The organism is Micrococcus sp. KRD077 (assembly GCF_017168505.1).
GTDB classification, from domain to species: domain Bacteria; phylum Actinomycetota; class Actinomycetes; order Actinomycetales; family Micrococcaceae; genus Micrococcus; species Micrococcus luteus.
Genome location: NZ_JABFAZ010000013.1, coordinates 1 through 42,353 on the forward strand (window position 1 = coordinate 1; position 42,353 = coordinate 42,353).

At 72.3% G+C, this 42,353-nt stretch carries 36 protein-coding genes and 2 tRNA genes; 18 read left to right on the forward strand and 20 right to left on the reverse strand.

Annotation, left to right across the window (positions count from 1 at the left end):
* From J1M39_RS04515 to pknB, 7 genes are all read left to right on the forward strand, one after another.
* The coding region (locus tag J1M39_RS04515) for an FHA domain-containing protein (protein WP_206482074.1) at positions 1-349 on the forward strand (349 nt) is incomplete at its 5' end.
* Positions 346-906, forward strand: coding sequence for an FHA domain-containing protein FhaB/FipA (locus J1M39_RS04520; RefSeq protein ID WP_010079714.1), 561 nt, complete (start codon positions 346-348; stop codon positions 904-906). The genes J1M39_RS04515 and J1M39_RS04520, both read left to right, overlap by 4 nt.
* Before the next feature lie 3 nt (positions 907-909).
* A complete protein-coding gene (locus J1M39_RS04525) occupies positions 910-2,625 on the forward strand; it encodes a PP2C family protein-serine/threonine phosphatase (RefSeq protein ID WP_078026172.1) in 1,716 nt (571 codons plus the stop codon).
* Positions 2,622-4,046, forward strand: coding sequence for an FtsW/RodA/SpoVE family cell cycle protein (locus J1M39_RS04530; RefSeq protein WP_060973821.1), 1,425 nt, complete (start codon positions 2,622-2,624; stop codon positions 4,044-4,046). The genes J1M39_RS04525 and J1M39_RS04530 overlap by 4 nt, the downstream gene beginning before the upstream one ends.
* On the forward strand, positions 4,043-5,488 hold the full coding sequence (locus J1M39_RS04535) for a peptidoglycan D,D-transpeptidase FtsI family protein (RefSeq protein WP_036384638.1): 1,446 nt from the start codon (positions 4,043-4,045) through the stop codon (positions 5,486-5,488). Before J1M39_RS04530 ends, J1M39_RS04535 begins: the two co-directional genes overlap by 4 nt.
* Entirely contained in the window at positions 5,485-7,539 is a 2,055-nt protein-coding gene (locus J1M39_RS04540; protein WP_179288598.1) for a protein kinase domain-containing protein, read from the forward strand. Before J1M39_RS04535 ends, J1M39_RS04540 begins: the two co-directional genes overlap by 4 nt.
* A 32-nt stretch (positions 7,540-7,571) precedes the next feature.
* Entirely contained in the window at positions 7,572-9,866 is a 2,295-nt protein-coding gene (gene pknB / locus J1M39_RS04545; RefSeq protein ID WP_206496497.1) for a Stk1 family PASTA domain-containing Ser/Thr kinase, read from the forward strand.
* A 45-nt stretch (positions 9,867-9,911) separates the two neighbouring features.
* On the opposite strand, the gene J1M39_RS04550 is transcribed toward pknB, so the two are convergent.
* Positions 9,912-10,565 (reverse strand): glutamine amidotransferase-related protein, encoded by a 654-nt coding sequence (locus tag J1M39_RS04550; protein ID WP_206496498.1) that lies wholly within the window; start codon positions 10,563-10,565, stop codon positions 9,912-9,914.
* Between the two features lie 157 nt (positions 10,566-10,722).
* Between J1M39_RS04550 and J1M39_RS04555 the strand changes: the two genes are divergently transcribed.
* Entirely contained in the window at positions 10,723-11,028 is a 306-nt protein-coding gene (locus J1M39_RS04555) for a cell division protein CrgA (protein WP_044659935.1), read from the forward strand.
* A gap of 167 nt (positions 11,029-11,195) precedes the next feature.
* Here the strand turns inward: J1M39_RS04555 and J1M39_RS04560 are convergent, their stop codons facing one another.
* The gene (locus J1M39_RS04560; RefSeq protein ID WP_342356363.1) at positions 11,196-11,930 is read right to left on the reverse strand and encodes a rhomboid family intramembrane serine protease; all 735 of its coding nucleotides are present in this window, start codon (positions 11,928-11,930) and stop codon (positions 11,196-11,198) included.
* 218 nt (positions 11,931-12,148) lie between these two features.
* Positions 12,149-12,679: a peptidylprolyl isomerase gene (locus J1M39_RS04565; RefSeq protein ID WP_206496499.1), complete on the reverse strand. Its 531-nt coding sequence runs from the start codon at positions 12,677-12,679 to the stop codon at positions 12,149-12,151.
* Positions 12,680-12,864: 185 nt separating this feature from the next.
* Here J1M39_RS04565 and J1M39_RS04570 point away from each other — a divergent pair, with 185 nt between their 5' ends.
* Positions 12,865-14,100: a hypothetical protein gene (locus J1M39_RS04570; protein ID WP_206496500.1), complete on the forward strand. Its 1,236-nt coding sequence runs from the start codon at positions 12,865-12,867 to the stop codon at positions 14,098-14,100.
* Between the two features lie 152 nt (positions 14,101-14,252).
* Entirely contained in the window at positions 14,253-14,900 is a 648-nt protein-coding gene (locus J1M39_RS04575) for an MBL fold metallo-hydrolase (protein ID WP_206496501.1), read from the forward strand.
* Between the two features lie 33 nt (positions 14,901-14,933).
* On the opposite strand, the gene J1M39_RS04580 is transcribed toward J1M39_RS04575, so the two are convergent.
* From J1M39_RS04580 to dnaA, 12 genes are all read right to left on the reverse strand, one after another.
* Positions 14,934-15,161 carry an amphi-Trp domain-containing protein gene (locus tag J1M39_RS04580; protein ID WP_049161426.1) on the reverse strand — a complete coding sequence of 76 codons (228 nt, stop codon included), beginning with the start codon at positions 15,159-15,161 and terminating at the stop codon, positions 14,934-14,936.
* A 77-nt stretch (positions 15,162-15,238) separates the two neighbouring features.
* Positions 15,239-16,027: a queuosine precursor transporter gene (locus tag J1M39_RS04585; RefSeq protein WP_206496502.1), complete on the reverse strand. Its 789-nt coding sequence runs from the start codon at positions 16,025-16,027 to the stop codon at positions 15,239-15,241.
* A 252-nt stretch (positions 16,028-16,279) separates the two neighbouring features.
* Positions 16,280-16,352: transfer RNA gene (locus J1M39_RS04590), tRNA-Ala, on the reverse strand.
* A gap of 11 nt (positions 16,353-16,363) precedes the next feature.
* Positions 16,364-16,525, reverse strand: a complete 162-nt coding sequence (locus J1M39_RS04595; RefSeq protein ID WP_010079767.1) for a hypothetical protein — start codon at positions 16,523-16,525, stop codon at positions 16,364-16,366.
* Between the two features lie 58 nt (positions 16,526-16,583).
* A tRNA-Ile gene (locus J1M39_RS04600) sits at positions 16,584-16,657 on the reverse strand.
* Between the two features lie 100 nt (positions 16,658-16,757).
* Positions 16,758-17,258 (reverse strand): DUF3566 domain-containing protein, encoded by a 501-nt coding sequence (locus tag J1M39_RS04605; RefSeq protein ID WP_095347371.1) that lies wholly within the window; start codon positions 17,256-17,258, stop codon positions 16,758-16,760.
* On the reverse strand, positions 17,255-19,942 hold the full coding sequence (gene gyrA, locus J1M39_RS04610; RefSeq protein WP_206496503.1) for a DNA gyrase subunit A: 2,688 nt from the start codon (positions 19,940-19,942) through the stop codon (positions 17,255-17,257). The genes J1M39_RS04605 and gyrA overlap by 4 nt, the downstream gene beginning before the upstream one ends.
* Positions 19,943-20,010: 68 nt before the next feature.
* On the reverse strand, positions 20,011-22,161 hold the full coding sequence (gyrB, locus tag J1M39_RS04615; RefSeq protein WP_176726068.1) for a DNA topoisomerase (ATP-hydrolyzing) subunit B: 2,151 nt from the start codon (positions 22,159-22,161) through the stop codon (positions 20,011-20,013).
* A 370-nt stretch (positions 22,162-22,531) separates the two neighbouring features.
* Entirely contained in the window at positions 22,532-23,095 is a 564-nt protein-coding gene (locus J1M39_RS04620; protein WP_010079771.1) for a DUF721 domain-containing protein, read from the reverse strand.
* On the reverse strand, positions 23,088-24,302 hold the full coding sequence (gene recF, locus J1M39_RS04625) for a DNA replication/repair protein RecF (protein ID WP_073117166.1): 1,215 nt from the start codon (positions 24,300-24,302) through the stop codon (positions 23,088-23,090). The genes J1M39_RS04620 and recF overlap by 8 nt, the downstream gene beginning before the upstream one ends.
* A 21-nt stretch (positions 24,303-24,323) precedes the next feature.
* Positions 24,324-25,439 carry a DNA polymerase III subunit beta gene (gene dnaN, locus J1M39_RS04630; RefSeq protein WP_002856446.1) on the reverse strand — a complete coding sequence of 372 codons (1,116 nt, stop codon included), beginning with the start codon at positions 25,437-25,439 and terminating at the stop codon, positions 24,324-24,326.
* 751 nt (positions 25,440-26,190) lie between these two features.
* Positions 26,191-27,738, reverse strand: coding sequence for a chromosomal replication initiator protein DnaA (gene dnaA, locus J1M39_RS04635; RefSeq protein WP_101965672.1), 1,548 nt, complete (start codon positions 27,736-27,738; stop codon positions 26,191-26,193).
* Positions 27,739-28,080: 342 nt separating this feature from the next.
* On the opposite strand from dnaA, the gene rpmH reads away from it, so the two are divergent.
* From rpmH to J1M39_RS04675, 8 genes are all read left to right on the forward strand, one after another.
* Positions 28,081-28,218: a 50S ribosomal protein L34 gene (rpmH, locus tag J1M39_RS04640; protein WP_002856443.1), complete on the forward strand. Its 138-nt coding sequence runs from the start codon at positions 28,081-28,083 to the stop codon at positions 28,216-28,218.
* 28 nt (positions 28,219-28,246) lie between these two features.
* Positions 28,247-28,645 (forward strand): ribonuclease P protein component, encoded by a 399-nt coding sequence (gene rnpA, locus J1M39_RS04645; RefSeq protein WP_002856442.1) that lies wholly within the window; start codon positions 28,247-28,249, stop codon positions 28,643-28,645.
* Complete coding sequence (gene yidD, locus J1M39_RS04650) at positions 28,646-29,014, forward strand: membrane protein insertion efficiency factor YidD (RefSeq protein ID WP_041102526.1); 369 nt, start codon at positions 28,646-28,648, stop codon at positions 29,012-29,014.
* A gap of 5 nt (positions 29,015-29,019) precedes the next feature.
* Positions 29,020-30,018, forward strand: a complete 999-nt coding sequence (yidC, locus tag J1M39_RS04655) for a membrane protein insertase YidC (protein WP_206496504.1) — start codon at positions 29,020-29,022, stop codon at positions 30,016-30,018.
* 2 nt (positions 30,019-30,020) lie between these two features.
* Positions 30,021-30,605, forward strand: coding sequence for a Jag family protein (locus J1M39_RS04660; RefSeq protein ID WP_158184110.1), 585 nt, complete (start codon positions 30,021-30,023; stop codon positions 30,603-30,605).
* Positions 30,598-31,323 (forward strand): 16S rRNA (guanine(527)-N(7))-methyltransferase RsmG, encoded by a 726-nt coding sequence (gene rsmG, locus J1M39_RS04665; RefSeq protein ID WP_095347378.1) that lies wholly within the window; start codon positions 30,598-30,600, stop codon positions 31,321-31,323. Before J1M39_RS04660 ends, rsmG begins: the two co-directional genes overlap by 8 nt.
* A gap of 74 nt (positions 31,324-31,397) precedes the next feature.
* Complete coding sequence (locus tag J1M39_RS04670; protein WP_241253851.1) at positions 31,398-32,345, forward strand: ParA family protein; 948 nt, start codon at positions 31,398-31,400, stop codon at positions 32,343-32,345.
* A gap of 2,380 nt (positions 32,346-34,725) precedes the next feature.
* The gene (locus tag J1M39_RS04675; RefSeq protein ID WP_080695858.1) at positions 34,726-36,102 is read left to right on the forward strand and encodes a ParB/RepB/Spo0J family partition protein; all 1,377 of its coding nucleotides are present in this window, start codon (positions 34,726-34,728) and stop codon (positions 36,100-36,102) included.
* A 117-nt stretch (positions 36,103-36,219) separates the two neighbouring features.
* Here the strand turns inward: J1M39_RS04675 and trxA are convergent, their stop codons facing one another.
* The 5 genes from trxA to J1M39_RS04700 all read right to left on the reverse strand — a co-directional run.
* Positions 36,220-36,609, reverse strand: coding sequence for a thioredoxin (gene trxA, locus J1M39_RS04680; protein WP_323662986.1), 390 nt, complete (start codon positions 36,607-36,609; stop codon positions 36,220-36,222).
* Positions 36,610-36,640: 31 nt separating this feature from the next.
* Positions 36,641-37,642 (reverse strand): thioredoxin-disulfide reductase, encoded by a 1,002-nt coding sequence (gene trxB / locus J1M39_RS04685; RefSeq protein ID WP_101967584.1) that lies wholly within the window; start codon positions 37,640-37,642, stop codon positions 36,641-36,643.
* Between the two features lie 148 nt (positions 37,643-37,790).
* A complete protein-coding gene (locus J1M39_RS04690) occupies positions 37,791-39,914 on the reverse strand; it encodes a hypothetical protein (RefSeq protein WP_206496505.1) in 2,124 nt (707 codons plus the stop codon).
* A gap of 65 nt (positions 39,915-39,979) precedes the next feature.
* Complete coding sequence (gene murJ, locus J1M39_RS04695) at positions 39,980-41,824, reverse strand: murein biosynthesis integral membrane protein MurJ (RefSeq protein WP_002857806.1); 1,845 nt, start codon at positions 41,822-41,824, stop codon at positions 39,980-39,982.
* 46 nt (positions 41,825-41,870) lie between these two features.
* A partial coding sequence (locus tag J1M39_RS04700) for an NUDIX hydrolase (RefSeq protein ID WP_241253852.1) occupies positions 41,871-42,353 on the reverse strand: 483 nt, incomplete at its 5' end.

Below are 42,353 nucleotides of genomic sequence, written 5' to 3' on the forward strand. Positions count from 1 at the left end.
CTCCCACGCCGACCAGCCGACCGTCGTGATGGGCCGCCCCGTGACCGAGCCCGCCGGCCCGGCACTCGAGCTGGACGGCCGCATGCTCCCCCTGGACGGGGACGACCTGATCCTCGGCCGCTCGGCCGAGCGTGCCGACCTCGTGATCCCGGACTCCTCGGTGTCCCGCGAGCACCTGCGCCTGCTCACCGTCGGCTCCACGGTCACGCTCCTGGACCTGGGCAGCCGCAACGGCGTGCTCGTCAACGGCCGCCGCGTGGACGGCTCCGTCACCCTGCGCGACGGGGACGTGGTGACCGTCGGCCAGACCGAGCTGCTGTTCTTCGGCGGGACGGGGGGCCGCGCATGAGCGAGCTCGCCGTCGCCGTGCTCCGCATGGGCCTGCTGCTGGCCCTGTGGGTGCTGATCATCTCCATCGTCATGGCGCAGGGCCGCGACCTCGTGGTCGGCCGGCGGAACAAGACGCGCCTCCAGCAGGCCCAGCGCGACGCCGGCCTGGTCACCGCGGTGCCCGCGGCCGGGGCCGCCGGGGCGGGCTCGTCCGCGGTCGACCGCCCCGCGCCCGCGTCGACGCCGTCCCCCGCCGCGTCCGCGCCGACGACGCCGGCCCCGCGGCTGTCCCGGACTCTGCGGGTGGTCGAGGGCCCGAAGGCCGGGCAGACCATCGCCCTGGAGGGCCGTCCCCTGCTGATGGGCCGCGCCCAGGACGCCGACCTGGTGCTCGTGGACGACTACGCCTCCGGCCGCCACGCCCGGCTGTTCCCCCAGGGCACCCGCTGGTTCCTCGAGGACCTCGGCTCCACGAACGGCACCTACGTCAACGGCGCCCCCGTCACCCGCGCGGTGCCCGTGGGCCCCGGCACGGCCATCCGCATCGGCAAGACCGTCATGGAGCTCGAGGCCTGACCCATGACCCTCGTCCTCCGCTACGCCGCCCGCTCCGACGTCGGCCGCGTCCGTGCCAAGAACGACGACTCCGCCTACGTGGGCCGTCATCTGGTCGTGCTCGCGGACGGCATGGGCGGGCACGTGGGCGGCGACGTGGCAAGCGCGTCCACGGTGCTGGACCTGGCCCCGCTGGATGCGGTGGGCTACGAGGACCCGGCCACGGTGCTGCCGGACGAGATCCAGAACGCCAACCTGATCCTCAACGAGCTGGTGCACGCCAACCCCAAGCTCGCCGGCATGGGCACCACGTGCACCGCCGCCCTGCTCGCGGGGACCACGCTGCACATCGCGCACATCGGCGACTCCCGTGCCTACCGGCTCGCGAACGGCGAGTTCTCCCAGGTCACCACGGACCACACGTTCGTGCAGAAGCTCGTGGACGAGGGGCGTCTCGAGGCCGGGGAGGCCCCGTTCCATCCGAACAAGAACGTGCTCATGCGCGTGCTCGGCGACGTGGACGCCTCCCCCGAGCTGGACGTGTTCGAGGTGCCCGTCGCCCCCGGAGAGCGCTGGCTGTTCTGCTCGGACGGCCTCACGGACGTGGTCTCCCCCGAGAAGATCCACGAGGTGCTGCGGGACTCGGAGGCTCTCAACCAGGCCGTCGACACCCTCGTGGACCTGACCCTCAAGGGCGGCGCCCCGGACAACGTCACCGTGGTGGCGTTCGAGATCGCGGAGGGCACGGCGGAGGAGCTGGCCCCCGTCCCGGACGTCCACCTGTCCGAGCAGGCCCTCGCCGCGGCCCACCCGCCCGAGGTCGGCCCGGTCTCCGGCCTGCTGCTGCGCGAGGACCTGGACGCACGACCCCACCTGCTCGTCGGCGCGGCCTCCAACGCTGTGAGGACCGATCGCATCCCCGTGGTCACCCGCAGCTCCACGCGCCGCCGCGCCGCTGCCCTGCTCGGCGAGACGCCCGTGCCGGAGAACCGTCCCCGGCGCACCGCGGCCGTCCTCACGGACGGGCCGGATCCCGACGTCGCCGCGCGCCCGGACCCGTCCGCCCCGCCCGCCGCGCCGCGCGGCACCGCGGCCGCCGTCGGCTCCTCCTCCGCCGCCACACCGGCCGCCACCGCTGCCGACCAGCCGTCCGACGAGGCCGCCGAGGCGTCGGCCACGGCCCCCACCCCGGCCCCGGCGACCTCCGGGCCCGCCGGCGGCCCCGAGGACGGGGCCGCGCGTCGGCGGCGTGGAAAGGACGACCGCCCGGTGCAGTACCGCCGCGGCTGGTTCATCCCCGTGTTCACCACGCTGCTCGCCCTCACCCTCGCGGCCGTGGCCGTGTGGGGCTACCTGTGGACCCAGACGCAGTACTACGTGGGGGCCAACGACGGCCGGATCGCCGTGTTCAAGGGCGTCTCCCAGCGGCTGGGCCCGCTCGAGCTGTCCCACGTGGACCGCCAGACCGACCTCCCGGTGGACGCGCTGCCCGCGTACGCACGCGACCGCGTGAACGCCGGCATGCCCGCCCGGGACGTGGACCACGCGGAGCAGATCGTCGCCGAGCTGCGCGACTCGCTGCACCCGAACGCCCCCGCCCCCGCCGGTGAGCCCTCCGAGCGGGCCCGGCCGAGCACGACGCCGTCGTCGTCCTCCGCCCGCCCCTCGGACGCGTCCGGCTCCACCGCGCCGACGAGCCCGGCGTCGTCCCCGAGCGCGACGGGAGGTGAGGCCCCGTGACCGAGGTGATCTCCCCCGCACGCCCGCGCCGGAACATCGAACTGGTCCTGCTGCTGGCCGCCCTGACCATCGCCCTGGGGGCGGACCTGCTGGGCATGATCGGCACGGATGCCCCGCTGGACTCCACCGCCTGGGTGCCGCTGGGCATCTTCGGCGCCGCCACCCTCGTGCTGCACGTGGTCCTGCGGCTGCGGGCCCCCTACGCGGACCCGTTCATGCTGCCGATCACCGCCCTGCTCAACGGGCTGGGCCTGGCCATGATCCACCGGCTGAGCCAGGACGCCGCGATGGCCAACCCCACCTCGCAGCTCGTGTGGTCCGTCCTGGCCGTCCTGGTGGCCTCCGCCCTGGTGTTCCTGGTGCGCGACCACCGGGTGCTGCGGCGCTGGCCCTACCTGTTCCTCGCCGCGTCCGGCGTGCTGCTGCTCCTGCCGCTCGTGCCCGGGCTGGGCCTGAGCATGTACGGGGCGCGGATCTGGATCGACGTCGGATTCGGCACCTTCCAGCCCGGCGAGATCGCCAAGATCACGCTGGCCATCTTCTTCGCCGGCTACCTCTCCGCGAACCGCGACCTGATCCTGCTGGCCGGCCGCCGTGTGGGCCCGGTGACCTTCCCCCGAGCCCGGGACCTCGGCCCGTTGCTGGCCGGCTGGCTCCTGGCGCTCGGCGTGCTCGTGTTCCAGCGCGACCTGGGCTCGGCCCTGCTGTTCTTCGGCATGTTCATGGCGATGCTCTACATCGCCACGTCCCGCGCCTCCTGGATCCTCCTCGGCCTGGGCCTGATCGCCTTCGGCGCGGCGCTGGCGTTCCTGTTCATGCCGCACGTGACCGCCAGGTTCGAGATCTGGCTGAGGGCCTTCGACCCCGAGATCTACCATCGCGACTTCGGCGGCTCCTACCAGGTGGTCCAGGGCCTGTTCGCGATGGCCTCAGGCGGGCTGATGGGCACCGGCCTGGGCGCGGGCAACCCCACCCAGGTGCCGCTGTCCTTCTCGGACATGATCCTCACGGCCATCGGCGAGGAGCTCGGCTTCGTGGGCCTGGCCGCCGTGCTCGTCCTGTACCTCCTGCTCGTCACCCGCATGATGCGCGCCGCCCTCGGCGTGCGCGACGCGTTCGGCAAGGTGCTCGCCTCCGGCCTGGCCTTCACCATGGCGTGGCAGGTGTTCGTGGTGATGGGCGGCGTGACCCTCGTGCTGCCGCTCACCGGCCTCACGACGCCGTTCCTCGCCGCCGGCGGCTCGTCGCTGCTGGCCAACTGGATCATCGTGGGGCTCGTGCTGCGCATCTCGAACGCCGCCCGCCGTCCCGTGGTCGTGGACGGGATGGTCAACGCGTCCGGGCCCGGCGCCGGCCACCTCGACCCCGGCACGGCGCTCCCGGCGGCGGCCGTGCCCCCGGGAGGAGGTGAGGAGCGGTGAACGAGGCGATCCGACGCACGTGGACCGTCATGGCGGCCATGATCCTGGTGCTCGCGCTGGCCGCGTCCGTCATCCAGGTGCTGGCCGCGGACCAGCTCAAGACGCACGCCCTGAACTCGCGGCAGATGTTCCTGGAGTTCGGCGCCCCGCGCGGGCCGATCCTCGTGGACGGCGAGCCGATCGCCGAGTCCGTCCCCTCCGACGACGCGTACCACTACCAGCGCGTCTACCACGAGCCCGAGCTGTACGCCCCGCTCACAGGCTTCTATTCGCTCACCTACGGCACCGACGGGCTGGAGGCGGCCATGAACGAGCAGCTCTCCGGCACCCCCACGTCCCAGTTCGTGGACCGCGCCATGGAGATCATCACGGGTGCCACGCCTGAGGGCGACCAGGTGGAGCTGACGATCGACCCCGAGCTGCAGCGCCTGGCGTACGACGCGCTCCCGGACGGCGTGCGCGCCTCCGCCGTGGTCACGGACCCGACGACAGGCGAGATCCTGGCCATGGTGTCGAAGCCGAGCTTCGACTCCAACGCGCTCTCCTCGCACAGCCCGGCCGAGGCGCAGGCGGCCATGGCCGCGATCGACCAGATCCCCGGTGCCAGCGCGTACCGCAACCGCGCCGCGGAGCAGCTCGTGTCCCCCGGCTCCACGTTCAAGCTGATCGACGCGGTGGCCATGCTCGAGTCCGGTGACTACACCCCGGACGGGACGGTGGACATCCCCGCCGCGTGGACGCTGCCCGGCACGACCACGGAGCTGCCCAATTACGACGGCTCACCGTGCAACACCGTGGGGCGTCAGACCCTCACGTGGGCGCTGGCGCAGTCCTGCAACACGCCGTTCGCCATGGCCGCCGTCGAGCTGGGCCAGGACCGGATCCGGGAGGTCGCCGAGCGGTTCGGCTTCAACGACTCCTTCGACTACCCGCTGCCCGTGACCGGCTCCGTGTTCCCCTCCGACCTGGACGACGCCGCGCTGGCGCAGTCCTCGATCGGCCAGCGGGACGTGCAGGCCACCGCGCTGCAGATGGCTATGGTGGCCGCCGGCATCGCGAACGACGGCGTGGTCATGGAGCCGCAGCTGATCAAGGCGGTCCGCCGTTCGGACCTCACCACGGTGCAGGAGTTCAGCCCCCGTGAGCGCGGCCGGGCCACGACCCCCGAGGTGGCCGGGCAGGTCTCGGACATGATGGTCTCGGCGGTGGAGGACGGCATCCTGGGATCCGTGCAGTCGGACACGGTGCGGATCGCGGCGAAGTCGGGCACGGCCGAGGTCGGGGACACGGGCAACGTGCACTCCTGGATCACCGGCTTCGACGCGAGCGAGAACCCCCGGGCGGCCGTGACGATCGTGGTGGAGGACGAGCCGCCGGGGGTTGGACATCAGACAGTCGTCAGTGGCATGAAGGCAATCATGGAAGCGGTGGTCACGGAATGAGGCCGACATCGGGCATCACCCTCGGCGGCAGGTACCAGTTGACCGATCGCATCGCGATCGGCGGCATGGGCGAGGTGTGGAAGGCGCGGGACAAGGTCCTGGGCCGGATCACCGCCGTGAAGATCCTCAAGGAGGAGTACACAGGTGACCCCAACTTCCTGCGCCGCTTCCGGGCGGAGGCCCAGCACACGGCGCTGCTGAACCACCCCGGCGTCGCCAACGTCTACGACTACGGCGAGGAGAAGGGCTCCGCCTACCTCGTCATGGAGCTCGTGCCGGGCCAGCCGCTGTCCTCCATCCTCGAGAAGGAGAAGGTGCTCTCCCCCGAGCGGACCCTGCGGATCATCGCGCAGACGGCGGCCGCGCTCTCGGCGGCCCACGCCCAGGGGCTCGTGCACCGCGACGTCAAGCCCGGCAACCTCATGATCACGCCCACCGGCCGGGTGAAGGTGACGGACTTCGGCATCGCGCGCCTGGCGGACCAGGTCCCGCTCACGGCCACCGGCCAGGTGATGGGCACCGCCCAGTACCTCGCGCCCGAGCAGGCCACGGGGCAGCAAGCCACCGGCTCCTCCGACCTCTACTCGCTGGGCATCATCGGCTACGAGGCCCTCGCCGGGCATCGCCCGTTCACGGGCGAGTCCCAGATCGCGATCGCCCTCGCCCAGGTCAACGACACCCCGCCGCCCCTGCCGGACACCGTCCCGGCCCCGGTGCGCGCCCTGATCATGTGCATGCTCTCGAAGGACCCCAAGGAGCGGCCCTCGGACGCGACCGCGCTCTCGGAGGCCGCCGACGCGCTGCGTCGCAAGGACACCCGCGGCGCGGTGGAGGCCGTGCCCGGCCTGGCCGCCTTCCTCGAGGAGCAGGGCGTGGCCGACCCCTCGGGCGCCGAGACCGCCCCCCTGGACTACGACGGCATGCGCACCACCCATCCCCGCGCCGAGGGCACCCGGACGGACGGCTTCCCCGCCACCGCGGCGCTGCCGGTGACCGCGGCCCAGCCCCGCACCGACGACGACGCCCGCGGCCCCGGCGCCGCCGGTGCGGCGGCCGTGGGCGCGGCCGGTGTGGCCGGCGCCGCCGCGAGCGCGAGCACGCGCGACCACGAGATCGCCGCCGTGCGTGATCAGCAGACCCGCCCGGGCGACGTCGTGGACCCGGGCCCGCCCGCCGGGGGCGGCTCCGCACCCGCCCGCCGGCGACGCGCCAACCGCTGGCCGCTGTGGGCGCTGCTCGGGCTCGTGGTGTTCGCCCTGCTGGGGGCCCTGCTGTGGCCGCTGCTCACGGGTGGCCGCGGCGTCGGCGGCTCGGCGCCGGCGACCTCGCAGGAGGAGTCGTCCGTGCACGTGGACCCGGAGGCGTACAAGGGTCGCCCCGTGAGCGAGGTGCGCACCGAGCTCGAGGGCCTCGGCCTGGCGGTGCGCGAGGAGGACCGCGACGCGCAGAGCCCGCAGGGCACCGTCGAGGAGATCAACCCCGTGGGGGCGCTGCGGCGCGGTGAGACCGTCACGCTGGCCGTCTCCACCGGGGAGGGCGTCATCCCGGAGGGCCTCGTGGGCCAGCCCGTGGAGAGCGCGATCCAGACGCTGCGCGACCGCGGCTTCACCGTGGACCGGGTGGACGACCCGTCCGCCGACGGCGCCGACGGCGAGGTGGTGCGCGTGGTGCCCGGCGAGGGCGAGCGACACCGCTATGACACGCACGTGCAGCTGATCGTGGCCACCGGCGGGTCCGACGCCGCGCCGACCCGCGAGGCGTCCCAGCCCGCCTCGGAGCCGGAGCCCAGCGCGTCGGAGGAGCCGAGCACCGGGCCGAGCCCGTCGGCCTCGGACGAGCCCAGCCCGTCCCCCACCGCCGAATCCCCGACAGCCACCGCCGACCCGGAGCCCACGCCGGAGCCGTCCGAGGAGCCGACGACGCCCACGGGGGATCCGACGACGGAGTCCTCCGGGGAGTCCACGGCACCGACGGGCGAGCCCACCACCGACCCGTCCGCTGACGCGCGTGGTGCGGAGGCCTCGTCCGCCGACGCCACGCCCTCCGCTTGAGCGGCGGGCGGGACGGGCACGCGGACGTGTCTGTGGATGAGCAGAGGATCCTGAACGGGCGGTACCGGATCGGTGAGCTGATCGGGCGCGGCGGCATGGCGGACGTCTTCCGCGGCGAGGACCTGCGGCTGCACCGCCCGGTGGCGGTCAAGCTGATGCGCCGGGACCTGGCGCGCGATCCGCACTTCCAGGCGCGCTTCCGCAAGGAGGCACGCTCGGCGGCCTCCCTGAACCACCCCTCGATCGTCTCCGTGTACGACACGGGCGAGGTCTCCCTCGAGGACGGCCTCCATCCGGTGGACTGCCCGTTCCTGGTGATGGAGCTCGTCTCCGGCCGGACGCTGCGGGAGATCCTGCACGCCGAGGGCGCCGTGGGCACGGACCGTGCCGTGGCCTGGACCCGGGGCGTGCTGGAAGCGCTCGAGCACGCGCACGAGGAGGGCATCGTCCACCGCGATGTGAAGCCCGCGAACGTCATGGTCACGGAGACGGGCGCCGTGAAGGTGATGGACTTCGGGATCGCCCATGCGCTGGCCGACACCTCCGCCACCACGTCGCAGACCCAGGCCGTGGTGGGTACGGCCCTCTACCTGGCTCCGGAGCAGGCGACGGGCCGCACCGTGGACGGCCGCGCCGACCTCTACGCGGCCGGCTGCCTGCTGTTCGAGCTGCTCACGGGCCGACCCCCCTTCACGGGTGACACGCCGCTGGCCGTGGCCTACCAGCACGTGCGCGAGGAGCCGCCGGCGCCCTCCGACGTCGACCCCGACCTGCCGCCCGCGTTCGACCCCGTGGTGCTGCGCGCGCTGCGCAAGGATCCACAGGACCGGTTCCCCACCGGCGCCGCGTTCCTCGCGGCCCTCGAGGAGGCCGCGGCGGATCCGCACGCCGCCCCCGGCCGTCACACCCCGCCGCTCGGTGCCGGCAATCCCGCCCCAGTCGGCGCGGGCGGCGCGGTGCCGCGCGCCACGCCCGCGGAGCACGGGGCCGACGACGCCGACGTGCCGACGGCCACGGTCCCGCTGACCCGGCCGACGCCCTCCGTCCCGGCCGAGCCGGACGCCGCACAGCCCCAGGCGGCGAACCATGCCGTGGCGGGTGCGGGACTGCTCGGCGCCGCCTCCGCCGCGCAGCTTGCCGCCGCCGCCGCCATGGACGGCCCCCGCCCGGTGACGGTCGGCCAGCCGGTGATGCCCGGTGCGGTCGCGACGCCCCGGCCCGAACCGCAAGGGGACACGCCGGCGCCAGCGACGGCCACGCACCGTCGCGTCCGCCGGCGCCTCCGCCGGCGCACGCTCCTGGCGGCCGGCGTGGTCCTGGTCGCGCTGGCCCTGGTCCTGGCGCCGTGGCTCGCGGCGGCCCTGCGCAACACCGTGGAGGTGCCCGCGGTGGTGGGGCTGCAGCAGGACGAGGCGGTCGCGGCGCTCGAGGACGCGGGCCTGGTGGCCGTCGTCTCGTCGGCGTACATGGCCGACGCCCCGGACGGGGCCGTCACCCAGAGCGACCCGCAGACGGGCACGGAGGTGCCCCGCGGGGCCGAGGTGCGGATCCGGGTGTCCCGCGGCAAGGAGGGCATCGCGCTGTCCGACTCCCTGCACGGGCTGTCCGAGGACGCGGCCCGCCGCGAGCTGGAACGGCTGGGCCTGCGCGTCTCCTCCGTGCAGTACCAGGACGACGGCCGACTCGAGCGCGGGCTGCTCGCCCGCACCGACCCCGCGATGGGCACCCACGTGCCGCCCGGCTCCTCCGTGGTGCTGCACCTGTCCAGCGGCATGGTCGCCGTGCCGGACGTGGTGGGGATGAGCGCTCCGGACGCGCGGCGTCAGCTGGCGCTGAGCGCCCCCGAGCTGCGCGTGCGGATCCAGGACGAGGACGGCGCGACCACCGACACCGGCACGGTCGTGGCCCAGGATCCGCCCGCCGGCGTCCGCGTGGACAACCGCTCCTCCCTGACCCTGACGGCGTCCTCGTGGATCGCGCCCACGGCCGAGCCCTCCGAGCCGGCGCCGCCGTCCAGCGAGGCGCCCGAGCCCACGCCGTCGGCGTCCGCGTCACCGAGCCCCCCGCCGTCGGAGAGCGCGGAGCCCTCCGAGAGCGCGGAGCCGTCGCCCTCGCCGTCCGCCTCGGCCAAGCCCACCCCCGAGCCGACGGCGACCGCGACGCCGTCGCCGACGCAGAGCCCGTCGTCGACGTCGGCGGCCCCGTCGACCTCGCCGGAGCCGACCGAGCAGTCGCCGAGCACCTCGCCCACCGCGACGCCGGTGGACCCGCTGCCGACGCTGACGCCGGACCCCGAGCCCTCGATCGACCCGCCGCCGTCCACCTGAGCGGCCGGGGCGCCGTCCGACCCGCGAACCGGGCCCCGGGACCGGTCAGTCCTGGCGGACGAGGGGCGAGAGCCGACCGCCGCGCTCGGCGGCCCCGGAGAGCCCCACGGACTCGAGCCAGTTGCCGAGCATCCGGTAGCCGCCCTCGGTGAGCACGGACTCGGGGTGGAACTGCACGCCCCACAGGGGCGCGGTGCGGTGGGCCAGTCCCATCACGACGCCGTCCTCGGTCTCGGCGGTGATCTCCAGGACCGCCTCGTCCACGGTGGGCCGCACGGCGGCCAGCGAGTGGTAGCGGGTGGCGGTGAACGGCGAGGGGACGCCCTCGAACATGGGGTGCTCGCCGTGGCGGACCAGGGACGTCTTGCCGTGCATGAGGGACTCCGCGTGCGTCACGGTGGCGCCGAACGCCTCCGCGATGGCCTGGTGCCCCAGGCACACCCCGAAGAGCGGACGGCCGCCGTCGGCGGCGGAGCGGATGAGGTCGAGGGAGACACCGGCGTCGGCGGGCGCGCCCGGCCCGGGCGAGATGAGCACGGCCGTGTGCGCGGCCGCGAGCTCGAGGGCGCGGGCGGGGGTGACCTCGTCGTTGCGGATCACGGTGGTGCGGGCCCCGAGCTGCTCGAGGTAGCCCACCAGGGTGTAGACGAAGCTGTCGTAGTTATCGACGACGAGGACGGAGACCTCGGGGCTCTGCACGGGGGCGCTCTTTCCTCCCCGCCGCGTGGGAGCGGGGTGCATAGACTGGCCGGGCACGTCGCTGACCCCGGTCCTGGGCAGGTCAGCAGGATACCGTCCCCGCCCCGGTCCCACGCGGCGGGGAGGAAAGCCACCCCCCCACCCGAGGAGAAGACCCGTGGCAGCACCCGCCGGCAAGCGCAAGGACTCGGCCCGTCGGAAGCGCGAGGAGCTCGAGGCCGCGCGCCGCAGCCGCTCCGCCGTGCGGACGGACCTCGGGGACGTGGACCCGGGTCCGAAGCCCCTCTCCCCCGGGTACAAGGCCGTGATGTTCGGCCTGCTGATCCTCGGCCTGCTCTGGATCATCGTCTACTACCTGACCCAGGGCCTCTTCCCGATCGTGCAGATCGGCGGCTGGAACATCCTCGTGGGCTTCGGCATCGCGCTCGTCGGGTTCCTCATGATGTCCCGCTGGAGCGAATGACACACGTGTAGTTCTCCACAGCGGTGGACAACCCTGTGGATGGCCGATCCGCACGATCCCGCCCGGAGACGAGTTGTCCCCGGAGTTGTCCACAGGTGTGGACACCCCTGTGGGAAGAAGTGCACACCCCGCTGTGGAGAACTCCGGGGACGGTCGGGGACGACGGCCTAGCCGAGCAGGCCTGCCACCGTGACCCGGGCGGCGCCGAGCACCGTGAGCGCCGCCAGCGCCGCCGCCACGACCACGAGGCCGGCCGCCTGGGCGCCCACGGACGGCACGCGCGCGCGGCCGGGCCGCAGCCCGCCGGCCAGGGAGAACACGACGGCGACGACGGCGCCCGTCAGCAGCCCGCCCACGTGCACCTGCCAGGCCACCCCGGGCAGCAGGAACGAGAACACGAGGTTCAGGCCGATCAGCACGGCGATCGAGCGCACCTGCCCGCCCCGCACCCGGGTGAGCAGGAACAGGGCCGCGAACATGCCGTACACGGCGCCGGACGCCCCGACGACGGGCTGCAGCGGGTCCGAGACCCACAGTGCGAACACCGCGCCGCCCACGGCGGAGAGCACGTAGAGGGCGAGGAACCGCCACCAGCCCAGCGCGGGCTCGAGCACGCGCCCGATCACCCACAGCGCGAGCATGTTCAGCAGCAGGTGCGTGGGACCGGAGACGTCGTGCACGAGCGCGTAGGAGGCCATCCGCCACGGCTCCATGCCGTACGGGGACGTGTAGAGCCCGGCGTACCAGAGCGCCTCGGTCACGCCGGACGCCTGATCCCGGGTCAGCCACTGCGCCGCGTAGACCACCGCCGTGACCGCCAGCAGGATCCAGGTGACGGGCGAGGCGGCGAAGCCCGTCCGCCGTCGGACCGGGACCGACGCGGCGGCGCCGGCGGGAGCCACCGTCGGAGCAGGGCCGGCCACGACGCCGGACGCACAGTCCACGCAGACCGGTCCGGCCGCGGAGCCGGGACGCTGGCAGTCGAGGCACGCGGGGCGCCGGCAGACGGCGCAGCGCACATACGCGGCACGGCCCGGATGCCGCGGGCACACCGGGGGTGTGCCGTCCGCGGAGTCCGGGCCGTGCGGGTCAGAGGGGGTGGTGCTCACCGAGGGGCTGCTCAGGCCTCGTCGATGTCGATGGACTCGATGACGACGTCCTCGAGCGGGCGGTCACGGGGATCGGTGGCGACGGCGTTGAGCTCGTCCACGACCTTCTGGGAGGCCTCGTCCTTCACCTCGCCGAAGATGGTGTGCTTGCCGTTGAGCCAGCCGGTGGGCACGGAGGTGATGAAGAACTGCGAGCCGTTGGTGCCGGGGCCGGCGTTGGCCATGGCCAGCAGGTAGGGACGGTCGAACTGCAGCTCGGGGTGGATCTCGTCGCCGAACTGGTAGCCGGGGCCGCCGATGCCCACGCCGAGCGGGTCGCCGCCCTGGATCATGAAGTCCTTGATGATGCGGTGGAACACGGTGCCGGAGTACAGCGGGGCGCCGTTGTTCTTCTCACCGGTCTGCGGGTGGGTCCACTCCTGCTCGCCGGTGGCGAGGCCCACGAAGTTCCTCACGGTCTTCGGGGCGTGGTTGCCGAACAGCTCGACGACGATGTCGCCGTGGTTCGTGTGGATGGTCGCGGTGTGCGTCTTGTTCGCCATGAGCCCCATTGTTCCATCCGCGGCGGCGGGCCGTCCGGATCCCGCCCTCCGGGGGCGGGTCGTCCGCGATCGGCGTACGCACTCCCGGCGTGCCGGGACCCGTGCCACGGCGGGGGTCGGCCACTAGGCTGGGCCTCGAGGACCACCGCGTTCAACGACCATCCAGAACCCACGGGAGGCATCACATGGCCCGCAAGACCCTGCACGACGAGATCCAGCACGACGGCGGCGCGAACGCGTTCGTCGCACGCCAGGCGGAGAACCTGCGCCACTGGGCCGCCCCGAAGGTGGAGTCCACCCGCGCCTGGAGCGAGGTGGCCGCGGCCTACGGGCTGATCGGCGGCTCCGCCGCGGCCGAGGAGGGCCGCCGCAAGGCCCAGGACGCCAAGAAGGAGTACGGCCCCGTGGTCGAGCGCGGGGCGCGGAAGGCCGGTGAGGCCGTCGCGCACCAGTACGGGCTGCTGGCCCCCGCCGTCGCCAAGGGCGTGGACACCGTCCAGGACTTCCTCGAGCACCTGCAGGCCCAGGCACAGGACGCCGGCCACGAGGTGCAGCAGCAGTTCGCCGCGGCGCGCAAGGACGCCGAGAAGGCCGCGAAGAAGGGCCGCCGTCGTGGGGGCCGCATGGCCAAGCAGCTGCGCCGGGACGGCCGCCAGGCCGCCAAGGGCCTGCGCAAGGACGCGAAGAAGGCCGCCAAGGGCGCCCGCAAGGACGCGCAGCGGTCCGCCGCCCTGTTCAGCGACCGCGCCGGCCAGGCCAAGGACGCCGCCGCCGCGGGCGGCCTGACCCTCGCCGGCCTCCTCGCCACGGGTCTGTCCGCGCTGCAGGAGCAGGGCGGGAAGGTGGCCCCGCAGGTGCAGGCCCGCCTGGCCGACGCCGGCGACTACGCCCAGCGCCGCAAGGAGGAGGTCCTCCCCGTGGCCGCCGCCCGCCTGGCCGACGGCGCCGCGCACGCCCGCAAGACCGCCCACGACGTCGAGGTCCCGGACGCCCTGGAGCAGGCCCTGATCAAGCTCACCGGGGACAAGGCGATCGTGCAGCGCCTGCGCAAGGGTGCCGAGCAGTACGCCGGCGCGGCCGAGAAGGACCTGAACCGTGCCGCCGGTCGCCGGGCCTCGCGCTCGGGCGGCCGCGCCTGGATCGTCGCGGGCATGGCGGCCGCCGCCGCCGGCGCCGGCTACGCCCTGTGGCGCCTGACCAAGCCGGTGCAGGATCCGTGGACCGCCCCGGTCCCGGGCCCGATCACCGCGAACATCCCGGTGGTGGAGGCCAACAACCCCTACGCCCAGCAGCAGAAGGTCGTGGCCGAGGCCGGCTCGGCCGCGGCGGGCCAGGGCGTGCGGGTGGACACCGCCACGCCGGACCCGGTGGCCGCCGCCAACGCGAAGGTGCTGGGCGTCCAGCCCGGGCAGCAGCGCTGACCCGCTTCCCCGCGCCCTGAGCGCGCAGCGGACGGAGCCCGGCCCGCGCATCCTCGGCAGAACCGAGGGTGCGCGGGCCTTGTCCGCCGCCGGGAGCGCGCGGGAGGCTGGGAGCGCCCGGGATCCCGACGCCGGGCGGAGGAGTGATCTGCATGAGCACGACCCTGACCCTCTTCGGCCACTCGGCCGTCCGCCTCGAGAAGGCCGGTCGGCGCCTCGCGTTCGACCCCGGCGCGTTCAGCGACGCGGCGGTCCTGGACGGCGCGGACGCCGTCCTCGTGACGCACGGCCACCCGGACCACGTGGTCCCCGAGCAGCTGGCCCGGGCGTTGGCCGGCACGGAGACGCACGTGTGGGCGCCACGGGACCTCACGGGGCCGCTGGCGGAGGCGGGGCTCGATGCCGGGCGAGTGCACACGGCCGTCCCCGGGGAGACGTTCGAGGCCGCCGGCTTCCGGGTGGAGGTGCTCGGCGGGGAGCACGCGGTGATCCACGCCGAGGTGCCGCGCCCGGTCAACGTGTCCTACCTCGTGGACGGGGCCGTGCTGCACCCCGGCGACTCGTTCACGGTGCCGGACGCCGACGTCGAGGTGCTCCTGCTGCCCGCCGCGGCGCCATGGCTGCGCATCGCGGACGTGGTGGACCAGATGCGGGCCATCGCGGCGACGCACACCCGCCCCATCCACGACGGCATCCTCAGCGAGGACGGCAAGGGCGTGGTGGACGGGGTGCTCTCGGGTCTCGCCGAGGGCGTGACCGACTACCGACGTCTGGCCCCCGGGGAGCCCTGGACGTTCTGAGACACGGGGAGGCAGCGGCCGGCCCGGGGCCGGTCACCAGCTGAGGGTGATCTCCAGCTCGGCGTCGCCGCCGTCCTCGACCTCGAGCTCCACCTCGAGGCCCACGCGGTCCGGGACGGTGACGACGACGTCGCGGCCGCCGTGCTCGATCCGCACCTCGTTCTGCCGGGAGAGCTGGTCGGCGAGGTCGCGCAGGCGTGCGGCGGCCTGCTCGCGGCTGAGGGTCTGCTGCTGCTCGTGCTCGAAGAGGTCCTTGCCCATGGCACCGACGGTAGTCGCTGGGCGGGGTGCGCGCGACGGACGGGCCCCGGCGCGGCCGACGCCGGGGCCCGTGCGGGTCAGCGGGACGCGGCCGGGGCGAGGGCGGGATCGTCGTCGCGGTGGATCTCGAAGCCGGGTGCCCGGTAGGTGGGCTCCCGGCGCTTGAGGGCGCGGATGACGAGCAGGGTCACCGGCACGATGAGGATCTCCACGAGCGTCTTGTACGCGAAGCCGGTCACCGTGTAGTTCGCCAGTTCCAGCAGCGAGATGGTGCCGGCGTAGGCGATGGTGCAGAAGATCAGGGTGTCGAAGAACTGGCCGACCACGGTGGAGAGGATGAGCCGGAACGCCACGTGCCGTTCCTTCATGCGCTCCTTGAGGCGGACCACGATGGACGCGTTGAGCAGGGAGCCCACGAGGAACGCGACGAAGCCGGCCACGGTGATCCGCAGCATGGGCGCGAGGGCCTGGTCCCACACCTCGAAGCCCTCGACGGGCGTGGTCCAGGAGACCACCGTGTAGGTGAGGGCGGCGAGCACGAGCATCGCGAAGCCGAGGACGATGGCGCGGCGGGCCCGGCGCCAGCCGTACACCTCGGCGAGGATGTCGCCGACGATGTACGCGAACGGGAACAGGAAGGCGCCGCCGTCGAAGATGAGGGGGCCGCCGTCGTAGAAGAGGTCCGAGACGACCGGGACGGTGGGGCCGTAGAAGAGCTTGGCCGCGGTGACGCCGGAGAGGATGAGGAGGGCGATGAAGACGCCCACGAAGATGTCGTAGTAGCTCGCGGGCACCCGGGCGTAGGCCGGAGTGCCCTGCCCAGAGGCGGGTCGGTTGGGGGACGGGGTGTCGATGGTGGTGTTCACCGGACCATCCAACACCACGCACGACGGCGGTGGGCGCGGTGGGCGGGTCCGGCGGCGGGGGTTCGGGGCAGGCCATCCCCGTCCCTCCGTGGGCAGAAACGCCCTCTCTTCTGCCCACGGGGCCCGAAGTCCTGCGGTTTGTGCCCCAGGAGCCCCCGGGTCGCCGGTTTCTGCCCACGGTGCCGGCGCCGGCGGCCACCCTGGGCAGACGAAAGGGCCCGGGAGTCTCACGACTCCCGGGCCCTTCTTCGGTGGAGGCAAGGGGACTCGAACCCCTAACCCCCTGCTTGCAAAGCAGGTGCGCTACCAATTGCGCCATGCCCCCGTGAGGACCGGTCAGTCCTCCGGTGCCGGCTCGACGCCGTCGGCGTCCTCCGGCAGGTCGTCCGTGGCCGTGGCCCAGACGTCCTTCCCCGCACTGTTCTCCCGCCAGAGACGCGCCCCATAGGCGGCTGCCGCGGCGCCGACCACGAGGGCCACGCGTGCCAGTCGACCCATGGGAAGACCTCCGGAGACGAACGGAGCCCCAGCGGACCGGGGCTCTGTGTGGTGGGAGTGGGCGTACCAAGACTTGAACTTGGGACCTCTTCGTTATCAGCGAAGCGCTCTAACCGCCTGAGCTATACGCCCTCACCGTCGGTCACGGCTGACGCCGTTCACAACAGGAGATGACTGTACAGGAACGCCGACGCCCCGCGCAAATCCGCGCGGGGCGTCGGCGAGGGTCGGCTCAGTCGTCCGCCAGCGTGACGCCGATGCCGCCCACGAGGCTCGCGCAGAGGTTGTAGAGCAGCGCGGCCAGGGTGGCCAGGGCGGTCAGCAGGATGACGTTGACCACGGCCAGCACGGTGGCCAGCGAGGTGACGGTGCTCAGCGGGGCCAGGGACGCCACGGTGTAGCGCCCGGCCTCGGAGCCGAGCACAGTGCCGATCACGTCGTTGACCCTGTCGAAGATCCCGAGGACGTCGGACAGCGAGTACAGCGCCACCGCCGCCACCACCGTGAGGATGCCCAGCGCCACCGAGAGCAGGAACGCCAGCTTCAGCACCGACCACGGGTCCACCCGGGTCAGCACCAGGCGGGCGCGGCGCACCTTGGCCTTCGGGACGGCGCGGACCAGGTCCTCCTGCGAGGACCCGCTGGCCTTGCGCACCGGACGGCCGGACCGCGGCTCGGCGGCCTTCCCAGTGCTCCGTCCCTGGCCGGGACGCGACGACGCGGACGTGCTCACTGCTCTCCTCCGTCTGCACCCTCACCGGCGTCCTGCGTCAGGGCGTCCTCCGGTGCGGCTACGGGGTCGGTCGGGTCGATGTCTGCGTCCAAGGGTACATCCGGCCCCGCCTCGGCCTCGGCGTCCGCCTTCGCCTCCATCTCCTGCTCGTTGTTCAGGGTGACGGCGACGATCCGGTCCCGCTTGTCCGGCTTGGCGAAGATCACGCCCATCGTGTCGCGGCCCTTGGCCGGCACGCCGGCGACGGCGGAGCGCACCACCTTGCCCGAGGCCATCACCACGAGGACCTCCTGGTCCTCGCGCACCACGAGACCGCCGGCGAGCTCACCGCGGTCGTCCACGAGCTTGGCGACCTTGATGCCGAGGCCGCCGCGGTTCTGCAGGCGGTACTCGTCCACGTGGGTGCGCTTGGCGAAGCCGCCGTCCGTGACGGTGAAGACGTAGCCGTCCTCCTCCACCACGTCCATGGTCAGCAGGGAGTCGTCGTCGCGGAACTTCATGCCCGTCACGCCCGAGGTCGCACGGCCCATGGGACGCAGCGCCTCGTCCGTGGCGGTGAACCGCAGGGACTGGCCCTTGCGCGAGATCAGGATGAGGTCGTCGTCGGGCGAGACCACGCGGGCCGAGACCAGCTCGTCCCCCTCGCGCAGCTTGATGGCGATCAGGCCGGCGGTGCGGTTCGTGTCGTAGTCCAGCAGCGGCGTCTTCTTCACGAGGCCGCCGCGCGTGGCGAGCACGAGGTACGGGGCCCGGCCGTAGTCCACGAGCGGCTGGATCTGGGCGATCCGCTCGTCCGGCTGGAACGCGAGCAGGTTGGCCACGTGCTGGCCCTTCGCGTCGCGGCCGGCCTCGAGCAGCTCGTACGTCTTGATGCGGTACACGCGGCCGAAGTTCGTGAAGAACAGCAGCCAGTGGTGCGTGGACACGGTGAGGAAGTGCTCGACGACGTCGTCGCCGCGCAGCGTCGCCCCGCGCACGCCCTTGCCGCCGCGCGCCTGGGACCGGTACTGGTCGATCCGGGTGCGCTTGACGTAGCCGCCGCGGGTGATGGAGACGACCATCTCCTCCTCGGGGATCAGGTCCTCGATGGACATGTCCCCGTCGAAGCCGGCCATGATCTCGGTGCGGCGGTCGTCGCCGTGCTTGGCCACGATCTCGGCGAGCTCCTCGGAGATGACCTCGCGCTGACGCTGCGGGGACTCCAGGATCCGGTTGTACTCGGCGATCTTCGCCATGAGGTCGTCGTACTCGTCCTGGATCTTCCGGGACTCCAGGGCGGCGAGCTGGCGCAGCTGCATCTGCAGGATGGCCTGGGCCTGGACGTCGTCGATGTCCAGGAGCTCCTTGAGGGCCTCGCGGGCCACGTCCGCCGAGGCCGAGCGGCGGATGGTCTTGATGACCTCGTCCAGCATGTCCAGGGCCTTGAGCAGGCCGCGCAGGATGTGCGCGCGCTCCTCGGCCTTGCGCTTGCGGAACGCGGTGCGGCGCACGATCACGTCGATCTGGTGCTTCACCCAGTGGTGCACGAAGCCGTCCAGGGACAGGGTGCGCGGCACGCCGTCCACGAGCGCGAGCATGTTGGCCGAGAAGTTCGACTGCAGCTCGGTGTGCTTGTAGAGGTTGTTCAGCACCACCTTGGCGACGGCGTCGCGTTTGAGCACGATCACCAGGCGCTGGCCGGTGCGACCCGAGGTCTCGTCGCGCATGTCCGCGATGCCGTTGATCTTGCCGTCCCGCACCATCTCCGCGATCTTCGCGGCGAGGTTGTCCGGGTTGGTCATGTAGGGCAGCTCGGTGACCACGAGGCACGTGCGGCCCTGGATCTCCTCCACGTTGACCACGGCGCGCATGGTGATGGGGCCGCGGCCGGTCCGGTAGACCTCCTCGATGCCCTTGCGGCCCAGGATCTGGGCGCCCGTGGGGAAGTCGGGGCCGTGCACGCGGGCCAGGAGCGCCTCGAGCAGCTCCTCGCGGGTGGCCTCGGGGTGCTCGAGGTACCACTGCACGCCCGCGGCCACCTCGCGCATGTTGTGCGGCGGGATGTTCGTGGCCATGCCGACGGCGATGCCCGAGGAGCCGTTGACCAGCAGGTTCGGGTACCGGGCGGGCAGGACGACGGGCTCCTGCTGCTTGCCGTCGTAGTTGTCCTGCATGTCGACGGTGTCCTCGTCGATGTCCCGGACCATCTCCATGGCCAGCGGGGCCATCTTGGTCTCGGTGTAGCGCTGGGCGGCCGCGCCGTCGTTGCCCGGGGAGCCGAAGTTGCCCTGGCCGAGCGCCAGCGGGTAGCGCTGGACCCAGTCCTGGATGAGGCGCACGAGGGCGTCGTAGATCGCGGTGTCGCCGTGCGGGTGGTAGTTGCCCATCACGTCGCCCACCACGCGGGCGGACTTGTTGAACGCGCGGTCCGGGCGGTAGCCGCCGTCGTACATCGCGTAGAGCACGCGACGGTGCACGGGCTTGAGGCCGTCGCGCACGTCCGGCAGCGCGCGGCCGACGATCACGGCCATCGCGTAGTCCAGGTACGAGCGCTTCATCTCCGACTCGAGGTCGACGGGCTCGACCTTGTCGGCGGCGCCCTCGGGGAGCACGTAGTGCTCCACCTCGATGTCCAGGCCGGTCTGCGGGGTCGGGGCGCCCTCGACGGGCTCGTCCGGGGTCTGGGGGGTGGTCTCGTCGCTCACGCGGGTCCTCTCGTGCTCCCCGCGACGGCGGGGAGGGTGGTCGGCTCAGGCAGGTCTGCGGGTCCGGCTCAGACGTCCAGGAAGCGGATGTCCTTGGCGTTCTGCTGGATGAAGGTGCGGCGGGACTCCACGTCCTCGCCCATGAGCATGGAGAAGACGGCGTCCGCGGCGGCGGCGTCCTCCATGGTCACCTGCAGCAGGGTGCGGTGCTCCGGGTCCATGGTGGTGTCCCACAGCTCCTGGTAGTTCATCTCGCCCAGGCCCTTGTAGCGCTGCACCCCGTTGTCCTTGGGGTAGCGCCAGCCCTTGGCCAGGCCGGCCTCGACGGCGGCGTCGCGCTCCTCGTCCGAGAACACGTAGTCGTGCGGGGCGTTGGACCACTTGATGCGGTACAGCGGCGGCTGCGCGAGGAACACGTGGCCGGCCTCGATGAGCGGGCGCATGTACCGGAACAGGACGGTCAGCAGCAGCGTGGTGATGTGCTGGCCGTCCACGTCCGCATCCGCCATGAGCACGATCTTGTGGTACCGCAGCTTGGAGATGTCGAACTCCTCGCCGATGTTGGTGCCGAACGCCGTGATCATCGACTGGATCTCGGCGTTGCCGAGGGCCTTGTCCAGGCGGGCGCGCTCCACGTTCAGGATCTTGCCGCGCAGCGGCAGGATGGCCTGCGTCTCCGGGTTGCGGCCCTGCTTGGCCGAGCCGCCGGCGGAGTCGCCCTCCACGATGTACACCTCGCAGCGCTCGGGGTCCTTCGAGGAGCAGTCGGCCAGCTTGCCGGGCATGCCGAAGGACTCCAGCGGGGACTTGCGGCGCGCGTTGTCCCGGGCCTTGCGGGCGGCCAGGCGGGCGTGCGAGGCCATGATGGCCTTGCGGATGATCTCCTTGGCCGGGCCCGGATTGCGCTCGAACCAGTCGCCGAGGTGGTCCGTGACCGCCTTGGACACGAACCCGCGGGCCTCGGAGTTGCCGAGCTTGGTCTTGGTCTGGCCCTCGAACTGCGGCTCGGAGAGCTTCACGGAGATCACGGCGGTCAGGCCCTCGCGGATGTCCTCGCCCGTGAGGTTGTCCTCCTTGGGCTTGAGGATCTCCTTCTCCCGCGCGTAGCGGTTGACCAGGGAGGTCAGCGCGGCGCGGAAGCCCTCCTCGTGGGTGCCGCCCTCGTGGGTGTTGATCGTGTTCGCGTAGGTGTGCACGGACTCCGAGTAGGCGGAGGTCCACTGCATGGCCACCTCGACGGCCATGGAGCGGCCGTCCGAGACGTCCTCGGCCTCGAAGGCGATGACGTCGTCGTGGACGTACTCGACCTTCTTGGCGGAGTTGAGGTGCTGGACGTAGTCGAGCAGGCCGTTCTCGTACAGGTAGGTGACGGAGCGGCGCTGGGGCTCCTGCTCCGCCTCCTCCGCCAGGCCGTTCTCCGCGACGTCCTCACCGGCGGCGCCCTCGCCCGCGATCTCGTCGTCGACGACCTCGTTGGACTCCTGGACGCGCTCGTCCGTGAGGGTGATGCGCAGGCCCCTGTTGAGGAAGGCCATCTGCTGGAAGCGGGCACGCAGGGTCTCGTAGTCGAACTCGATCGAGTCGAAGATCTCCGGGTCCGGGTAGAACGTCTGCACGGTGCCCGTGGCGTCCGTGGCCTCCCCCTTCACCAGCTCGCCCTGGGGCACGCCGCCGTCCGCGAAGGACATGCGCCACACGTGCCCCTGACGGCGGACCTCGGTGTCCACGCGGCGGGAGAGCGCGTTGACCACGGAGATGCCCACGCCGTGCAGGCCGCCCGAGACGGCGTAGCCGCCGCCGCCGAACTTGCCGCCGGCGTGCAGGATCGTCATGACGACCTCGACGGTCGGCCTCCCCTCGGTGGGGTGCAGGTCCACGGGGATGCCGCGGCCGTCGTCCGCCACGCGCACGCCGCCGTCGGCCTGCAGTGTGACGTCGATGCCGGTGGCGTAGCCGGCCAGCGCCTCGTCCACGGAGTTGTCCACGACCTCGTACACGAGGTGATGCAGGCCCCGCGGCCCGGTGGAGCCGATGTACATGCCGGGGCGCTTGCGGACGGCCTCGAGGCCCTCGAGCACGGTGATGGCGCTGGCGCCGTACTCACCGGGCACCTTCCGGTCCTTCACCGGGGCCTCGGGCTGCCCGACGGCGTCCGGCACGGCCTCCGGGTTCGGCGCGGCCGACGCGGCGGTCGGCTCCTCCGCGGGGTTCTCGGGCATGGCGTCAACCACGGGTGGCTCACTTCCTCGGACGTCGGCGGCAGGGTCGACCCGCGCGCAGGCGCGCGCCGCCGCCCGGACATAACCGGCACGCGACACGCTCCCGCAGATCCACGGGGGCGGGGGACGGACGACGGCCGGCCCCCTTTCACTGGTCCCAGTGTACCGCCTGACACCCCGAGGGCCCGCATCGACGGGGGTCCGCCGCGGGAGAACACCCGCTCAGCGGCCAGGGACACGGCTCAGGACGTGCGCAGGAGACCGCCCATGTCTCCCGGGCCGTCACCGACCCTGTGAGCGCGCCAGAGCGGCGCCCATGGCCTCGCCGCGTCCGGGACGCCGTCGTGCGCCGCGGGGGGCGGCCCCGGACTCAGCCGTAGGTGTCGCGCGGCCCGCGGCCGCCGCGCACGGTGCGCGGCCCCTTGCGCCAGCTCGGGGCCTGCGGCCCCGCCACCTCGATGCGGGTCACGACGCCGGGCCCGAGCGCCTCGTCGAAGCGCTGCAGGAGCACGGGGCTCATCAGGCGCAGCTGCGTGGCCCACGCGGTGGAGCTCGTCCGGACCCGCACCACGGAGTCCTCGAAGCTCTCCGGGCGGCAGTGCAGCGCGATCTCCGGCCCCACCAGCTCGGCCCAGCGGGTGAGCACGGAGCCGACCGCCACGGGGGTGGACCAGCCGCGGTCGCGGATGAGCCGGCCGAACACGGTGGACACCGTGGCCGGGTCCCGGTCCGCACCCCCGAACGGGCGCCGACGGTCCTGCCGCTCCCGGCCGGCCGACGTCGTGCCCGCCATGGCCCCGGCCAGGCCCGCGCCCGTCCCCCGCGCCCGCAGCGGCGCCTCGCCCCGCTCCCGGGCGGCCTCGCGGACCCGGCGCAGCTGCACGAGCGCCAGGTCCGGCCGGTCCGGCTCGAACGGGGCGGGGGTCTCAGCCATCGGCGCCGCCCTCGCGCCGGGGCTCACGGATGTCCCCCTCCACGGGGGCCGCGGCGGCCACGGCCTCGGAGCCCTCTGCGTCCTGGCGGATGAGCACGCGGTGGGCCGTGAGCTCCTCGGGGACGTCCTCGAGCGCGGCGGCCGTGACGATCACCTGCTCGGCCCGGTGGACGAGCGCGGCGAGGCGGCGGCGACGGGCGGCGTCGAGCTCCGCGAACACGTCGTCCAGGATCAGGACGGGGCGGGCGTCGGGGTCCGGGTCGTCGGCCACGAGCACGTCGTAGGCCGCCATGCGCAGGGCGAGCGCCAGCGACCACGTCTCCCCGTGGGAGGCGTAGCCGCGCGCGGGCGCCGGGCCCAGGAAGAGGGCGAGCTCGTCCCGGTGCGGGCCCACCAGGGTGAGCGCCCGCGCCCGCTCCTCCTCCCGTTGGGCCTCGAGCGTCCGGTGCATGTCCGCGGCCAGGTCCGCCACGGCCGGGACCTCCGCGTGGGTGCCACGGGCCAGCGGGACGGTGGACTCGTAGGCGTAGGCCGCGGCCTTGGAGCCGTTGGTCAGCGCCGCGTACATCTCCTGGAGGGGGCGGGCCAGCAGGCGCAGCACGTGCAGGCGGCCGTGGAGCAGGCGGGCGCCGGCGGCGCAGAGGTGCTCGTCCCAGACGGCGAGGGTCGCGTCCTCCTCGGGGCCCCAGCGGCGAGAGCCGCGGCTCGACTTGAGCAGGGCGTTGCGCTGGCGCAGCACGCGTTCGTAGTCGGCGGCGGCCTCACCGAGGGCCGGACGCAGCTGCACCATGAGCTGGTCGAGGAGACGACGACGGCCACCGGGCTCCCCCGTCACGAGGCTCAGGTCCTCCGGGGCGAAGACCACGGTGCGCAGGATCCCGAGGCCCTCCTTCGCCCGCACGGGGGCGCCGCGGTTGATGGCCACCCGGTTGGACCGGCCCGGCAGGATCTCCAGCTCGAGGGCGACGGTGCGGGACCCGCGGTGCACGCGCCCGGCGATCCGGGCCCGGTCCCGGCCGAAGCGCACGAGCTGCGCGTCCGAGCTGACCCGGTGGGACTGCTGGGCGCCGAGGTAGCCGATCGCCTCCACGAGGTTGGTCTTGCCCACCCCGTTGGCCCCGAGCAGCACCGTGGACCCCGGCGTCAGCTCCAGGTCGGCCCAGCGGTAGGACCGGAAGTCCGCGACGGTGAGGTGGGACAGGTACACGGGAGCGTCCGGCCCCCTGCGTCAGGCGATGCGCACCGGCATCACGAGGTAGCGGTAGTCGGAGACGACGCCGTCCTCCTGGTTCACGCCGGTGAGCAGGGCGGGCTTGGGCGCGGACGTGAACGCGAAGCGCACCTGCGGCTGGTCCACCACGGCCAGGCCCTCGGAGAGGTAGGACGGGTTGAACGCCACGGTGATGTCCTCGCCCTCGAGCGTGCACGGCACGGACTCGTTGGCGCTCGCGTCGTCGCCGGTGCCGGCGTCCAGGGTGACCTGGCCGTCCGTGAACACCATGCGCAGGGCGGTGTTGCGCTCGGCGACGAGGGCCACGCGGCGGGACGCCTCGACCAGGGCGGCGGTGTCCACCACGGCCTGGATGGGGCTGGACTCGGGGAAGAGCGAGCGGATCTTGGGGTACTCGCCGTCCACGAGCACGGAGGTGGTGCGGCGGCCGCCGGAGGCGAAGCCCACGAGGTCGGCGGTCTGACCGAGCAGGATCTCCAGGTCGCCGCCGGAGCCGAGGGACTTGGCGACCTCGGTGAGCGTGCGCGCCTTGATGAGCAGCGACGTCGAGAGGGACGGGTCCGCCGGGGTCCAGCGAATCTCCTTCATGGCCAGCCGGTAGCGGTCCGTGGCCAGGAAGGTCATGGTGTCGCCCTCGATCTCCACCTTCACGGCGGTGAGGATCGGCAGGGTGTCGTCCTTGGAGGCGGCGACGGTGACCTGGGCGACGGCGTGGGCGAACGCGGCCCCGTCCACGGTGCCCGCGGGGGCCGGCAGCTCGGGCAGGGCCGGGTAGTCGCCCACGGGCATCGTGGCCAGGGCGAAGCGGGAGGAGCGGCAGGTGACGAGCACCTTGCCGCCGTCGAGCTCCACCGTGACCTGGGCCTGCGGCAGGGAGCGGACGATGTCGTTCAGCAGGCGGCCGGAGACGAGCACCTGGCCCGCGGTCTCGACGTCGGCCTCGATCTCCAGGCGCGCGGAGGTCTCGTAGTCGAAGCTCGCGATGGACACGACGCCGGCCTCGGCCGTGATCAGCAGGCCCGAGAGCACCGGCACCGGCGGGCGCGGGGACAGGGAGCGGGCGGCCCAGGAGACGGCGTCGGTGAGGATGTCGCGTTCGACGGTGAACTTCACGAGCTGCACTGCCTCTCTGGGGGTGATGACGGGGGTTGCGGGCCCGGGGGGAACGGCGACACGCGGGCCTCAGCATAGGCGGTCCGCGCGGCGGGTGTCAGGTCGGAAGCGAATGACAAGCGTGTGATTCCAAGGATTCCGACCGCACGGGCGCAGCCCGGGCTCTCGAGGCGCTCAGCTCGGTGTGGGGTGGCGGAGATGATGTTGCTTGGCGGAATCTCTGAAGGGGGATCAGAAGTAGTGGTAGCGGGTGTGGATCCTGTGGAGAACGCCGTTCTGCCGCGTCAGCATGCGGATCCGGTTGGGGGAACCGTGTGGACACCCGCTCGTTCGGGGTGTGCATCCGGTGTGGACGAGCCCCGGGGGTCCTTCCCCCGCTCTGCACAGGTTCGACCGGAGTTGTCCAGACTCATCCCCGGATCCACCCCCCAGTTGTCCACATTCCTGTCCACAGGACGCGTCCACACCCGTCGAAAACCGCGAGATCATGCGGTTTTCGGCTGTGGAGATCTGTGGATACATGTGGACCATCGAATGACATCCGTGTGATTCACCAGCCTGTGCACCGTCGCCGTCCCCAGGGGTGTGGACGCGGCGTGAGCGGCCTGATTCCGCCATCCACAGGGGCGGAGGTTGTCCACAGCACCGGGGGTTCTCCACAGAGTTGTCCACACCGGTGGACAATGTGGACGAAGGCTCGAGTCCCGGTCGAATGTTCGAACCGGGACTCGAGGGTGGGACGGCGGGTGGCTCAGGCGCCGCGCTGTTTCCGCTTGATCTCGTTGGTGAGCTCGGTGACCTGGTTGTAGATCGTCCGCCGCTCGGCCATCAGCTCGCGGATCTTGCGGTCCGCGTGGATGACGGTGGTGTGGTCGCGGCCGCCCAGGACCTGGCCGATCTTGGGCAGGGACATCTCGGTCAGCTCGCGCAGCAGGTACATGGCGATCTGCCGCGCCGTCACCAGCGTGCGGGTGCGGGACTTGCTGGTCAGCTCCTCGAGGGTGAGATTGAAGTACTCCCCCGTGGCGTGCAGGATCAGCTCCGGGGTGATCTCGTGCGCCGTCTCGTCCGTGATCAGGTCCTTGAGCACATGCTCGGCCAGCTCGATGTCCACGGTCTGCCGGTTGAGTGAGGCGAACGCGGTCACGCGGATCAGCGCGCCCTCGAGCTCGCGGATGTTCGTGGAGATGCGCGAGGCGATGTACTCCAGCGCCTCCGGCGGGGCCACGAGCCCCTCGGCCTCCGCCTTCTTCCGGAGGATCGCGATGCGCGTCTCGAGGTCCGGCGGCTGGATGTCCGTGATCAGCCCCCACTCGAAGCGGGAGCGCAGCCGGTCCTCGAACCCGGAGAGCTGCTTGGGCGGCAGGTCCGAGGTGATGACCACCTGCTTGTTGTTGTTGTAGAGCGTGTTGAAGGTGTGGAAGAACTCCTCGACCGTCGCCTCCTTGTCCGCCAGGAACTGGATGTCGTCGATCAGCAGGATGTCCACGTTGCGGTAGACCTGCTTGAACGAGGCGCCCTCGTCGTGGCGGATGGAGTTGATGAAGTCGTTGGTGAACTCCTCCGAGTTCACGTACCGCACCCGCAGGCCCGGGTAGAGGCGGCGGGCGTAGTGCCCGATCGCGTGCAGCAGGTGCGTCTTGCCCAGGCCGGACTCGCCGTAGATGAACAGCGGGTTGTACGCCTTCGCCGGCGCCTCGGCCACAGCGTTCGCGGCGGCGTGCGCGAACCGGTTGGACGAGCCGATCACGAACGTCTCGAAGTGGTAGCGGTCGTTGAGGCGGCTGGTCTCCGCGGACGTCGACGGCGGTGCGGGGGTCGGCTTGCCGTTCCCGCTCGGGGCCGCGGTCGCGGCGGGCACGACGTCGGCCGGCGGCTCGATGCGGAAGCCCGGCAGCTCCTCGGCGACGGCGCGGCGGGAGGTGGCGGCGGTCGCGGCCGGGGGCAGCTCGACGTCCGGCGCCGCGGCGTCGGACGGCCCGCCGGCGAGGGAGGAGCGGCGGGCCTCGGAGGAGGGGGTCCGCGGCGGCTGCAGGTTCGCATCGATCGAGATGGCCAGCAGGATCTCCTCGCGGAACTCCTGGGTCAGGGCGTCCGTGAGGGCGTCGGCCACCTGGGTGCCCTGGAGGGTCTCGCGGGTGGTCTCGTTCGGCACGGCCAGCAGGAGCGTGTTGCCGATGAGGCCCTGCGGCTGGGCCAGGTAGACGAAGCCCATGAGGCGGGCGCTGACCCGCGCGTCGTCCTCGAGGGAGCCCAGGACGGAGCGCCACGAGCTGAGCACGGCCTGGTCTGCCACCACGGAGGCTTCCTTTCCTGGGACAGACGTCCCCGAGGACGGGGGCGGCTGCGCGAGACGGACGACGGTGCTCGGAGTCTAACGGTTGTCCACAGGGTTGTGCACAGACGGTGGACAACCCCTATCATCCTGTGGACGACCGTCCCGGGCGCCCACGGGCGTCCGGGATCCGCGCGCACCCGTTTGACCCCTGCGTACCCCGGCCACTAGAGTCGTCTGGTCCCCCGGGTGTCGGTTGATCGTGCCCGCCGGGGATTTCATGTCAGAGCCTCACCGGTCCTTCCCCCTGGTCCACCTGCTCAGGTCGACGGTCGAAGGCACACAACACGTCGTGGAGAGATCACAGTGACCAAGCGCACGTTCCAGCCCAACAACCGCCGTCGTGCCCGCAAGCACGGCTTCCGTGCCCGCATGCGCACCCGCGCCGGCCGCGCCATCCTGTCCGCTCGCCGCGGCAAGAACCGCGCCGAGCTGTCCGCCTGAGGACCTCGGTCCAGGGACGGCGCGCCCCGTGCTGCCCCGTGACCGTCGCGTCCGCACGCCCGCGGAGTTCCGTCACCTCGGTCGCACCGGCACCCGCGCGGGTCGGCGCACCGTCGTGGTGAGCGTCGCCACGGACCCCGATCAGACCCGGTCCACGTCGCCGAGCGCCCCTCGGCCGCGGGCCGGGTTCGTCGTGTCCAAGGCCGTGGGGAACGCGGTGACCCGCAACCGGGTGAAGCGGCGGCTGCGCGCCGTCGTCGCGGATCAGATGCGCCTGCCCCCGCTGCGCGACCTGCCGGTTCTGGTGCAGGTCCGCGCGCTGCCGGCCGCCGCCGAGGCGGACTACGCGCTGCTGCGCCGCGAGACCGTCGGCGCGCTCGGCAAGGCCCTGAAGCCGCACCTGCCCGCCGCCTCGGAGCACGCGTAGATGACCGTCACGCCCTCGCCCTTCGTCGTGCTCGAGCCCTCCCGTGAGTGGGGGCCGCTGCGCGCGCTGCCGTCCGCCCTGCTGGCGGGCCTGCTCACGGTCTATCGGGCCGTGGTCTCCCCGCTGTACGGACCCGTGTGCCGGTTCTTCCCCAGCTGCTCCGCCTACGGGCTGGAGGCCGTGCACGTGCACGGCGCGGTGCAGGGGTCGTGGCTCGCCGCGCGGCGCATCGGCCGGTGCCATCCCTGGAACGACGGCGGCGTGGACCCGGTCCCGCCCGGGCACCGACGCTGGCCGCCGGGCCGGCAGCCGCGCATCCTCGCCCTGAACCACCCTCCCATCCCACCTGATCTCCCGCAGGAGGATTGACCCCCATGTTCGAAGCCATCCTCTCCCCGTTCCGCTGGCTGATGTCCTGGCTGCTCGGGGCGTTCCACAGCATCCTGGAGTTTGCGGGCCTGCCCGCGGACTCCGGCTGGACGTGGGCCCTGTCCATCCTCCTGCTGGTGGTGCTCATCCGCACCCTGCTGATCCCGCTGTTCGTCAAGCAGATCAAGGCGCAGCGCGCCATGCAGGCCATCCAGCCCGAGCTGCAGAAGCTGCAGGCCAAGTACAAGGGCAAGAAGGACCAGCTCTCCCGCCAGGCCATGGCCATGGAGCAGCAGGCGCTCATGAAGGAGCACAAGGCGAACCCGTTCGCCGCCTGCCTGCCGCTGCTGATCCAGATGCCGTTCTTCTTCGCGCTGTACCAGGTGCTGATCGGCGCCCGCGGCGCGGCCGAGCGCGGCGAAGCCATGGACGCCCTGTCCGCGGACCAGATCCGCTCCTTCGAGGGCTCCACGATCTTCGGCGCCCGCATGTCGGACACCTTCATGAACTCGCTCGGCGCGCCGGGCAGCACGCCCGTGATCATCACGGCGATCGTGCTGATCCTGTTCATGTCGGGCTCGATGTTCTACATGCAGAAGATGCTCATGACGAAGAACATGACGCAGCAGGCCCTCTCCGGGCCCATGATGCAGACGCAGCAGATCATGCTCTACGCCATGCCCCTGATCTTCGGCATCGGCGGCATCAACTTCCCCATCGGCGTGCTCCTGTACTGGACCTACTCCAACTTCTGGGCCGTCGGCCAGCAGTGGTGGATCATCCGCAACAACCCGACCCCGGGCTCCCTCGCCGAGAAGGAGCTCAACGAGCGCCGCGCCGCGAAGGGCCTGCCCCCCGTGGGCCAGAAGGTGTCGAACGCCGAGGCCACGCCCTCGTCCGCGCACACCCAGGCGGGCCGCGGCGGCGCCGTGCTGAACGGTGAGGTCGTCCGCGAGTCGGGTCAGCGCCTCCAGCCCCAGCGCAAGAACCGCAGGAGGAAGTGAGCATGTCCGCCGAGAACGTGACCCCGGCCCCCGAGGCCGAGGACACCGTCGTCGAGACCCCCGCGGGCCAGGGCTCCCGCGTCGAGGAGCAGGACGGTGCCGCCGTCTCGGAGGCGGTGCGCCGCCTCGAGGAGGAGGGCGACGTCGCCGCGGACTACGTCGAGGAGCTGCTCGACATCGCGGACCTGGACGGGGACATCGACATCGAGGTCCGTGACGGGCGCACGTACGTGTCCGTCGTCTCCGAGGACCACGACGAGCGCCTGGACGACCTCGTCGGCCCCGACGGCCGCACCCTGGAGGCCCTGCAGGAGCTCGTCCGGCTGGCCGTGCTCGCCGCCACGGGGCACCGCTCCCGGCTGATCCTGGACGTCTGCGGGCACCGGGAGCGCCGCAACGTCGCCCTGCGCACCGCCGCCCAGGCGGCCGTCGAGCGCGTCCGCGCCGGCGAGGGTCCCGTGCACCTCGAGCCCATGGGCGCGTACGAACGCAAGATCGTCCACGACGTCGTCGCGGACGCCGGCCTGACCTCCGAGTCGGAGGGCGAGGGCGCCCGCCGGCACGTGGTCATCTCCGCCGATGACTGAGCGGGGCTCGGCCTACGAGCAGCGCCCCGGGCTGGATCCTCAGGACCGGGGCGAGCGCCCCGCGCCCGTGGGGCAGCCGGCACCGCCGCTGACCGATGCGCTGCGGCCGGCCGCCGTCGAGCTGTTCGGCGAGGCCCTCCCCCGGGCCGAGGCCTACGTGGCCCACCTGGCGGACACCGGCATCGAGTGGGGCCTGATCGGCCCGCGCGAGGCGCCACGTCTCTGGGAGCGCCACGTCCTGAACTGCGCCGTGGTCGAGGAGCTCCTCCCGCAGGGCGCGCTCGTGGCCGACGTCGGCTCCGGTGCGGGCCTGCCCGGCCTGTGCCTCGCGCTCGCGCGCCCCGACTGCCAGTTCCTGCTCATCGAGCCGCTCGAGCGGCGCGTGGAGTGGCTGGACATGGTGGTCGCCGACCTCGGGCTGGAGAACGTGGACGTGATCCGCGGCCGCGCCGAGCAGGTCTCCGGGAACCTCGACGTCGACGTCGTGACCGCCCGCGCCGTGTCCGCGCTGAAGACCCTCGTGCCCCTGACCATGCCGATGCTGCAGGGCGCCGGGGAGCTGCTGGCGATCAAGGGCCGCTCCGCGGCCGACGAGATCGCCGCCGCCCGCAAGGTCCTGCGCAAGTATGGTGGTGCCGAGCCCGAGATCCTCACGGTGGGCGAGGGCCTGCTGCCTGAGACCACCACCGTCGTGCGCATCAGCGCGCGTCCCCGCTGACCCCTCCCCCACCGGGACGGGGCGGGCCGGGCGGCAGCAGATCCGCACACCCGCGACCCAGGAGGTAGAGCCGCATGGCGCAGGAGCAGGAGAGCCGGGGTGGGGCCTGGAGGGCCCTGCGCCAGAAGTGGACCGGCCGGACCGCCGAGAAGGGCGGCGCCGACGCCGAGGAGCCCGCGCGGCTTCAGCGGCGCCGTCTGACGCGCCCCGACCGCACCCGCGTGTTCACGACGTCCAACCAGAAGGGCGGCGTCGGCAAGACGACGACGACGGTCAACCTGGCCGCGGCCCTCGCCCGCGCGGGCATGCGGGTGATGGTGGTGGACATCGACCCGCAGGGCAATGCGTCCACCGCGCTGAACATCCCCCACACCGGAGACGTCGCCTCCGTGTACGACGTGCTCCTGGGCGAGATGGAGATCCAGGACGTCGTGCAGGACGCCCCGGACGTGGACGGCCTGCAGGTGGTGCCTGCGACGATCGACCTGGCCGGTGCCGAGATCGAGCTGGTCTCGCTGGTGGCCCGCGAACAGCGACTGTCGCGGGCGCTCGAGGCGTACACCGCCTGGCGCGAGGGGGACGGCCAGGAGCGGCTGGACTACGTGTTCATCGACTGCCCGCCGTCCCTGGGCCTGCTGACGGTCAACGCGTTCGTGGCGGCCGAGGAGGTGCTCATCCCGATCCAGGCCGAGTACTACGCCCTCGAGGGCCTCTCCCAGCTGCTCAAGAACGTGCAGATGATCCAGAAGCACCTGAACCCGCGTCTCCAGGTGAGCACCATCCTGCTGACGATGTTCGACGCGCGGACCAACCTCGCCGTGCAGGTGGCGGAGGAGGTCCGGACGCACTTCCCGGAGCAGCTGCTGAGCACCACGATCCCCCGCAACGTCCGCATCTCCGAGGCCCCCAGCTATCAGCAGACGGTGCTGACGTACGACCCGGCCTCGGCCGGCGCCATGGCGTACCGGGAGGCGGCCGCGGAGATCGCCGGCCGCGGGGCGCCGACGGCCCTGAAGGGCTGACGCCCAGCCGGCCGCTGCGGCGGTCGCCGGGTGGCGCTGCTGGCGACGACGAAGCCCGCCGGAGGGAGTGATCCCCCCGGCGGGCTTCGTCGTGAGTGAGTGCGGCCCCCAAAGATGTGGGATGGTAAGACAAGCGGAATCGCTGGGCATGTCGAAAGTTCGTGTTTCACGTGAAACGACGGTCTCCGTGGGGCGAGCGTGGTGCCGCCTCGGCGGGACGACGGGGAGGGGTGTCCGTGGTCGACCGCCTCCGTCTGACACGCTCCCGTCTCCTCTCCTGGGCCGGCCCCTCCGCCGCGTCGGCCAGGCACACCTGTCGCAGGGCGTGGGGGCGGCCGCAGGCGGCGACACACGAGCTCACGGGGCGGGGTGTACGGCACGGTCGCGGGGCGGCGACGGAGGCTGTGCGGGCCGGCGGTGCACCCTGCGTTGAAGTGCTCCTCGGGAGCTGCGCGATGCGTGGGGAACGTCCTGGCCGCCGGGCGTGGCCGTGCAGGGCTCGGTCCGTCCCCGCTCCCCTCCCCCACGATCAGCCCTCCTCGCGGTCGGTGAAGTGCAGGGAATGGGGAGCGAGAGCGGAGGTCGAGCCGTGGTGTGGCCGAGGGGTGCGGGCCGGTCGGTCGTCAGCGTGTGCGGGAGCAGACGTCAGCGGCGTGGTGGAGTGCTGTGCTTCGTCTGAGTAGAACGGGCCGGATGGCGGCGCCTGATGGACAGTTCTGCTGTGCAGTCCTGTGTGCAGAGTAGGAGAGACTCCGGCGAGGTGGGGCGGCCGCAGGCCCCGATGTATACAAAGACAAGTATATGAGCTGGCAAGTTGCGGAGTCAGCCGTGTCTGCCCGCGATTGTTGATGTTGATATGTGGACAAGATCTGTGGACTAGGAGACGTCAAGGAAGCGCGGTCATGGATTCATCGGAGGTGTCGACGGACTCCGGTGAGTTCGCTGCTGCGGCCGACGCCGAGGCACGGGTCGGCGTGTGAACGGGAACGCGGGTGTGGTCCCCTTCCCCGGGGATCTTGCGGGGTCTCGGTCTGAGACGGGGTAATGCGCTGAGTCTTCGTGATCGTGTGACGAGGCGGGAGTCAGGGCGTCGAGTGATGGAGCGGTCGCCGGAGGTTTCACGTGAAACACCGGGTTCCCCTGGCGATCCCCGAGGGAAGCCACGCGCGCAAGGGCCGACGAGGTGAAGCCCCGGTTCCCCATGAGACGGCCCTTAGATCCTCGTGGACGGTCTGGGCTGCCATAATGAATGGATCCAGAACGTTGGATGGGAAACTTGTCTTGTCACGGTATTTGTCGTCCGGTGCTTGGCTTGAGCACGGAGCTGTACGCCCAACGGGAGAAAGTCGGTGCATGGTGCGCTGGCATGGGACTCGCCGTCCGGTGTTCCCTCCGAGTCTGCGCCGTGCGTTTCACGTGAAACAGAACGACCGCGTGTCTGTGCTCGACGCATCCGCGTTAGTACGTCAGCGTCGCGTGGAGTCTGAATGTCGAACGCACGTCACGCGCCCTGTGGACGCGTGCATCGGGGTGCACCCGCGGGTGGGCCGACTTCCGTGGCATGCGTGATCAGTCGACACCTCCAACGGAACGTTTCACGTGAAACGAGCCTCGGGTGAGGGGGCCGTGCCGCGACATCACCACTTCGGGCTATCCAAGGCACACGCGATCAGTGCCGCCCATGCGGTGACCGAGAACGACACAACAAGATAACACCGGTTCGTAAGGAGCAGTTACGTCAACGATCGGGGGCCCCGTCCGTGTTCTCTGCGACACAGTCATTCGTGTTTCACGTGAAACACGGTCGGCGACGCAACGTTCGATTCGTGGGCTGCGCGGGTGTGAGGAAGCACTGAACACAAGGCGACGAGAAGTCCGAGCTCGGCCGTTCGGTGATTCAAGTGTCCACACCATACCGCAGGGGAGTGGAGCGTTGCTTCGCTACTGGTCCGCCATTTTCCAACCGATGACGCGCAATAAATATCCTGCGGCTAGCCAGCATGTTTGAATACCGTACGCATTGGACGGTTGATCGGCCCCGGGACACCGAGAACACAAGCAGCTACAACTGTGATTCGTCAACTGCCGACTGGCCGGCTGAGGGATCGCGTTTCACGTGAAACGGGTGGACCTTACGAGAAACCACGAGAGAGTCCTGAGGGATTGCAGCCGCACCCTCCTGGAGCCCCCAACTCAGAGTGTTCCACGTGAAACACTCACTCTCGCGGCAGACGTCCACGCGCACGCCCCCGCCCCCTCGCGTGGCCACCAACAGTCGGGGCCAGCGCAACGTGCGGGGTCTCCTCGCGCCGCCCGGAATCATCGAGATCAGACCGCTCACCTACACTGATCGCAGACCCACTCACTGCAGGAGGACCCGTTGAAGACGAGCCGTCGAGGAGGCCTGGGGCGAGGCCTCGGCGCCCTGATCCAGAGCACTGTAGAAGTCCCGGAAGAGAACGCCGAGACATCCTCCTCCCCGAAGGACTCTCGGATGCCCGCGAAGAGTGGCCCGGAGGCCGCCGCGGCAGCGGAGAGCACGACGACATCGACGCGCAGCACCGCGACCACCAAGACGTCAGGGGAGTCCACTGAGCCGGACCCGTCGGGGCCGCAGCGAAAGACCACGGCCCGCCCACCGCAGGCCGCGAAATCAACTCCCGCGACTGGCCGGAACGCCTCGCCCGGCACTCAGACAGGGGCCACCTCGTCGAAGCGTGCCTCTCGACCCGCTCAGCGTCCCGTCGACGTCTTCTTCTCCGCCGACTCCGAGGACGCACCTGCGGCGCGATCCACCAAGGGGCGCCCGGCCATGCCGACGGTGAAGGCGCCCAGCAAGCGCGCCACCGCCGCGGCGTCGTCGAGGGAGGAACCGGTGGACACGACCGCGGAGTCCGTCGCGACCGTGGGGATCGTATCAGCGGACATCGCGGTCCTGCGGGAGATCCCGGTGGGGGACATCCACCCGAACCCGCGGCAGCCGCGTGAGGTGTTCGACGAGGACCACATGGCGGAACTGGTCACCTCGATCCGCGAGGTCGGCATCCTGCAGCCGATCGTCGTGCGCGAGGTGGACGGCCCCACCCCCTATGAGCTGATCATGGGCGAGCGCCGGTGGCGCGCCACCCAGAAGGCCGGCCTGGACACCATCCCGGCGATCGTCCGCCAGACCCCGGACCAGGACCTCCTGCGGGATGCTCTGCTGGAGAACCTGCACCGCTCCCAGCTGAACCCGCTCGAAGAGGCCGCCGCCTACCAGCAGCTCATGGAGGACTTCGCCTGCACGCAGGAGGAACTGTCCCAGCGCATCGGCCGCTCTCGTCCGCAGATCTCCAACACGCTGCGGCTGCTCAAGCTGCCGCCCCTCGTGCAGCGCCGCGTGGCCGCCGGCACGCTCTCGGCCGGCCATGCGCGTGCGCTGCTCGGTCTCACGGACCCGTCGGACATGGAGCGTCTGGCGCAGCGGATCCAGTCGGAGGGCTTGTCCGTCCGGTCCACGGAGGAGGCGGTCGCGCAGCTGCAGGGCGGGCTCCGGCCGGGCCGCACGCCGCGGCGCAGCACGGACGACGCCCGCCACGAGCGCCTGGACCACTACGCCACCGCGCTCACCAGCCGCCTGGACACCGCCGTGAAGATCACCCTCGGCGCGCGCAAGGGCCGCATCGCCATCGACTTCACCACCGTGGAGGACCTGAACCGCATCATGGACCTCATCCAGGGCGGTCAGGACGGCAAGGGGAAGGGCAAGAAGTCCTGATCCGGAGTTCCCGCGGACGGCGTCCACGGGCACCCGCCGCTGGTCCTGAAGATCAACGCACGACGGCCCCGTCACCCTCTGGGGTGACGGGGCCGTCGTGGTGAGTGGGGGAGGGGCTCAGCCGAGCAGGGCCGAGAACTCCTTCTCCAGCGCGGCCTTGGGCTTGGCGCCCACGGACTCGGCGACCTTCTCGCCGTTCTGGAAGCCCACGACGAGCGGGATGGAGGTGACGCCGTAACGCGCGGCGATGGCCGGGTTCTCGTCCACGTTGAGCTTGGCGATCACGGCCTTGCCCTCGTGCTCCACGGCCATGTCCTCCAGGACGGGCCCGAGCATGCGGCACGGGCCGCACCACTCGGCCCAGAAGTCCACGAGGACGGGCAGCTCGGACTGGAGGACCTTCTGGTCGAAGTCGGCGTCGGTGACGGTGATGGTGCTCATGGCAGCCTCCTGGGGTTTGTTCTGTGTCTGACGAGGGTGGACAGGGGTGTTATCGACATGATTCATGACGCTCCGTCAGGGGTCATGAGTCAGTGGCTCATGCCGGGTTCGCGTCCGACTCCGGGCCGGCCGGCGCGGCCTCCTCCACGTCGGCCACGGTCGCGAGGTAGTGCTCCACGTCCTGGGCGGCCACGCAGCCCGAGCCGGCGGCGGTGATGGCCTGGCGGTAGGTGTGGTCCGTGACGTCGCCGGCGGCGAAGACGCCCGGCTGGGAGGTCCGCGAGGACGGATGGTCGATGCGGATCGTGCCGTGCTCCGTGAGCTCCACCTGGCCCTGCACCAGGTCCGTGCGCGGGTCCTGGCCGATGGCGACGAACAGGCCGGTCACGTCCAGCGTGGACGCCTCGCCGGTGCGGGTGTCCCGCAGGCGGAGGGTGTTGACCTTGTCGTCACCCGTCACCTCCGTGACCTCGGTGTTCCAGCGGAACTCGATCTTCTCGTTCTCCATGGCCCGGTGGGCCATCACCTTGGAGGCGCGCAGCTCGTCCTTGCGGACCAGCACGGTCACCTTGGACGCGAACTTCGTGAGGAACAGGGCCTCCTCCATGGCGGAGTCGCCGCCGCCCACGACCGCGATCTCCTGCTCGCGGAAGAAGAAGCCGTCGCACGTGGCGCACCAGCTGACGCCGTGGCCGGAGAGGCGCTCCTCGCCGGGAACGCCGAGCTTCCGGTAGGCGGAGCCGGTCGTGAGGATGACCGCGTGGGTGCGCAGCTGGGTGCCGTCGCCGAGCGTGAGCACCTTGGGGTTCGACGTCAGGTCGGCCTGCACGACGTCGTCGTAGACCACCTCCGTGTTGAACCGGCGGGCCTGGGCCTCGAGGTTCGCCATCAGCTCGGGCCCCTGCACACCCTCCGGGAAGCCCGGGAAGTTCTCCACCTCGGTGGTGTTCATCAGCTCGCCGCCCGCGGTCACCGCCCCGGCCACCAGGACCGGGGAGAGCTCGGCGCGGGCGGTGTAGATCGCCGCGGTGTATCCGGCGGGGCCGGATCCGACGATCACGACGTTGTGGACGCTCTGGTCCTGGGCGGTGGGGGCCACGGGTTCCTCCAGTGGATCGGGGTGGTGGACGCTCCTCCAGGACAACGGCGGAGCCACGGGCGGGTATTCCGCGGTGCCGGGGCCGCGGTGCGACGACGTCCGGCGACGGCGGCCGGAAGGTCCGGCGCGCCGTCGCCCGGGCGCGGGGTCAGCGGACGGCGATCTCGCCGAAACGCAGGCCGAACGGGAGGTCCGACGTCGTGCCCTCCAGCTGGGGCAGCGAGGTGAGGCTGACGATCACGTACTCGGCCTCGGCCTCGGTGCCCTCGAACGGCACGGGGATGGAGACGGTGTCCTGGTCGAAGGTGCCGTTGCCGATCTCCTTGGCGTTCGCGCCCTCGGGGGAGTCGGCGATGTAGGCGAACCAGGCGCCACCGGTGGCCCCCGTGCTCTGCAGGGTCACCTCGTTCACCTCGGTGCGCTCCTCGAGCTGGACCACGAGGTTCATGCTCTCCACATAGCCGCCGAAGTTCGGCCGTGCGTAGGCGAAGGTGCGCCACACGGTGGTGGGGTCGCCGTCGATGAGGTTGCTCAGGTCCGCGTCGTGCTCGGCCTCGTGCTCCGGCAGGTCCGGCACCGAGCGCAGGGCCTGGACGGGCTGCGGGGCGGCCGCGGCGCTCTCGCTGGTCGGGGTGGGGGAGGGGCTGGTGCTCTCCGACGGCGACGGGGTGTCCGATGCGGACTCGGACGACGCAGACTCAGACTCGGACGACGCGGCCGCGGCCTGCGGGGCCGGCCCGCCGCGCAGGTTCTGGGCCAGCAGCACCCCGCCCACGACGAGTGCGGCCAGCAGGCCGAGCACGAGGAGCAGGGCCAGCGGACCGCCGCCGCGCGTGCGGCCGTTGCCGTCGCCCGGGTCGGCCACCGTGGCGCCGTCGTCGCCCCCGGTGGTGGCCGGGGCGGCCAGAGCATCCGGAGCCGCGGCGGCGGACGTCGAACCGGCAGCCGCCGCGGTGGCCCCCGTTGCGGCCCCGGCAGCCACCGGCGCGGCCGTGCTGCGGGACTCCTCGTGGACGGGCGGCGCGGACTCGGCCACGATCGCTCGGCGGGGGACGGGACGCTGGCGCCGCACGGGGATCGCCTCGGTGTCCGGGGCGACCGGCTCCGGCGCGTCGGTCTTCTCGGCCGCCACGGGCTCGACGGGCTCGGTGGGCGGCGTGGCCCCGTCGGCATCGGCGTCGGTGGTCTGCGCGGCGGCGGCCCCCGCCGCGACAGCCGGGAGTGCGGCGGTGCCCGCCTGGGCCTCGCGCTTCTCAGCTTCGCGCTCCGCGGCCTCGCGTTCCTGGGCCGCGCGCTTCTCAGCCTCGCGCCGCTCGGCCTCCCGGGCCCGCTCCTCCTCGGCACGACGGCGGGCCTCGGCCCGGCGCTCGAGCTCGCGGCGCTCGGCCTCCTCCCGCTCCGCGGCCAGCCGGGCCTGCTCGGCCTCTCGCTCGCGCGCGGCCCGATCCTCAGCCTCCTGCTCCGCCTGGCGACGGGCGCGCTCGGCCTCGGCGCGGCGCTCCTCCTCGGCACGCTCCTCCGCCTCCCGGCGCTCGCGTTCTGCGCGCTCGGCGGCCTCCTTGCGCTCCCGCTCGGCCCGCTCCGCGGCCTCCCGTTCGGCGCGGGCCCTCTCCTCGGCCTCCTTGCGCTCCCGCTCGGCCCGCTCGGCGGCCTCCCGCTCGGCCCGCTCGCGCTCCTCCTGCTGCTTCCGGGTGGCGGCGTCCGCCGCGGCCAGGGCCGACGCCCCGGCGGCCGCCTTCGCCGCGGTGCCGTCGGAGGGACGGACCCGCTCGGCGAGGCGCTCGGAGAGGCGGTTCAGGAACCCGGGACGACGCTGGGCCTCGTCCTCGTCCGCGCGGAGCCGGCGGTCGAGGTCGGTGTAGTACGCCTCGTCGTCGTCGTAGGCGTGGGGGTCTCCGGTCCGCGACTCGCCGAACAGCTCGGAGCCGAGGCTGTCCGTCTGGAACGGCTCCACGTACAGCTCCTGCGGGTACGCCAGACCCAGCAGGACGTCCGGGTCGGGGTCCCCGCCGGCGATCAGGTACGTGCGGCCCTCGGACAGCCCCAGGTCGAGCACCTGCACGTCGTCGGTGCGCTCGCCCGTGGCCAGCTCCCGCGCGGACGAGGCCACCTGCGTGGCGTTCTCACGTGAGGCCACGAGCACGGTGACGCGGCGGTTGAGCACCTGGTCCGTGCCCAGGAACACCATGTCCTGGTCCGCGGACGTCACCACGTGCTGGGTGATGCGATAGCGGCCGCCCAGGACGGCGCCGACGGCGATGGGCTGGGGCACGGGCTCTTCTCCTGACGACGGGGTCGGAATCCGATGATACGTGGCGTGGCCGTCGCGGCCAGAGATCAGCCGACGCGCAGCAGACGACCCAGCGCCGGCACGCGGGCGACGAGCGGCCGGAGGGCGTCGTCCAGCTCGGGGAACCGCATGGCCCGCAGCACCATCAGGTACACCGGACCCATCGCCACGGCGGCCACCGCGCACGTGAGCAGCGCCGTCCCGATGGAGTTCCACGCGAACCCGCCGGTGTACCCGCCCAGCAGCCACACGACGACGACGCCCGCGGCCGCCGCGGCCAGCGCGGCCAGGCCGGTCTGGACGTGGGCACGCAGCACGGATGCGAGGCCGTAGTCCCCGAACCGGCGCACGGTGAGCACATGGGTCAGGACGAACTGGTACACGTACGAGACGGACGAGGCGACCGCGACCCACAGGGCCATGGACCACAGCGGCAGCAGCATCGCGCCCGCCCACGAGAGCAGCAGCATCAGGAGCGAGCCGCTGACCTGGACCACCATCGGCACCTTGGCGTCCTCGGCGGCGTAGAACACGCGCAGCAGGTAGAAGGAGCCCGAGCGGAACGGGATGGACAGCGCCAGCGCGAGCAGGACCGAGCCCACCGCGACGCCGGCCACCATCGCCGTCTCGGCCGTCGAGCCGAAGACGCGGCCCAGGGGGCCCGCCAGGACCACCACGCCGGCGAGGCAGAACATCAGCGGCACGGTGAACGCGCGCAGACCCTGCGCCGTCGTGCGTCGCACCGCGGACATGTCCTGGCGGCCCATGGCGCGGGCCAGCCGGTTGAAGAGCACGGTGGCCAGGGAGAGCACGAACACCGAATGGGGCAGCACGGCCATCAGCATCGCCATGTTGTACGCGGCCACACCGGGGATGGCCGCCTGCGCCATCTCGGCGCTCCAGGTCTCCGTGCCGGGGATGCGCAGCTCGCCGCGGTCGCGGGCCTCCGTGGCGGAGGTGACGTACCGCTGGCACAGCAGGAGCACCACGTTCGTGGCGACCATCGTGATCAGGGTGTACCCGGCGATCCGGCCGGTGTCCCGCAGGCCGATGCCCTTCCAGCCAAACCGCGGGCGCAGACCCAGGCCGAGCCCGCGCAGCGGCAGGAAGAGGATCACGGCCTGCAGCACGACGCCCAGGGTGTGGCCGCCGGCCAGCACGACCGTCTGTGCGCTCGTCCACCCGGCGAGGTCGTCCCCGGCCCGGTACGCCCCGAACATGCCCAGGTACAGCACGATCGCGCCGATCGCGACGACGTTGTTCAGCACCGGCGCCCACATGTAGGCGCCGAAGCGCCCGTTGGCATTGAGCACCTGCCCCACCAGCGCGTACATGCCGTAGAAGAACACCTGGGGCAGACACCACAGGGCGAACACGGTGGCCATCTCGAGCTTCTCCGGCGACCAGCCGCGGGTCAGGGCCGTCATGAGCGGGGCCGCCGCCAGCATGACCACCACCGTGCCGGCGAGCATCACGAGCGTGCCGAGCGTCATCAGGCGGGAGGTGTAGTCCGCGCCCCGGTCGGCGTCGCGGGCGTGCTTGATCAGCTGCGGCACGAGCACGACGTTGAACACGCCGCCCACCAGGAGCAGGTAGATCACGTTCGGGAGGGAGTTGGCGATCTCGAAGATGTCGGCCATGTCCGCGGACAGGCCGATCGCCACCGTCACCAGCGTCGCACGGACGAGGCCCAGCACGCGGGAGAGGAGCGTGCCGGAGGCCATGATCGCGGTGGACCGGCCGGCGCGGCGCTCGCCCTCGGGGGTCTCGTCCGCGGGGTCCACGGCGGCCGGATCCGTGGCGGGGGCGGGGTCCGTCGTCGTCGGCTCCTCGTCGGCGACGCCGGCGTGGGCGGGGTCCTGCGCTCGGCGCGGGGCGGGTCTGCTGCTCAAGGGTCACCCAATCGTGGTCGGAAGGCCCCGTGCCGGGGGCGGTGGATCAGGGGCGGGGGCCCCGGGCACCGCCCGGGGGGAAGTGCTGGTCGACCACCTGGCGGGCCAGGTCGACGATCCGGCGCTCGTTGGCGAAGGAGAGGCGGCGCGCGACGTCCTCAAGCCGCACCCACGCGACGTCCACGGCCTCGTGGTCCGGGTCGTTCTCCGTGGTCAGCTCGCCGCCCGTGGCGCGCAGCAGGAAGTGGTGCACGGTCTTGTGGACGCGGTGCCGGGCGACCGTGAACCAGTAGTCGATCGCGCCGAGCGGCTCGAGGATGTGGCCGGCGATCCCGGTCTCCTCCTCCACCTCGCGCACGGCCGCCTGCCGGTGGTCCTCCTCACCCTCGGGATGGCCCTTGGGCAGGCACCACTCGAGCCGACCACCGCGGTTGTAGCGGGCGATCACAGCCACCTCGAGGCCGCCGTCATGCTCGCGGACGATGACGCCGCCGGCGGAGACCTCTTCCACCGTGGGCAGGGAGGCGGC

Excerpts from the sequence above, each read along its gene's own strand:
- J1M39_RS04520 (WP_010079714.1), top strand. The coding sequence starts at position 346 with ATGAGCGAGCTCGCCGTCGCCGTGCTCCGCATGGGCCTGCTGCTGGCC.
- J1M39_RS04525 (WP_078026172.1), top strand. The coding sequence starts at position 910 with ATGACCCTCGTCCTCCGCTACGCCGCCCGCTCCGACGTCGGCCGCGTC.
- J1M39_RS04540 (WP_179288598.1), top strand. The coding sequence starts at position 5,485 with ATGAGGCCGACATCGGGCATCACCCTCGGCGGCAGGTACCAGTTGACC.
- J1M39_RS04565 (WP_206496499.1), bottom strand. The coding sequence starts at position 12,679 with ATGGCGAACAAGACGCACACCGCGACCATCCACACGAACCACGGCGAC.
- J1M39_RS04570 (WP_206496500.1), top strand. The coding sequence starts at position 12,865 with ATGGCCCGCAAGACCCTGCACGACGAGATCCAGCACGACGGCGGCGCG.
- J1M39_RS04575 (WP_206496501.1), top strand. The coding sequence starts at position 14,253 with ATGAGCACGACCCTGACCCTCTTCGGCCACTCGGCCGTCCGCCTCGAG.
- J1M39_RS04580 (WP_049161426.1), bottom strand. The coding sequence starts at position 15,161 with ATGGGCAAGGACCTCTTCGAGCACGAGCAGCAGCAGACCCTCAGCCGC.
- J1M39_RS04595 (WP_010079767.1), bottom strand. The coding sequence starts at position 16,525 with ATGGGTCGACTGGCACGCGTGGCCCTCGTGGTCGGCGCCGCGGCAGCC.
- gyrB (WP_176726068.1), bottom strand. The coding sequence starts at position 22,161 with ATGCCCGAGAACCCCGCGGAGGAGCCGACCGCCGCGTCGGCCGCGCCG.
- J1M39_RS04620 (WP_010079771.1), bottom strand. The coding sequence starts at position 23,095 with ATGGCTGAGACCCCCGCCCCGTTCGAGCCGGACCGGCCGGACCTGGCG.
- yidD (WP_041102526.1), top strand. The coding sequence starts at position 28,646 with ATGACCGTCACGCCCTCGCCCTTCGTCGTGCTCGAGCCCTCCCGTGAG.
- yidC (WP_206496504.1), top strand. The coding sequence starts at position 29,020 with ATGTTCGAAGCCATCCTCTCCCCGTTCCGCTGGCTGATGTCCTGGCTG.
- J1M39_RS04660 (WP_158184110.1), top strand. The coding sequence starts at position 30,021 with ATGTCCGCCGAGAACGTGACCCCGGCCCCCGAGGCCGAGGACACCGTC.
- rsmG (WP_095347378.1), top strand. The coding sequence starts at position 30,598 with ATGACTGAGCGGGGCTCGGCCTACGAGCAGCGCCCCGGGCTGGATCCT.
- J1M39_RS04670 (WP_241253851.1), top strand. The coding sequence starts at position 31,398 with ATGGCGCAGGAGCAGGAGAGCCGGGGTGGGGCCTGGAGGGCCCTGCGC.
- trxA (WP_323662986.1), bottom strand. The coding sequence starts at position 36,609 with ATGAATCATGTCGATAACACCCCTGTCCACCCTCGTCAGACACAGAAC.